This window comes from Massilia sp. HP4, assembly GCF_005222695.1.
GTDB lineage: Bacteria > Pseudomonadota > Gammaproteobacteria > Burkholderiales > Burkholderiaceae_D > Telluria.
The window spans coordinates 1-56784 of record NZ_STGG01000005.1 but is presented as its reverse complement, the minus strand read 5'-3'; the positions used below and the strand labels follow the sequence as shown (position 1 = coordinate 56784).

Annotated in this window: 48 protein-coding genes, 1 rRNA gene and 2 pseudogenes (1 of these 51 only partly in view); 21 read left to right on the top strand and 30 right to left on the bottom strand. The window is 65.5% G+C overall.

Going from position 1 to position 56784, the window contains the following annotated elements; genetic code table 11:
* The 4 genes from E8M83_RS01265 to E8M83_RS01250 all read left to right on the top strand — a co-directional run.
* A protein-coding gene (locus tag E8M83_RS01265; RefSeq protein WP_137171585.1) for a biotin--[acetyl-CoA-carboxylase] ligase crosses the window boundary here: on the top strand, window positions 1–541 show its 3' portion. The gene continues 224 nt to the left of window position 1, outside the view; the window shows 541 of its 765 coding nt (coding positions 225–765); its start codon lies off the left edge, out of view; its stop codon occupies window positions 539–541.
* On the top strand, window positions 538–1281 hold the full coding sequence (locus tag E8M83_RS01260; RefSeq protein ID WP_137171584.1) for a type III pantothenate kinase: 744 nt from the start codon (window positions 538–540) through the stop codon (window positions 1279–1281). The genes E8M83_RS01265 and E8M83_RS01260 overlap by 4 nt, the downstream gene beginning before the upstream one ends.
* Window positions 1275–2006 carry an SPOR domain-containing protein gene (locus tag E8M83_RS01255; protein ID WP_137171583.1) on the top strand — a complete coding sequence of 244 codons (732 nt, stop codon included), beginning with the start codon at window positions 1275–1277 and terminating at the stop codon, window positions 2004–2006. The genes E8M83_RS01260 and E8M83_RS01255 overlap by 7 nt, the downstream gene beginning before the upstream one ends.
* A 210-nt stretch (window positions 2007–2216) precedes the next feature.
* Window positions 2217–3032 carry a PEP-CTERM sorting domain-containing protein gene (locus E8M83_RS01250; protein WP_137171582.1) on the top strand — a complete coding sequence of 272 codons (816 nt, stop codon included), beginning with the start codon at window positions 2217–2219 and terminating at the stop codon, window positions 3030–3032.
* 66 nt (window positions 3033–3098) lie between these two features.
* On the opposite strand, the gene E8M83_RS01245 is transcribed toward E8M83_RS01250, so the two are convergent.
* The 6 genes from E8M83_RS01245 to E8M83_RS01220 form a co-directional block, all read right to left on the bottom strand.
* Window positions 3099–4130, bottom strand: coding sequence for a septal ring lytic transglycosylase RlpA family protein (locus tag E8M83_RS01245; protein ID WP_137171581.1), 1032 nt, complete (start codon window positions 4128–4130; stop codon window positions 3099–3101).
* 19 nt (window positions 4131–4149) lie between these two features.
* A complete protein-coding gene (gene rodA / locus E8M83_RS01240) occupies window positions 4150–5268 on the bottom strand; it encodes a rod shape-determining protein RodA (protein ID WP_137171580.1) in 1119 nt (372 codons plus the stop codon).
* A 3-nt stretch (window positions 5269–5271) separates the two neighbouring features.
* Window positions 5272–7251: a penicillin-binding protein 2 gene (gene mrdA, locus E8M83_RS01235; protein ID WP_137171579.1), complete on the bottom strand. Its 1980-nt coding sequence runs from the start codon at window positions 7249–7251 to the stop codon at window positions 5272–5274.
* Window positions 7252–7267: 16 nt separating this feature from the next.
* A complete protein-coding gene (gene mreD / locus E8M83_RS01230; RefSeq protein WP_137171578.1) occupies window positions 7268–7786 on the bottom strand; it encodes a rod shape-determining protein MreD in 519 nt (172 codons plus the stop codon).
* Between the two features lie 6 nt (window positions 7787–7792).
* A complete protein-coding gene (mreC, locus tag E8M83_RS01225; protein ID WP_137171577.1) occupies window positions 7793–8878 on the bottom strand; it encodes a rod shape-determining protein MreC in 1086 nt (361 codons plus the stop codon).
* A gap of 100 nt (window positions 8879–8978) precedes the next feature.
* Window positions 8979–10022 carry a rod shape-determining protein gene (locus tag E8M83_RS01220; protein ID WP_005667820.1) on the bottom strand — a complete coding sequence of 348 codons (1044 nt, stop codon included), beginning with the start codon at window positions 10020–10022 and terminating at the stop codon, window positions 8979–8981.
* A gap of 314 nt (window positions 10023–10336) precedes the next feature.
* Between E8M83_RS01220 and gatC the strand changes: the two genes are divergently transcribed.
* The 4 genes from gatC to E8M83_RS01200 all read left to right on the top strand — a co-directional run bounded on the left by gatC (window position 10337) and on the right by E8M83_RS01200 (window position 16751).
* Window positions 10337–10636 carry an Asp-tRNA(Asn)/Glu-tRNA(Gln) amidotransferase subunit GatC gene (gene gatC, locus E8M83_RS01215; RefSeq protein WP_137171576.1) on the top strand — a complete coding sequence of 100 codons (300 nt, stop codon included), beginning with the start codon at window positions 10337–10339 and terminating at the stop codon, window positions 10634–10636.
* 42 nt (window positions 10637–10678) lie between these two features.
* Window positions 10679–12154 carry an Asp-tRNA(Asn)/Glu-tRNA(Gln) amidotransferase subunit GatA gene (gene gatA / locus E8M83_RS01210; protein WP_137171575.1) on the top strand — a complete coding sequence of 492 codons (1476 nt, stop codon included), beginning with the start codon at window positions 10679–10681 and terminating at the stop codon, window positions 12152–12154.
* An 11-nt stretch (window positions 12155–12165) separates the two neighbouring features.
* Window positions 12166–13641, top strand: coding sequence for an Asp-tRNA(Asn)/Glu-tRNA(Gln) amidotransferase subunit GatB (gene gatB / locus E8M83_RS01205; RefSeq protein ID WP_267874156.1), 1476 nt, complete (start codon window positions 12166–12168; stop codon window positions 13639–13641).
* 131 nt (window positions 13642–13772) lie between these two features.
* Entirely contained in the window at window positions 13773–16751 is a 2979-nt protein-coding gene (locus E8M83_RS01200) for an SIR2 family protein (RefSeq protein WP_137171573.1), read from the top strand.
* A 39-nt stretch (window positions 16752–16790) separates the two neighbouring features.
* On the opposite strand, the gene pyrE is transcribed toward E8M83_RS01200, so the two are convergent.
* Together pyrE and E8M83_RS01190 are read right to left on the bottom strand one after the other, a co-directional pair.
* Window positions 16791–17450 (bottom strand): orotate phosphoribosyltransferase, encoded by a 660-nt coding sequence (gene pyrE, locus E8M83_RS01195; RefSeq protein ID WP_137171572.1) that lies wholly within the window; start codon window positions 17448–17450, stop codon window positions 16791–16793.
* Between the two features lie 34 nt (window positions 17451–17484).
* Window positions 17485–19443 (bottom strand): ATP-binding protein, encoded by a 1959-nt coding sequence (locus tag E8M83_RS01190; protein ID WP_137171571.1) that lies wholly within the window; start codon window positions 19441–19443, stop codon window positions 17485–17487.
* Window positions 19444–19660: 217 nt separating this feature from the next.
* Between E8M83_RS01190 and E8M83_RS01185 the strand changes: the two genes are divergently transcribed.
* Window positions 19661–20431 carry an exodeoxyribonuclease III gene (locus tag E8M83_RS01185; RefSeq protein ID WP_137171570.1) on the top strand — a complete coding sequence of 257 codons (771 nt, stop codon included), beginning with the start codon at window positions 19661–19663 and terminating at the stop codon, window positions 20429–20431.
* 9 nt (window positions 20432–20440) lie between these two features.
* On the opposite strand, the gene E8M83_RS01180 is transcribed toward E8M83_RS01185, so the two are convergent.
* From E8M83_RS01180 to gshB, 8 genes are all read right to left on the bottom strand, one after another.
* A complete protein-coding gene (locus E8M83_RS01180; RefSeq protein ID WP_137171569.1) occupies window positions 20441–21379 on the bottom strand; it encodes a pseudouridine synthase in 939 nt (312 codons plus the stop codon).
* Between the two features lie 19 nt (window positions 21380–21398).
* Window positions 21399–22283, bottom strand: coding sequence for a M48 family metallopeptidase (locus E8M83_RS01175; protein ID WP_137171568.1), 885 nt, complete (start codon window positions 22281–22283; stop codon window positions 21399–21401).
* Between the two features lie 149 nt (window positions 22284–22432).
* A complete protein-coding gene (gene metW, locus E8M83_RS01170) occupies window positions 22433–23050 on the bottom strand; it encodes a methionine biosynthesis protein MetW (protein ID WP_137171567.1) in 618 nt (205 codons plus the stop codon).
* Complete coding sequence (locus tag E8M83_RS01165) at window positions 23047–24183, bottom strand: homoserine O-acetyltransferase (protein ID WP_137171566.1); 1137 nt, start codon at window positions 24181–24183, stop codon at window positions 23047–23049. Before E8M83_RS01165 ends, metW begins: the two co-directional genes overlap by 4 nt.
* Before the next feature lie 69 nt (window positions 24184–24252).
* Window positions 24253–26022, bottom strand: coding sequence for a phosphoenolpyruvate--protein phosphotransferase (gene ptsP / locus E8M83_RS01160; protein ID WP_137171565.1), 1770 nt, complete (start codon window positions 26020–26022; stop codon window positions 24253–24255).
* 38 nt (window positions 26023–26060) lie between these two features.
* The gene (locus tag E8M83_RS01155; RefSeq protein ID WP_137171564.1) at window positions 26061–26330 is read right to left on the bottom strand and encodes an HPr family phosphocarrier protein; all 270 of its coding nucleotides are present in this window, start codon (window positions 26328–26330) and stop codon (window positions 26061–26063) included.
* Between the two features lie 58 nt (window positions 26331–26388).
* Window positions 26389–26790 (bottom strand): PTS sugar transporter subunit IIA, encoded by a 402-nt coding sequence (locus tag E8M83_RS01150; protein WP_137171563.1) that lies wholly within the window; start codon window positions 26788–26790, stop codon window positions 26389–26391.
* Window positions 26791–26794: 4 nt separating this feature from the next.
* Window positions 26795–27739, bottom strand: a complete 945-nt coding sequence (gene gshB, locus E8M83_RS01145) for a glutathione synthase (protein ID WP_137171562.1) — start codon at window positions 27737–27739, stop codon at window positions 26795–26797.
* Window positions 27740–27910: 171 nt separating this feature from the next.
* Between gshB and E8M83_RS01140 the strand changes: the two genes are divergently transcribed.
* Entirely contained in the window at window positions 27911–28624 is a 714-nt protein-coding gene (locus E8M83_RS01140) for a class I SAM-dependent methyltransferase (protein ID WP_137171561.1), read from the top strand.
* Window positions 28625–28642: 18 nt separating this feature from the next.
* Here the strand turns inward: E8M83_RS01140 and gshA are convergent, their stop codons facing one another.
* The 4 genes from gshA to E8M83_RS01120 all read right to left on the bottom strand — a co-directional run bounded on the left by gshA (window position 28643) and on the right by E8M83_RS01120 (window position 32595).
* A complete protein-coding gene (gene gshA, locus E8M83_RS01135; protein WP_137171560.1) occupies window positions 28643–29944 on the bottom strand; it encodes a glutamate--cysteine ligase in 1302 nt (433 codons plus the stop codon).
* A gap of 143 nt (window positions 29945–30087) precedes the next feature.
* On the bottom strand, window positions 30088–31488 hold the full coding sequence (amt, locus tag E8M83_RS01130; RefSeq protein WP_137171559.1) for an ammonium transporter: 1401 nt from the start codon (window positions 31486–31488) through the stop codon (window positions 30088–30090).
* A gap of 14 nt (window positions 31489–31502) precedes the next feature.
* Window positions 31503–31841 (bottom strand): P-II family nitrogen regulator, encoded by a 339-nt coding sequence (glnK, locus tag E8M83_RS01125; RefSeq protein ID WP_137171558.1) that lies wholly within the window; start codon window positions 31839–31841, stop codon window positions 31503–31505.
* 19 nt (window positions 31842–31860) lie between these two features.
* Window positions 31861–32595: a TorF family putative porin gene (locus E8M83_RS01120; RefSeq protein WP_137171557.1), complete on the bottom strand. Its 735-nt coding sequence runs from the start codon at window positions 32593–32595 to the stop codon at window positions 31861–31863.
* A gap of 252 nt (window positions 32596–32847) precedes the next feature.
* Between E8M83_RS01120 and E8M83_RS26165 the strand changes: the two are divergent.
* From E8M83_RS26165 to E8M83_RS01105, 3 genes and pseudogenes are all read left to right on the top strand, one after another.
* A pseudogene (locus E8M83_RS26165) lies at window positions 32848–33075 on the top strand (accessory factor UbiK family protein); the annotation flags it as partial.
* A 200-nt stretch (window positions 33076–33275) separates the two neighbouring features.
* Window positions 33276–35759, top strand: a complete 2484-nt coding sequence (locus tag E8M83_RS01110; RefSeq protein ID WP_137171555.1) for an adenosylcobalamin-dependent ribonucleoside-diphosphate reductase — start codon at window positions 33276–33278, stop codon at window positions 35757–35759.
* 76 nt (window positions 35760–35835) lie between these two features.
* Window positions 35836–36216 (top strand): SirB2 family protein, encoded by a 381-nt coding sequence (locus E8M83_RS01105; protein ID WP_137171554.1) that lies wholly within the window; start codon window positions 35836–35838, stop codon window positions 36214–36216.
* Between the two features lie 22 nt (window positions 36217–36238).
* Here the strand turns inward: E8M83_RS01105 and E8M83_RS01100 are convergent, their stop codons facing one another.
* From E8M83_RS01100 to E8M83_RS01075, 6 genes are all read right to left on the bottom strand, one after another.
* Window positions 36239–37150: a hypothetical protein gene (locus E8M83_RS01100; protein ID WP_229491376.1), complete on the bottom strand. Its 912-nt coding sequence runs from the start codon at window positions 37148–37150 to the stop codon at window positions 36239–36241.
* A gap of 280 nt (window positions 37151–37430) precedes the next feature.
* The gene (locus E8M83_RS01095) at window positions 37431–37802 is read right to left on the bottom strand and encodes a DUF5329 domain-containing protein (protein ID WP_137171552.1); all 372 of its coding nucleotides are present in this window, start codon (window positions 37800–37802) and stop codon (window positions 37431–37433) included.
* Window positions 37803–37861: 59 nt separating this feature from the next.
* On the bottom strand, window positions 37862–41443 hold the full coding sequence (locus E8M83_RS01090) for a M1 family aminopeptidase (RefSeq protein WP_137171551.1): 3582 nt from the start codon (window positions 41441–41443) through the stop codon (window positions 37862–37864).
* A 10-nt stretch (window positions 41444–41453) separates the two neighbouring features.
* Window positions 41454–42380, bottom strand: coding sequence for an ABC transporter ATP-binding protein (locus E8M83_RS01085; RefSeq protein WP_137171550.1), 927 nt, complete (start codon window positions 42378–42380; stop codon window positions 41454–41456).
* 173 nt (window positions 42381–42553) lie between these two features.
* Complete coding sequence (locus E8M83_RS01080; protein WP_137171549.1) at window positions 42554–43969, bottom strand: heavy metal sensor histidine kinase; 1416 nt, start codon at window positions 43967–43969, stop codon at window positions 42554–42556.
* Window positions 43966–44637: a heavy metal response regulator transcription factor gene (locus E8M83_RS01075; RefSeq protein ID WP_137171548.1), complete on the bottom strand. Its 672-nt coding sequence runs from the start codon at window positions 44635–44637 to the stop codon at window positions 43966–43968. Before E8M83_RS01075 ends, E8M83_RS01080 begins: the two co-directional genes overlap by 4 nt.
* Before the next feature lie 152 nt (window positions 44638–44789).
* On the opposite strand from E8M83_RS01075, the gene E8M83_RS01070 reads away from it, so the two are divergent.
* From E8M83_RS01070 to E8M83_RS01055, 4 genes are all read left to right on the top strand, one after another.
* Window positions 44790–45107: a CzcE family metal-binding protein gene (locus tag E8M83_RS01070; RefSeq protein ID WP_137171547.1), complete on the top strand. Its 318-nt coding sequence runs from the start codon at window positions 44790–44792 to the stop codon at window positions 45105–45107.
* A gap of 4 nt (window positions 45108–45111) precedes the next feature.
* A complete protein-coding gene (locus E8M83_RS01065) occupies window positions 45112–45504 on the top strand; it encodes a DUF305 domain-containing protein (protein WP_170976647.1) in 393 nt (130 codons plus the stop codon).
* On the top strand, window positions 45501–46892 hold the full coding sequence (locus tag E8M83_RS01060) for a beta-propeller fold lactonase family protein (protein WP_373995025.1): 1392 nt from the start codon (window positions 45501–45503) through the stop codon (window positions 46890–46892). The genes E8M83_RS01065 and E8M83_RS01060 overlap by 4 nt, the downstream gene beginning before the upstream one ends.
* 106 nt (window positions 46893–46998) lie before the next feature.
* The gene (locus E8M83_RS01055) at window positions 46999–48516 is read left to right on the top strand and encodes a YifB family Mg chelatase-like AAA ATPase (protein WP_137171545.1); all 1518 of its coding nucleotides are present in this window, start codon (window positions 46999–47001) and stop codon (window positions 48514–48516) included.
* A 902-nt stretch (window positions 48517–49418) separates the two neighbouring features.
* Here E8M83_RS01055 and E8M83_RS01045 read toward each other — a convergent pair.
* The 3 genes and pseudogenes from E8M83_RS01045 to E8M83_RS01035 all read right to left on the bottom strand — a co-directional run.
* Complete coding sequence (locus E8M83_RS01045) at window positions 49419–50369, bottom strand: GlxA family transcriptional regulator (protein ID WP_137171543.1); 951 nt, start codon at window positions 50367–50369, stop codon at window positions 49419–49421.
* Window positions 50370–50486: 117 nt separating this feature from the next.
* Entirely contained in the window at window positions 50487–52631 is a 2145-nt protein-coding gene (locus E8M83_RS01040; protein WP_137171542.1) for a molybdopterin cofactor-binding domain-containing protein, read from the bottom strand.
* Window positions 52624–52797, bottom strand: a pseudogene (locus E8M83_RS01035) (2Fe-2S iron-sulfur cluster-binding protein); the annotation flags it as partial. The pseudogene E8M83_RS01035 and the gene E8M83_RS01040, both read right to left, overlap by 8 nt.
* A 270-nt stretch (window positions 52798–53067) precedes the next feature.
* On the opposite strand from E8M83_RS01035, the gene E8M83_RS01030 reads away from it, so the two are divergent.
* From E8M83_RS01030 to E8M83_RS01015, 4 genes are all read left to right on the top strand, one after another.
* On the top strand, window positions 53068–53592 hold the full coding sequence (locus tag E8M83_RS01030) for a hypothetical protein (RefSeq protein ID WP_229491374.1): 525 nt from the start codon (window positions 53068–53070) through the stop codon (window positions 53590–53592).
* Complete coding sequence (locus E8M83_RS01025; protein WP_137171541.1) at window positions 53589–54335, top strand: ABC transporter ATP-binding protein; 747 nt, start codon at window positions 53589–53591, stop codon at window positions 54333–54335. Before E8M83_RS01030 ends, E8M83_RS01025 begins: the two co-directional genes overlap by 4 nt.
* Complete coding sequence (locus tag E8M83_RS01020) at window positions 54332–55879, top strand: hypothetical protein (protein ID WP_137171540.1); 1548 nt, start codon at window positions 54332–54334, stop codon at window positions 55877–55879. The genes E8M83_RS01025 and E8M83_RS01020 overlap by 4 nt, the downstream gene beginning before the upstream one ends.
* Window positions 55880–55957: 78 nt before the next feature.
* Window positions 55958–56299, top strand: coding sequence for a DUF1840 domain-containing protein (locus tag E8M83_RS01015; protein ID WP_137171539.1), 342 nt, complete (start codon window positions 55958–55960; stop codon window positions 56297–56299).
* A gap of 209 nt (window positions 56300–56508) precedes the next feature.
* On the opposite strand, the gene rrf is transcribed toward E8M83_RS01015, so the two are convergent.
* A 5S ribosomal RNA gene (gene rrf / locus E8M83_RS01010) occupies window positions 56509–56621 on the bottom strand.
* Between the last annotated feature and the right edge of the window lie 163 nt (window positions 56622–56784).

Below are 56784 nucleotides of genomic sequence, written 5' to 3'. Positions count from 1 at the left end.
CGGCGGCCCGCAGGCGCTCAGCGGCCTGCCGCTCGCGATCGGCGTGGCGCTGGCCGAGACGCTGGGCGCGCTGGGCCAGCAAGTCCAGCTCAAATGGCCGAACGACCTGCTCAAGGATGGCGACAAGCTGGCCGGCATCCTGGTCGAGACCGGGTCGGCGCCGGGCGGCGGCACCTGGACCGTGATCGGCATTGGCCTGAACCTCCTGATGCCCGACGAGATGGAGGCGCAACTGGGGCGCAGCGCCGCCGGCGTGCCCTGGCTGGCGCGCATGGAACGCGACGCATTGATGGCGGCCCTGCTCGACGGCCTGGCCGCGGCCCTGGCGGAATTCGCCGCGCGCGGCTTCGCGGCGTTTGCCGCGCGCTGGAACCTGCGCCACGCCTGGCAGGGCGAGACCGTGGTCTTGCTGGATAACGGCGCCGTGTTGCACGAAGGCCGCGCCGCCGGCGTCGACGACAGCGGACGCCTGCTGCTCGACACGGACCAGGGCCGGATCACGGTGATGGCCGGCGACGTGTCGCTGCGGGTCAAGGCATGATGCTGCTGGTCGATGCGGGCAATACCCGCGTCAAGTGGGCACTGGCCGATGCCGCCGCGGCGCCCGGCACATGGCGCGCCCAGGGCGCTGTCCTGCACGCGCGGCTGGACGACCTTGCGGCCGAATGGGCCGCGCGTGGCGTGACGCAGGCGCTGGTGTCGAACGTGGCCGGTCCAGAGCTGGCCGCCCGGATCGCGGCTGCGCTGCCGACGGGAATCGCCGTCGAATGGTTCGCCTCCACGCCTGAACGCGCTGGCCTCTGCAACGGCTACCGCGAGCCGGCCCGCCTGGGCTGCGACCGCTTCGCCGCCGCCATCGGCGCGCGCGCGCTGGCGCCCGGCCAGGATGTGATCGTGGCAACCTGCGGCACCGCGACCACGGTCGACGCGGTGAGCGCCGACGGCCGCTTCGTGGGCGGCATGATCCTGCCCGGCCTGGCCCTGATGGCGTCGAGCCTGGCCAGCAACACGGCCCAGTTGCCGCAGGTGGCGCCGGGCGCCCTGCCCGCCCTGTTCGGCGACAACACGAACGACGCGATTCTCTCTGGCGTGCTGTCGGCGCAGGCCGGCGCCATCGAGCGCGCGGTGGCCGGGCATCGCGCCGCGGCCTGCATCGTCTCGGGCGGCGCCGCGCCCTATATCGCGCCGGCGCTCAAGATTGCGCACCTGGTGGTCGATAATATCGTGCTGGTCGGCCTGCATGCGGCGGCCGCGTCGACAAAGGGAGAAGCTCGGTGCTGAAATTCGTCTTCTGGGCGCTGCTGGCCGCGAACGCGGCATTGCTGGCCTATGGCCAGGGGGTGCTGGGCCAGCCCGGCGGTGGCGAGCGCGAACCGGCGCGGCTGAAGAACCAGCTGGCGCCCGAACGCCTGACGCAGCTGACGGCGGTCGAAGCCAAGCGCGCGCTCGACGCCGTCGAGGCCGAGGAAGCCGCCGAGCCGCAAGCCGCCGCGACCGAGGCGCCGGCAGCGCCAACGGCGCCGGTCGCGGTCGCCCCGGACCTGGTCGCCTGCGTCCAGGCCGGCCCCTTCAGCGCCGCCGACGCGCGCCGCTTCGAGTCGCGCATCGCGAACCTGGACCTGGCCGCGCGCCAGACCCGGGTCGAGGTGCCGTTCCAGGAAGTGAGCAGCCGCCTGGTCTATCTGCCGCCGAACGGCGGCCGCGAAGGCGCCCAGCGCCGCGCCGCCGAGCTCAAGGAACGCGGTGTCGAGAATTTTTACATCATGCAGGGCGACTCGCCGCTGCGCTGGGCGATCTCGCTGGGTGTCTTCAAGACCGACAGCGCGGCGCAGAAACTGGTGACGCAACTGCAGCGCCAGGGTGTACGCGGTGTGCAGGTGCTGCCACGCGGCCCGCAGGTACAGCGCGCAGCCTACCAATACCGCGCCATCGAGCCTGGCGTGCGCACGCGCCTGGCGGGGATCGCCGACGGCTATCCGAATGCCGGCTTGCGCAGTTGCGAATAGCGGCACACGTCCTGCCGTATCGCCCACAGGCGCACCATCTGGTGCGCTTTTTTTTGCGTCCAGATCCGTCGCCAGTGTCGAAAATCTTTACACCAATGTTTGCGTGAAAAAATTAAAGTTAATAAAAACAAAGATTTATGTTTCTGGCACACTAATTGCTATATATCAAACTAAGTTGTTTTTATAAAAAATAGATTACTTGAGGGAAATATGAAAAAGATCATCATCGCAGCACTGTTCGTTGCCAGCACCGCCATCCCAGCTTCCGCCTTTGCCGCCGCTATTTCGCTGGATAGCCAGCTGACCGGCCAACAGCTGTCGGGCAGTACCTGGTTCCCGAAGACGTACACCTCGGTCTTCAGCGGCCTGTCGGGCCTGCCCGCCGACTACACCGTCAACAGCCTGTCGTTCTCGTTCAAGTTCTCGGACACTGGCGACAGGGGCTTGTGGAGCGGCTGGGATCGCCGCGACGATACGAAGGGTGAATATGTCTATAACAAGAACAAGAACGCCTTTTCGCGCGATGTGACGGCCACCGATACCCACTACTACTACACCGGTGTGGAAACCGCCAAGGTGATGTTCGACCGACTCACGCTCGGTAGCGGCAGCACCGAGGGCATGTGGTTCGACCAGGTCACCAAGGTCAAGGACAGCACTCGCAGCGAATTCAAACACTGCGATGGAAAGCGCTGCGCAAAGGCTTCCTCGAACGTCACGACCACCTACGAGAACTCGTTCCAGAACTCGGGCGAATTCGAAATCAAGGGCTTCATCAACAACAAGTCCATCATCGACATGCTGCTCAATGATGGCAAGCTCGGCCTGACCCTGAAGATCGGTGGCGACCTGGTGCTGACCAGCGCCAACCTGCTGCTCGACTACACGAAAATCGACATCCCGGTCGAAGAACCAGGCAAAGAGCCGGCCGAAGTGCCTGAGCCGTCGAGCGTCCTGCTCGCCGGTGCCGGCCTGGCCGCCATCGGCTTCGCCCGTCGTCGCCGCAGCAGCGCCGCCAAGGCATAAGCGGTTCTCTTCCACTGAAAGAAAATGGCCGGTTCATCACCGGCCATTTTTTTATTGGAGCCCAGCTCAGCGCTGGATCACGATCGGCTTGAAGCCGAGGCTCGCCGGCAGCGCGCGCATGGCCTCGGCTGCCTCGGCGCGGCTGGCATACGGGCCGCCGTACAGGCGGTTCAGCGAACCCACCTTGACCACCTCCAATTGGCCCAGCTCGACGCCGGCATTGCTGATCTTCTCGCTCATCGCCTCGGCGGTGCCGGCCCGGCCATAGGCGCCGAGCTGGATGAAGTAGCGGCCGGCGCTCGCCGGCGCAGGCACAGGCGCCGACTCGGGCTCGGGCTCGGCCTGGCGCACCAGCGCCGCGCTGTCGGAATGAATCCGGTCTTCGAGCATCAGCGCCTCGATCTCGGGCGGCGCCGATTGCGCGATCGACGCGACTTCGCGGCGCGCCGCCGCGATCCGGGCCGGCGGGACGATCGGATCGCCCGGGAACAGGCGCTCGATCTCGACTTCGTGGCTGCCCTTGCCCAGCAGCCCGAGCTTGAGCGCCGCCGTATATGAGACGTCGATGATGCGGCTGGCGTGGAAGGGACCGCGGTCGTTGATGCGCACCACCACCGAGTTGCCGGTATCGAGGCTGGTCACGCGCACATACGAGGGAATCGGCAGGGTCGGATGCGCGGCCGTCATCTTGTACATATCGTACAGTTCGCCGGAAGCGGTGCGCTGGCCATGGAACTTGACGCCATACCAGGTGCTCACGCCGCGCGCGCTGTACGGCTCGTCGTTCCCCAGCGGGGTATAGGTCTTGCCCAGCACCGTGTACGGACGGCCGGTCCACTTGTTGAACGGCTCGGACTTGACCACCGCATCAGGGACCTCGAGCAGGCCGTCGGGGATGTTGTCGCCCGGGCCGTCGTCCTTGTAGTAGCCGCCGCGGCCCGATTTGGCGGGCGGCAGCTGCGGCGCCTTGCCGTGCTTGGCGGTCGGCTTGTGCGGCCAGGGGAAGGGATTGAGCTTCTTGTGCTCTCCCGTGCTGCTGCAAGCCGATACTAAAATGGCAACCGGTATGACCGCCAGGAAGCTTGTACGAACGCCCATTGGCTGTCCTTTATGAAGTCTAGGTCTGCACCAGTTTACGATGTCTTTGAATACTCATCAATATGCCGGCGCCAAGTCCGAGGGTGATGAAGGCGGTGCCGCCATAGCTCATGAAGGGTAGCGGCACCCCCACCACGGGCAAGATCCCGGCCACCATGCCCATATTGACGAAGGCATACGTAAAGAAAATCATCGAGATGGAGCCGGCCAGCAGGCGGCCGAAGGCGTTCGGCGCATTGGCCGCGATCATCAGGCCGCGCCCGATCAGGAGCAGGTAGACGAACAGCAGGAACAGGTTGCCGACCAGGCCGAATTCCTCGGAATACACCGAGAACACGAAGTCGGTGGTGCGCTCGGGGACGAATTCGAGGTAGCCCTGGGTGCCCTGCATATAGCCCTTGCCGGTCACGCCGCCCGAGCCGATCGCGATGATCGACTGGATGATGTGGAAACCCTTGCCCAGCGGGTCCGAGGTCGGGTCGATCAGGGTCATCACCCGCTCGCGCTGGTAGTCGTGCATCATCGACCAGCCGATCGGCAGAAACGCCAGCACGCTCGCCGTGACCGCGGCGATCGCCTTCCATGACAGGCCGGCCAGGAAGATCACGTACAGGCCCGAGGACGCGACCAGCAGCGAAGTGCCCAGGTCGGGCTGTTCCATGATGAGGGCGACCGGGATGAACAGGATCACGGCCGCGATGATGTAATGCTTCCACTCGGCGACCTGGGCCCGGGTCTGGAAGTACCAGGCCAGCATCAGCGGCAGGCCGATCTTCATGATCTCGGACGGCTGGATGTCGATCACGCCGATGTGCAGCCAGCGCCGGGCGCCCTTCTTGATCAGGCCGAACAGGGCCACCGCGATCAATAGCGAGATGCCGATCGTGTAGATCGGCACCGCCAGGCGCATCAGGGTCTGGGGCGCGATGTTCGCGGCGATCCACATGACGGCGAACGACAGCAGGAAGTTGCGGACCTGGTGTTCGACCCGGTCCGGGAAGGTGGCGCCGGCCGACATCATGGTGACCATGCTGATCGTCACCAGGAGGCCCAGGATCAGGGTCAGCGGCAGGTCGAACACCGTGAAATAGGGGCGCAGGCGGCGGCGCAGCGAGCGCCGTTCTGGGATATGGGCCATGGCTTACTCGGTTCGGGTGGCGGCGGCAGCGGTAGGAGCGGCGGCCACCTGGGCCGGCGCGGCCGCTGGGGCGGGCGCGGCCTTCTTGACGGTGACCGGGCGCGTGGTGTTCTTCGGTTCGGGCGGCGGCGCCGGACGCTTGCCGAGGATCGCATAGTCGAGCACCTTGCGTGCGATCGGCGCCGCCACGACGCCGCCGAAGCCGGCGTTCTCGACCACCATCGCCAGCGCGATGCGCGGCTGCTCGACCGGCGCGAAGGCGGTAAACAGCGCATTGTCGCGATGCCGTTCGTCGATCGCGTTGGCATCGTACTTCTTGCCGCGCAAGCCGATCACCTGCGCGGTGCCAGTCTTGCCGGCCGAAGTATACGTGGCGCTTGAAAACGCGCGCTGCCCGGTGCCCTCGCGCATCACGCCCGCCATCGCATCCTTGATGAAGTCGAGGTGTTCCTGCTTCATCGCCAGGCGCCGGGTTTCCTTGGGCACGGTCAGGGTGCGCTCGCGGCTGACGCCATCCTCGATCATCTTGACCAGGTGCGGCTTCATGACCACGCCGTCATTGGCCAGGATCGCGGTCGCATGCGCCAGCTGCAGCATGGTGTAGTGGTTGAAGCCCTGCCCGATCGAGATCGAGATGGTGTCGCCGCCTACCCATTTCTGGGCCGCGCGGTTGCGCTTGAAGCGCTCGGCCTTCCATTCCTTCGAGGGCAGCACCCCGACTTTTTCGTAGTCGAGGTCGATCCCGGTCGGCTGGCCGAAGCCGAATTCGCGCATGAATTTCGAGATATTGTCGATCCCCATCTCGTTGCCGAGCTGGTAATAATAGGTGTCGCAGGAGTGGGCGATCGAATGGTACATATTGACGATGCCGTGGCCGCCCGGCTTGTCGTCATTGAAGCGGTGCCCGCCCAGCATGAAGAAGCCGGGGTCGCGGATCGCGTCCTGCGGACGGCGAAAGCCCATCTCCAGCGCCGCCAGCGACATGAAGGGCTTGAAGGTCGAGCCAGGCGGATAGGTGCCCGACAAGGGCCGGTTCATCAGCGGGCGATCGAGCGACGTGTTCAATTCGTTCCAGCTCTGGGTGTCGATGCCGTCGACAAACAGGTTGGGGTCGAAGCCGGGGCGCGAGACATAGGCCAGCACGTCACCGGTCGACGGTTCGATCGCCACCAGCGCGCCGCGGTGCTCGCCAAAGGCTTCCTCGGCGATCTTTTGCAGTTCGATGTCGATCGACAGGATCAGGTTGCTGCCCGGGACCGGCGCGGTGCGCTTGAGCGTGCGGATCGCGCGCCCGCCGGCCGAGCGCTCGACCTGCTCGTAGCCGGTCGTGCCATGCAGCTGGCGCTCGTAGCGCTTCTCGACGCCTTCCTTGCCGATATGGTCGGTGCCGTTGTAGTTGGCGGCGTCGTCGCCCTCCTCGATCGCCGCCGCCTCCTTGGCGTTGATGCGGCCGATGTAGCCGATCACGTGCGAGGCGACTTCGCCCATCGGATACTGGCGGAACAGGCGCGCCTGCACCTCGACGCCGGGGAAACGGAAGCGCTGGGCGGTGAAGCGCGCCACCTCGTCGTCGGTCAGGCGGGTGCGCAGCGGCACGCTGGCGAAGCTGCGCGACTCTTCGCGCAGGCGCTTGAAGCGGCGCCGGTCGCGGGCGTCGATCTCGACCAGCTTGGCCAGCTCGTCGATCACCGATTCCATGTCGGCCTGCAGCTTGGAGGGCGTGATCTCGAGCGTGTAGGCCGAATAATTACGTGCCAAAACCACGCCGTTGCGGTCCACGATCAGGCCGCGGTTGGGCACGATCGGCACCAGTGCGATGCGGTTGTCCTCGGCCTGGGCCGCGTACTGGTCGTGGTGCAGCACCTGCAGCCAGACCACGCGCGCAACCAATAGGCCGAAGCAGATGAAGACGAGGCCCACCAGCGCCGTGAGGCGCATCCGGAACTGGTGGATCTCGCGGTCGCTGTCCTTGAACTCGGTCATTCTGGATCGAACCTGGTCAGATCGGCCGGGTGTGGTCGCGGTCGACGGCGCGCCGCTGCGGCGCCAGCAGCAGCCAGGTGATCACCGGCCAGATGGCCACCGCCACCACGCTCTCGACGAATTGCAAGAGGCCCGGGAAGCGGCCCGACACCACGAAATGGACCACCAGCTGGATGGCCTGGGCCAGCAGCAGCAGCGGGAACACGTGCATGGCCTGGGTCATCACCGGGAACCACAGCACGCGGCGGTGGATCATGATGGCCAGGTAGGACAGCAGCGTGTACGACAGCGCGTTCTCGCCCAGCAGGCTGGCGTCGTGCACGTCCATCAACAGGCCCATGCAGAAGGCGACGCCGATGCCGACCTTGCGCGGCTGGTGGATGCCCCAGAACACCAGCACCAGCGCGACGAAGTCGGGCGCCCCGACCCAGCGCCCCCAGGGCATCAGGTTGAGCATGAAGGCGCACACCAGGCTGAAGGCGATGAACAGCGGGCTGACGGGCAGCAGGATGTAATGCGGACGGCTACCGGACATGGCGGCTTACTCCGTTCGGGCGGCCGGCGCTGGCGCGGTCGCGGTCGTTGCGGGTGGCGTGGAAGTCGGCGCGGCGGCTGGCGGCAGGGCCGGCGCCGCCGTTCCGTTGGTGGACGGCGCGGCCTGGGCCGGCGCATTGGCCGGCGTGCCGGCCGCCGGCAGCGGCGCGGCTGGCAGCGGCGGCTGCGGCACCGGCGTCATCTTCGGCATATTGCGGCGGCCGGCGGCAGGCGTCGTCTCTGGCGCCGGGCGTGGCGGCAGGCCGCTGTGCGACATGATGACCAGCACCTGGCGGTTGCGGTCGATGCCGGCCAGAGGCTGGCCGACCACGCGGCCGAACGAGCCGGTGGCCTTCTCGACCTGGGTCACGCGCGCCACCGCCAGGCCGGCCGGGTACATCCCGTCCAGGCCCGAGGTCACCAGCACGTCGCCGACCTGGATGTCGGCGTCTTGCGCCACGAAGCGCAGGTCGAGCAGGCCAGTATTGCCACGGCCGTAGATGATGCTGCGCAGGCCGCTGCGCAGCACCTGCACCGGAATCGCCTGGTCCTTGTCGGTCAGGAGCGTCACTTCTGCAGTAAACGGGAACACGCGCGTGACCTGGCCGACCACGCCGGCATGGTCGATCACCGGCAGGCCGAGCGTGACGTCGTCACGCGAACCGCGGTTGATCACGATGCGGCGCGTGGACGGGTCGCGCGCGTCGTACAGGATCTCGGCCATCTGCGACTGCACCGGCAGTTGCTGCTTGCCCGCCATCAGGCGCCGCAAATGGGCATTCTCGGCCATCTGGAACTGGGCCTGCTGCAGCAGCTGCGCACGCGCCAGCTCCTGGTGCTTGAGGGCCTGGACTTCCTTCTGCAGGGTCGACAGCGACGAGAAATACTCGTCCATATTGGCCAGCGCCTCGCGCGGCATCAGGGCCGCCATCTGCAGCGGATACAGCACCGTGGCCGCCACCTGGCGCACCCCGGCCAGCAATCCCATGCGGGCGTCGACGAACAGCAATATGATCGCGATCAGTGCGAACACCGTCACCTTGACACGGGCAGGGGCGCCTTGTTTGAACAGCGGCGGAGGACTGTATTCCATGACGTCCGTTGGTGGTAACGCGGGCGGTCAATACCAAGGCGGGCAGATGCGCGCAGCTTGTGACCGCACGCCCTGCCCGCCCTGGTCGATCGCGCGCGTCTTATTCGTACGAGAAAATCGAACCAAGTTTATCCATGCGCTCGAGGGCCATGCCCGAACCGCGCACCACGCAGGTCAGCGGATCTTCGGCTGCCAGCACCGGCAGGCCGGTTTCTTCCATCAGCAAACGATCGAGGTCGCGCAGCAGCGCGCCGCCGCCGGTCAGCATCATGCCTTTTTCGGCGATGTCGGCGCCCAGTTCCGGCGGCGCCTGTTCCAGCGCGTTCTTCACGGCCGACACGATCTGGTTCAGCGGATCGGTGAGCGCTTCCAGGATCTCGTTGCTCGAGATGGTGAACGAACGCGGGATGCCTTCGGACAGGTTGCGGCCCTTGACTTCCATTTCCTTGACTTCGGAACCCGGGAACGCCGAGCCGATCGCCTTCTTGATCGCTTCGGCGGTCTGTTCGCCGATCAGCATGCCGTAGTTGCGGCGGATGTAGTTGACGATGGCTTCGTCGAACTTGTCGCCGCCGACGCGCACCGAGCCTTTATAGACCATGCCGCCCAGCGAGATGATGCCCACTTCGGTGGTGCCGCCGCCGATGTCGACCACCATCGAGCCGGTCGCTTCGGACACCGGCAGGCCGGCGCCGATCGCGGCCGCCATCGGCTCTTCGATCAGGTAGACCTGCGAGGCGCCGGCGCCGAGCGCCGATTCGCGGATCGCGCGGCGCTCGACCTGGGTCGAGCCGCACGGCACGCAGATGATGATGCGCGGCGACGGACGGAAGAATTTCGAGTCGTGCACCATGCGAATGAACTGCTTGAGCATCTGCTCGGTGACGGTGAAGTCGGCGATCACGCCATCCTTCATCGGGCGGATCGCTTCGATATTGCCGGGCACCTTGCCCAGCATCTGCTTGGCTTCCTTGCCGACTGCCTGGATGGTCTTCTTGCCGTTCGGGCCACCTTCCTGGCGGATCGCGACCACCGAAGGCTCGTCCAGGACGATGCCCAGCCCGCGGACGTAGATCAGCGTGTTGGCGGTGCCGAGGTCGATCGCCAGGTCATTCGAGAAGTAGCTGCGTAAAAAACCAAACATGGGTGTCCTGATGCGCATCAATGTGCGCCTAAACATTGATCGGGGATTCTGTGCCGCACCTGCCACGCATGGGCACCGCGGACTTCGCATGCGAGGGTGCCAGGCTTTCGGCACGACAACGCATTAGCCCGCCATTCTACCTTATAATTTGTCGTTTACATGCTCAATACAGGTGGTTTTCCCCACCGATTTGCAAGCGATTTGGACGGTGTTTGCAGGGTTTTATCGCCTTTAAGAAGCCGTTCGCTGACATCTTGCTAACATTCATTATTCGCTGAATCATTTTTTGCGCGCTCTTGGCGCGCCATATTGCCATGTCCCTGACCCTTTCCGACGTAAAACGCATCGCCAACCTGGCCCAGCTCGACATGGACGACGCCCATGCCGAGACCGCTCTGGCCGAGCTGAACGGCATCTTCGCGCTGGCCGAACAGATGCAGGCGGTGGACACCACCGGCGTGGCGCCGCTGGCCCAGCCGCTGTCGGCCATCCTGGCCCTGCCGCTGCGCCTGCGCGACGACGCGGTCACCGAAGAGAACCGCCGCGACGACTACCAGGCGCCGGCGCCGAAGGCGCAGGATGGGCTGTACCTGGTGCCGAAGGTCATCGAGTAACCGCCCGCCGCTTTCACGAATCGCTAAAAGATCGAACCGCACATGCACAACAAGACCATCAAGGAGCTGTCCACGCTCCTGCACTCGAAACAGGTATCCGCGACCGAGCTGGCGCGCCACTACCTCGGCCGCATCGACGCGAGCGGGCATAACGCCTTCCTGCACGTGGACCATGAACTGACGCTGGCCCAGGCCGCGGCCGCCGATGAGCGCCTGGCCCAGGGCACGGCCGGCCCGCTGACCGGCGTGCCGATCGCGCACAAGGACATCTTCGTCACCCGCGGCTGGCGCACCACGGCCGGCTCGAAGATGCTGGACGGTTACGTCTCGCCTTTCGACGCGACCGTCGTCGACCGCTTCAAGGCGGCCGGGATGGTCACCCTGGGCAAGGTCAACCTCGATGAATTCGCGATGGGTTCGGCCAACGAAAACTCGGCCTATGGCGCGGTCAGGAATCCGTGGGATGCCAGCGCCGTGCCGGGCGGCTCGTCGGGCGGCTCGGCCGCCGCGATCGCCGCGCGCCTGGCGCCGGCCGCTACCGCGACCGACACCGGCGGCTCGATCCGCCAGCCGGCCGCCTTCTGCGGCGTCACCGGCATCAAGCCGACCTATGGCCGCGTGTCGCGCTTCGGCATGATCGCCTTCGCCTCGTCGCTCGACCAGGGCGGCCCGATCGCCCAGACCGCCGAGGATTGCGCGCTGCTGCTCAACGAAATGATCGGCTTCGACGAGCGCGATTCGACCAGCCTGACGGTCGAACAAGGCAATGTACGCGAAGACTATACGCGCGACCTGGACAAGCCCCTGGATGGCCTGCGCATCGGCGTGCCTGCCGAATACTTCGGCGAAGGCCTGGCGAGCGACGTCGAAGGCGCGGTGCGCGCGGCGCTCGATCAGTTCGTGAAGCTGGGCGCTGTATTGGTCGACATCTCGCTGCCGAAGACGGCGCTGTCGATCCCGACCTATTACATCATCGCCCCGGCCGAGGCTTCGTCGAACCTGTCGCGCTTCGACGGCGTGCGCTATGGCCACCGCGCCAGCGAGTACAAGGATTTGCAGGACATGTACCGCAAAACCCGCGCCGAAGGTTTTGGGACCGAGGTCAAGCGGCGCATCCTGGTCGGCACCTATGTGCTGTGCCACGGCTACTACGACGCCTATTACGTGCAGGCGCAAAAGATCCGGCGCCTGATCGCCGACGACTTCCAGGCCGCCTTCGCCGACAAGTGCGACGTGATCATGGGACCGGTGGCGCCGACGGTGGCCTGGGACCTGGGCTCCAAGGCGAATGACCCGGTGGCGAACTACCTGGCCGACATCTTTACCCTGTCGACCAGCCTGGCCGGCCTGCCGGGCATGTCGATCCCTTGCGGTTTCGGCACCGGTGACAAGAATGGCAAGCGCCCGGTCGGCCTGCAAATCATCGGCAACTACTTCGCCGAGGCGAAACTGCTGAACATCGCGCACCAGTACCAGCAGGCGACCGACTGGCACCAGCGTACGCCTGAAGGCGTTTAAACGCGCACAGAATAGAGAGAATCACTATGCAATGGGAAGTCGTCATCGGTCTTGAGAATCACGTCCAGCTCACGACCCAATCGAAAATCTTCAGCGGCAGCTCGATCCGTTTTGGCGCCGAGCCGAACACGCAGGCCAGCCCGGTCGACCTGGCGCTGCCGGGCGTGCTGCCGGTGCTGAACCGCGGCGCGGTCGAGCGTGCGATCCGTTTCGGCCTGGCGGTCGGCGCGAAGATCGCGCCGCAATCGGTCTTCGCGCGCAAGAACTATTTTTATCCCGACCTGCCGAAGGGTTACCAGATCAGCCAGATGGACGATCCGGTGGTCCAGGGCGGCACCATCAGCTTCGCCTATGAAAAAGACGGCAAGCTGGAGACCAAGACCGTCAACCTGACCCGCGCCCACCTCGAAGAGGATGCCGGTAAATCGCTGCACGAAGACTACGCCGGCATGAGCGGCATCGACCTCAATCGCGCCGGCACCCCGCTGCTCGAGATCGTGTCCGAGCCCGAGATGCGCAGCGCGAACGAAGCCGTGGCATATGCGAAAGCGCTGCACTCGCTGGTGATGTGGCTGGGCGTCTGCGACGGCAATATGCAAGAGGGCTCGTTCCGCTGCGACGTCAACGTCTCGGTGCGTCCGGTCGGCCAGAAGGAATTCGGCACCCGCTGCGAGATCAAGAACCTGAACTCGTTCCGCTTCATGGAAGAAGCGATCCACTACGAAGTGCGGCGCCAGATCGAGCTGATCGAGGACGGCGGCAAGGTGATCCAGGCGACGCGCCTGTGGGACCCGGACCGCAAAGAGACCCGTTCGATGCGCACCAAGGAAGACGCGCAGGATTACCGCTACTTCCCCGATCCCGACCTGCCGCCGCTGGTGATCGGCCAGGAGTGGATCGACCGCGTCCAGGCCGACATGCCAGAACTGCCGGGCGCCCTGCGCGCGCGTTTCACGGGCGAGTACGGCCTGCCGGAATACGACGCCCTGGTGCTGACCTCGTCGAAGGCGATGGCGACCTACTACGAAGCCGTGGTGGCCAAGGCCGGCAAGGAAAACGCGAAGGCTGCCGCCAACTGGATGATGGGCGACGTCTCGTCGACCCTGAACCGCGAAGCTGTGGAACTGGCCGACGCCCCGGTCAGCGCGGCCCAACTGGCCCTGCTCATCAAGCGCATCGCCGACGGCACGATCTCGAACAAGGCCGCCAAGGAAGTCTTCGCCGCGATGTGGGAAACCAAATCGGCCGATGAAGCGCTGGCCGACACGGTGATCGACCAGAAAGGCCTGAAGCAGATCTCGGACACGGGCGCGCTGGAAGCGATCGTCGACGAAGTCCTGGCCGCCAACGCCAAATCGGTCGAACAATATCGCGCCGGCAAGGAAGCCGCCATCAACGCCCTGATCGGCCAGGCGATGAAGGCGTCGAAAGGCAAGGCCAATCCGGCCCAGGTGACCGAGTTGCTGAAGCAGAAACTGGCAGGCTAAGCGCGCTCGACCGCGACCGCGGCCCGGACCGCCAGGCGCCCCGCGCGAGAAATCGCCCGGGGCGTTTTTGCGTTCCCTCAAACCGTCCATATGCACCACGTATAGCGTGAAGGTTTGGGCGGGAGCCGCACGTGGAAAAGAAAAAGCCGAATTGTCCCGAGATCGATCGGCAATTGATCGAGCGCTTTGCCAGCGGCAACGGCACGGTGTTCGTCGGGGCCGGCATCTCGATGCGCTCGAAACTGCCATCCTGGGCCCAGTTGATCGAGCCCTTGCGCGAGGAGCTCGGTGCACTGGTTTCTCCATCCGCCAGCCATCTCGACGTCGCCGAACAGTACGAGGCGGCGCACGGCCGGTCGGCCATGGTCCGCTACCTGAAGCGCGCAACGGGCGACGTACGCTACCAGGCCAGCCATGCGCACGACCTCATCGTCAGCCTGCCCGTGCAGCGCATCTATACGACCAACTTCGACGACCTGCTGGAACGGGCGGCGCACAAGAAAGGCATCAACCGCCACGTCATCCACGATGCCTCGCACGTCGGTTTTTCGGACACCTCGACCCTGTCGATCGTGAAGCTGCATGGCGACCTCGCAGCCCCCGGCTCGCTGGTCATCAGTGCGAACGATTATTACGGCTACTTCACCAAGAATCCCGCGGTGGCCGACCTGTTGAAGGTCGAGCTGCAGACCCATACTGTGCTGTTTCTTGGCTATAGCTTCAGCGACCCCGATTTCGGCATGATCCTCGGAAAAGTCGCGGCGCAATCGGGCCCCGATCGGCCGCTCCTGTACTCCCTCCAACTCGACCCGCAGCCCCTGGCCGTCAAGGGCCTGGAACGACGTGGCATCAAGGTCATCGCCTTGAATCCCGAACCAGGCACGCGCGACAAGTACCGGTGCATCGAGCATTGGCTGGACTGTTTCCTGCAGAAGCTGCGCAGGTACGAGCGCCGCAAGCGCCAGCAGCTGGCGCCGGCGAGTCCGGTACGGCTTACCGGCGACATCCCCAGGTTCAAGCACTCGCTGATCCGCCTGCGCACGCTGCGGCGGCTTGAGGAACTACTGCGCAGCGATGTCTCGGTGATCGTCGTCAAGGGCGAGGCAGGCATCGGCAAGACGCAACTGGTGGCCAAGGCGGTGGCGAGCATGCTGGTTCCCGGCGGCGCGGTCGTGGTCAGCGACGTGTTCGAGCAAGTCATCTGGATTCGTTCGGCCAGCGCCGCGCAGCCCCATGCATTCAGCCACATCCTGCGCACCATCCTCAATGCGCTCGAATCCTTTCCGTCGGCGGCGCCATCGCCGGACGAGATGAAGGAAGAAGCCACCCGGGCGCTCGAGGAACACCGGGTCATCGTCGTCATCGAAGACCTGGAAGATGGCAGCAGCAACGACAGCGAACTGGCCGAGACCAAGGAATGGCTCGAATATCTCGGCGCGGAAGGCAATCCCCGAAGCCGGATCATCGTGACCTCGCGCAGCCTGGACCTGCTCGGCTTCATGGTCCAGGTCGGCCGACTGAATGAAGACGAGGCCCGCGCCATGGTGAAGGAACATGCCGAGTCCATCATGCTCAGGCGCGCGATTCCCGATGGACTGGCCGACACCGACATTGCCGCCCTGGCGCGCCATACCCTGGGCAATCCCCAGGCGATCCAGCTGGCCCTGGGGCTGGCCTTCGGCACCGAAAGCACGCATGCCGTCTTCCAGGGGATAAGCGGGAACCACGCCGGCGATATCGAGTCGCTCTTCGACGAACTCATCGGCAAGATTGCCGATGAACTAAAGCAGCGCGACCTTCGCACACACCGGGTGCTGCGGGCCATGCTGGTATTTCCCGATTCCGGGCCTGTGCCCTCGGCGCTGCTGCGCGCCGCGTGCTGCGGGCATGACAAGGCAGAAGACGAAGGCTTTGCGAGAGCAGCCGACTACTGCGTACGCTTCGGCCTGCTCGAACGCGACACCCGATGCGATACCTTCGGCATGCACCGCACATCGAAAATCCTGTTGGCCAGGCGCTTCGGTGGGCTATCCGATCCAGACGGATCCTTCGACCGCCTCGCGGCCTACCTGCTCGATTTCCTGCGCGACGAACGCGATCACAACGTGGTCTGCCGCAGCGAGATCGGCGAAGAATACTGGAACGCCCTGGTGCGCGATCAGATGTCGAAGGTCGATCCGTACTGGCCGATCATCAAGCATGTGATGACGCGTGCGAGCCAGGAGCAGTTGCACATCGCATCGACACCGCTGATCGTCGAATTCGTGCTCCTGCTCGTGCACTATATGGACAGCCGCTTTCTCAACGCCGAACGAACCATGTTCATCAAGGCGGCAATCGGAATGCTCGACAAGGCACAAGACGGCGACAAGGAGCGTTCCAACGTCCTGTGCGCCCTGCTGAAGATCGATGCCCTGGCCTGGACCCATATGGAAAACAGCGAGCCCGACGCGGCGGCCGAGCAGATCGACAGCGGGCTGGCGCTGGTCGACACGGCGAAGCACCCCGATCTGCTTACCCTGGCCGCCGCTTGGCGGGCGCGCATGGCAAGCGAACGCAAGGACTACCACGAAGCGCACCACCAGCTTGCATTGGCCAGGGACGCAGCCGACAAGGCGAACAAGGACTGGATCCGCGAGCGCGTCGAAATGATCTCGGGCGACGTCCTGTACCACGAAAGCCAGGCGCTGGAGGCACACGATGCGCAGGATGATGCCGCGAAACTGGAAGCGCTGGAGCGCAGGGTGGCCAGGGCGAAGGCGGCGGAAACAGCCTATCGCGAGGCGGAGCACCTGACCGAGCGCTATGGTGGCGAAGGCGATGGCTACCAGACCAGCCCGCGGATCGCCCTTGCCCTGCTTGCACAGGTAAATGATCCGCGCGCCCAGGAAGAAGCGGCGCAGCGTTTCCACAAACTGGTCGAGAACAGCCAGGTGGCCGCTGGCCGCCTGTATGGCGAATACGGCATTGCCCTGATTGCGGCCAACAACCGCGCGACCAGCGAGGCGCGCGCCAGCCTGGAAGCGATCCACCGCGAGATCCATCATCTCGGCAAGGGGAATGTGCTGCTGAGGCTAGCGGAAAACCTTTATCGCAAGACGATCAAATGAGCAATCAAATGAGCGATCAAAAGGCCAGGCCGCTCCCTCTCAGACGCCGTAGCGTGCGCGATAGGCGGCCACGGCATCCTTGTGCGCGCCCAGGTCGGCGCCGGAGCCCTGCGACAGGTAGCTGAACAAATCGTCCAGGTTCGCGATCGAGATCACCGGGATGCCGAATTCCTGCGACACCTGCTGCACGGCCGAGTGTTCCGACAGCGCGTCGTCCTTGCCCGAGCGTTCCATGCGGTCCAGGGCGATCAGGACGGCTGCCGGTTCGGCGCCGGCGGCGCGGATCATCGTCACCGATTCGCGCACCGAGGTGCCGGCCGAGATCACGTCGTCGATGATCACGACCTTGCCCTGCAGCTTGGCGCCGACGATGGTACCGCCCTCGCCGTGGTCTTTCGCTTCCTTGCGGTTGTAGGCGAACGAGGTGTCGCGGCCCTTGGCTGCCAGGGCCACGGCGGTGGCGCTGGCCAGGGTGATGCCCTTGTAGGCGGGGCCGAACAGCATGTCGAACTCGACGCCCGAATCGAGCAGCGTCTGGGCATAGAACTGGGCGAGTTTACCCAGCGTCGCGCCGTCGTGGAACAGGCCGGCGTTGAAGAAGTACGGCGACAGGCGGCCGGCCTTGGTCGTGAATTGGCCGAACCTCAAGACCTCGGCCTCGACCGAAAAACCGATGAATTGCTGGCGCAGATCGCTCATTGTGCTTCTCCCCTGGATATCGAAAGCGGCTATTTTAATCCGTCGGCGGCGCGGCCGCGACTACCCGCGCCGCATCGATCGGATCGACCGGCTTGACCAGGTGACGCTCGAAGCCGGCCGCCTGGCTGCGCGCATGGTCGGCCGCCTGGCCGTAGCCGCTCAGCGCGACCAGTCGGCAGCCCTGCCCGCTTGGGCGCGCGCGGATGCGCGCAGCGAGCTGGTAGCCGTCCAGCACCGGCAGGCCGATGTCGAGCAGCGCCACGGTCGGACTGAACCGCTCCAGCGCAGCCAATGCGCTGACCGGGTCGTAGTACACCTCGACCGTGTGACCGTGGGCGCGCAGCAGCCGGCCCAGGGTATCGGCGCCGTCGGCATTGTCGTCCACCAGCAGCACGCGCTGCGGCGCGCCGGCCGCCACTACCGCCGGCAGCGGCTCCGCCGGCGCCAGCACCAGGGCCGCGCTACGCAGCGGCAGGCGCACCACGAACTCGCTGCCCAGGCCCCGTCCCGCGCTATGCGCCTGGACGCTGCCGCCATGCAGCTCGACGATGTTCTTCACCAGCGCCAGCCCGATCCCGAGCCCGCCTTCGGCGCGGTCGATGCCGCGTTTACCCTGGAAGAACAGCTCGAACACCTGCTCGCGCACCTCGGGCGCGAGGCCGATGCCGGTGTCGCGTACGCTGATCTCGAGCGCATCAGGTCCGTCGCGCCGCGCGCGCAGCCACAGCTGGCCGCCCGGCTCGGTATATCGCGCGGCATTCGTCAACAGGTTCGACACCACTTGCGCCAGGCGCACCGGATCGCCTTCCCACTCCAGGCCCGGCTCGACCTCGACCTGCAGCTGGTGGCGGCGCTGCTCGACCAGCAGGCTCGCCATCTCGACCGCCTTGGCCGTCACCCGCGCCAGCGCAATCCGTTCAACCTTGAGTTCGATCTTGCCGCGCGTGACGCGCGAGACGTCGAGCAGGTCGTCCACCAGCCGCACCAGGTGATCGACCTGGCGCTGGATGATCTCGCCCTCGCGCCCATGCGCGCCATCGCCGCGCATGCGCATCAGCTGCAGCGCGGTGACGATCGGCGACAGGGGATTGCGCAGCTCGTGGCCCAGCATGGCCAGGAATTCGTCCTTGGCCTGGCTGGCTGCGGACAGGTCCACCAGCAGCCGCTCGCGCTCGCGGTGGGCGCGCTCGATCGCCTGGCGGCTGCGCACGTGTTCGGTCACCTCGACCGCGACCACGATCACGCCTTCCGGACGGCCGTCGGCGCCCGCCAGCGGCTCGAGGCTGAACTTGAAATAACGCTCATGCGGCTGGCCGTCGGCGTCCAGCCGGGTCAGCGCCAGCTCTTCTGCGTGATACGGCACGCCGGTGGCGAACACGCGCTTGATCTCCCCGGTCACGCCGCTGCCGGAAAGGCGCGGAAAAGCCTCGTCGAAGGTGCGGCCCAACAGGTCGGCGCAGTCGACCAGTTCACAGTAGCGGCGATTGGCAAGATGGAAACGCAGCTCGGGCCCCATCAGCAGGGCCGTCGCCACCGGCGCATTGAGCAGCATCGCGTCGCGCTGGGCCAGCGCGACATCGCGCTCGTGGCGCTCGGTGGCGTCGCGCGTGAAGCAGCGCGTATGGCGCAGCCGGCCTTCCTCGAAATGGCCGTTCGAATGGATCAGCACATGCTTGATCGAACCGTCCTTGCAGCGCAGGCGCGCCGGCTGGTCATACAGCACGCCGCCCGACAGCAGGGTGGCCAGGATGTAGTCGATCGTGGCCGGGTCGTCGTGGAACTCGGCGATATGGCGCCCGACGTACTCGTCCCATTCATAGCCGAGCATGTGCAGCTCGGCGCGGTTGGCCCACAGGATGGTGCCGTCCGGGCCGACCCGGTGCAAGCCTTCGACGGCGTTCTCCACGAAATCGGCCAGATCAAAGGTCGATGCGTCATGCAGGCATGCGCCGGAATCGACGAGGCCCGCGAGTAGCGGTTTGTCAGTGTTCATGGACTTGGGAAGAAGGCAATGCGGCGCAAGAAGTGGCGCGGCGTAGGGTGCAGAGGAATGCCTAGTGTAACAGATCGTTGCCTTCTGACACGGCCATTACGGCAAATCCGCAACAGTCGGCAGGGCTGACGAGTGGTTCAAAAACACGCTACACTGTCCCGCTTGTTGCCGGATGTCCATTAAAGTCCGCTGAACCATTACCAGTCTTACCATTACCATGCCACGAATTATTTCCGCGAACCTGAACGGCATCCGCTCAGCCCACAAGAAGGGCTTCTTCGAGTGGCTCGCCACGCAAGATGCCGACTATATCTGCGTCCAGGAACTCAAGGCCCAGGAAGCCGACATGACCGAGGATTTCCTGCGTCCCCATGGCTACCACGGCCATTTCCACTACGCCGAAAAGAAGGGCTACTCGGGCACCGGCGTCTATAGCCGTACTGCGCCCGACAAGCACCGCATCGGCTTCGGCTGCGTCGAGTTCGACGCCGAAGGCCGCTATACGCGCTGCGATTTCGGCGACCTGACCGTGATCTCGCTGTATGCGCCGTCGGGCTCCTCGTCGCCCGAGCGCCAGCTGGCCAAGTTCCGCTTCATGGAAGTGTTCTTGCCGCACCTGCAGGAGCTGCAGGCCGAGGGCCGCGAAATCGTGATCTGCGGCGACTGGAACATCGCGCATAAAGAGATCGACCTCAAGAACTGGAAGGGCAACCTCAAGAATTCGGGCTTCCTGCCGGAAGAACGCGCCTGGATGACGCGCATCTTCGACGAACTGGGCCTGGTCGACGTGCACCGCGGCCTCGATCCGCGTCCCGAGCAGTACACCTGGTGGAGCAACCGCGGCCAGGCCTATGCCAAGAACGTGGGCTGGCGCATCGACTACCACGTCGCCACCCCGGGCATCGCCAAATGCGCGAGGACCGTCTCGGTCTACAAGGACGTCAAGTTCTCCGACCACGCTCCCCTGATCATCGATTACGAGCGTTGATCATCCATATCAGGGCCAGTCAAGGCTGAACTGGCTGTCGAAGCTGCGCGGCTGGCCGGTGAGCGGATCGTCGAAGGCGATCGAGCGCGCCAGCAGCTGCAGGGGCGCGCGAAAATCGTCGCCCTTGCACGGCAGCGCCACCGGATAGAAGGTGTCGTTCAGGATCGGCGCGCCGAGCCGCGACAGGTGCAGCCGCAACTGGTGCTTGCGCCCCGTGTGCGGATGCAGGCGATAACGAACCACATCGCCGCGCTGCTCGAGCACCTCGATCAGCGTCTCCGAATTCGGCTCGCCCGCCACTTCTTCGCTGACGAAGAACTGCTCCGCATCCTGCATGCGGCTACGGTAGGTAAACGGGAATGTGCGCCCCGGCATCGATGGCGCCAGTGCTTCGTAGGTCTTGTTCACCACCCGCTTCTGGAACATCGACTGGTAGGCCCCGCGCGAATCGGGATTGTGCGAAAAGATCACCACACCAGCCGTCTCGCGGTCGAGCCGGTGGATCGGCACCAGGTGCGGCAAGTCGTGCGCGCGCTTCAGGCGCACCAGCAGCGTCTCTTTCAAAAAACGCCCGGTCGGGATGGTCGGCAAAAAATGCGGCTTGTCGGCCACCAGGATATGCGCGTCCTGGAACAGCACGCGCTCATGGAACGGGATCGGCGTCTCGGCTTGTTCCAGCTCGCGGTAATACCAGATGCGCATGCCCTGCCGCACCTGGCTGTCGGGGCCCAGGGCAGCGCCCTTCGCATCGACGATCTCGCCACGCGCCAGGCGCGCGGCCCAGGCTTCGCGGCTCACGTCGGGAAACCGCTCGGTGAGAAAGCGCAGCATGCCGCCGGCGCGGGTCTCGGTCAGCCACAGGTAGCTGGGAGCCACGCCGTCGCGGGTCGGCAGCGGCACGTAGGCGTTGGCTTCGGCCTGCCGGCCCTTGACGACTACACGGCCCATCGCCGCCTCACGCGATGCTTCACTTCAGCGGGGTACTCTTGTAGGCCGGCAGCCTGGCGACGCTCGTATTCTTGGCGCGCGCATACAGCGGCAGCAGCACATTCATATGCGCTTCCATGTCCTTGATGCGGGTCTCGCCGCCCGGGTGGGTCGAGAAGATCTCGAGCGGCGCGCTCTGGTTCAGCGCCGCCATCTTGCGCCACAGCGCGATGCCGGCGCGCGGGTCGTAGCCGGCGCGCGACGAGATGTCCAGGCCCACCAGGTCGGCCTCGCGCTCTTCGTCGCGCGAGAACTTCAGTACCAGGAACTGGCCGGCATAGTTGGCGGCGGTGCCGGTGATGTTCGGGTCGACCCCGAAGATCCCCGACAGCAGCGCGCCGCCGACCCGTGCGCCAAGGGCGGTGACATTGGTCTTGGCCAGGCGCTCGCGCCCGTGCTCGCGCAGCGCGTGCGCGATCTCGTGGCCCATCACGGCCGCCACTTCGTCGTCGTTCAGCTTCAGCTGGTTGATGATGCCGGTATAGAAGCCGATGCGCCCGCCCGGCATGCAGAAGGCGTTCACCTGGTCGGACTCGAACAGGTTGACCTGCCATTCCCATTTGCTCGCGGCCGGATTCCAGCGCGTGGTTTGGGGAATGATGCGCTGGGCGATGGTGCGCAGGCGCTTGAGCTGCGGATCGCCTTCTGGCGCCAGCACGCCCTTCTGCTTGGCCTCGCCCACCATTTCGGTGTACTGCTGGCGCGCGGCCTCGTTGACCTGCTCCTCGGGCGCCAGCACGCGCATGCGCGACAGCGGCTTGACCTCGATGCCATCCTGGACGACGTTACCGGCCTCCTGGGCCGTGGCCAGGCCGGTCGCGGCAAAAAGGGAAAGACAAAGGGCAAGGCGTTTCAGTTTTATCATCTCGTCACCGACAGGCTGTTGTTAGCAGCGCCATCCTCTCAGAAATTATTCAAAATGGGCAACACGCCCGGGCAGGATTGCCGTGGATCATGGCCTATTCATGGCATTCACTCAAGCCGCCAACGCACATAAGGCGCATGCACAGCGCATCAGATCGCCGGCGATACCTTCTTGCGCAAACGGAATACCGCCAGGCTACCGCGCAGATTGGGCAGGAACTTGATGACTTCGCCCTCGTCGAGCGCCACGCATTCGAGCACTTCGAGGCCGCATTCCTCGGCCAGTTCCTGGAAATCGTAGATCGTGGCGCAACGCACATTGGGCGTGTCGTACCACTGGTAAGGCAGGGAACGCGACACCGGCATGCGGCCGCGCAGCAGCGCCAGCCGGTGCGGCCAGTGGGCGAAGTTCGGGAAGGACACGATCGCCTCGTTCCCGACCCGCACGATGTCGCGCAGCAGCGCCTCGACATGCTGCATCATCTGCAGCGAATTCAGGCACAGCACGGTATCGAAGGTATTGTCGCCAAAGAGCCCCAGGCCCTTTTCCATGTCGTGCTGGATCACATTGATGCCGCGCGCGGTGCTTTCCAGGACCTTGTCGTCGGCGATCTCGATGCCGTAGCCCGAGCAGCGCTTGCCCGACTCCAGGTAGCGCATCATGGCGCCGTCGCCGCAGCCCACGTCGAGCACATGGGCGCCCTCGCCCACCCAGTGGGCGATGAAGGCCAGGTCGGGCCGCAGGGTATTCAGGTCGTCGAAGTTCATGCGACCTCCAGCGCGATGCGGTTGACATAGGCGCGCACCACGTTCATGTAGCGCGCATCCTCGAGCAGGAAGGCATCGTGGCCATGCGGAGCGTCGATCTCGGCGTAACTCACGCGACGGCGGTTACTGATCAGGGCTTCGACGATCTCGCGGCTGCGCTCGGGCGAGAAGCGCCAGTCGGTGCTGAACGAGGCAACCAGGAACTGGGCTTTCGTACCGGCCAGCGCCTTCGTCAGGTCGCCGCCATGCTCGCGCGCCGGGTCAAAATAGTCCAGCGCCTTGGTGATCAGCAAATAGGTGTTGGCGTCGAAGTATTCCGAGAACTTGTCGCCCTGGTAGCGCAGGTAGGATTCAATCTCGAAGTCGATGCCGAAGTCGAAGTTGTAGTCGTTCGTCTCGGCCGCGTTGCGCAGCTTGCGCCCGAACTTCTCGGCCATGTCGTCGTTCGACAGGTAGGTGATGTGGCCGACCATGCGCGCGACCTTGAGGCCGTTCTTCGGCACCACGCCGTGTTCATAGAAGTCGCCGCCGCGGTAGTCGGGATCGGTCAGGATGGCTTGGCGCGCGACGTCGTTGAAGGCGATGTTCTGGGCCGACAGCTTGGGCGTGGAGGCGATCACGATGCAGTGGCGCAGGCGCTCGGGGAACATGATGCTCCACGACAGGGCCTGCATGCCGCCCAGCGAGCCGCCCATCACGGCGGCGAAGCACTCGATGCCGAGGCGGTCGGCCAGGCGCGCCTGGGCCGCGACCCAGTCCTCGACCGTCACCAGCGGGAAGGCGGCGCCATACGGCTTGCCGGTGGCGGGATTGACGTGCATCGGGCCGGTCGAGCCGAAGCAGGAGCCGAGGTTGTTGATGCCGATGACGAAGAAGCGGTCGGTGTCGACCGGCTTGCCCGGACCGACCATATTGTCCCACCAGCCCGCGCTCTTGGCGGTGGCGTAGTGGCCGGCCACGTGGTGCGAGGCGTTGAGCGCATGGCAGATCAGCACCGCGTTCGACTTGTCGGCGTTGAGCGTGCCATAGGTTTCATACATCAGCGTGTAATCGCCGAGCTGGGCGCCGCTTTGCAGGAGCAAGGGCTCGGCGAAGTGCATCGCCTGCGGTGTGACTATTCCAAGAGATCCCATGGAGACTATTAGTATGTTGGGTAGTGCGGTGCTCGCGCACGGCCGCGCAGGCGGCCGTGTGCCGATGGATCAGAGGGTCTGCAGCTGCTCGACGGCGCTGGCGATCTCGCCCGGCTCCATCGCGCGCAGGATGCGCCGGGTACGGGTGGTGACCGCGCCCAGGTCGGTGTTCAGGATTTCTTGTTTCACCGCCAGCAGCTGCGCCGGATGCATCGAGAATTCGCGCAAGCCCATGCCCAGCAACAGGCGGGTGAGCTTGACGTCGCCGGCCATCTCGCCGCATACCGCCACGTCCAGGCCGGCCTTGTGGCCGGTGGCGATGGTCGAGGCGATCAGCTGCAATACGGCCGGGTGCAGCGGATTATACAGGTGCGCCACCTCGTAATCGACCCGGTCGATCGCCAGCAGATATTGAATGAGGTCGTTGGTGCCGATCGACAGGAAGTCCATGCGCCGCACGAACAGCGGCAGCGCCAATGCCGCGGCCGGGATTTCGATCATGGCGCCGACCTCGATCCCTTCGTCGTATTGAATGCTCTCTGCGCGCAGCTGGGCCTTGGCCTGCTCGATCATGTTCAGGGTCTGGTCGATCTCGAAGGCATGCGCCAGCATCGGGATCAGGATCCTCACCTTGCCGAAGGCTGACGCCCGCAGGATGGCCCGCAACTGGGTCAGGAACATCTGCGGCTCGGCCAGGCAGTAGCGGATCGCGCGCAGGCCCAGCGCCGGATTGAGCGCGGTCTGGTCGGTCTGGTCGAGCGGCTTGTCGGCGCCGACGTCGAGCGTGCGGATCGTGACCGGACGGCCCTTCATCGCCAGCACCGCCTTGCGGTACTGCTCGAACTGCTCGTCTTCGCCGGGGATTTGCAGGCCCTGCGGGCCGCGGCCCATGAATAGAAATTCAGAGCGGAACAGGCCGACGCCGTTGGCGCCCGCCTCCAGCGCGGCCGGGCAGTCGTCGGGCAACTCGATATTGGCCAGCAAGGTGATCGGGGTACCGTCCTGGGTCACGGCCGGCGTCTTCTTGAGCTTGAGCAGGCGCTTTCTCGCCTTGGCCAGCGCCGCCTGGCGCTCGCGGTACTGCTCCAGCACCAGCTGGCTCGGATTGCAGATCACCACGCCGGCGTCGCCGTCGACGATCACCCAATCGTCTTGCTCGACCAGGCGCGAGGCCTGGTCCATGCCCACCACGGCCGGAATGTCCAGGCTGCGCGCGACGATGGCGGTGTGCGAGTTCTGGCCGCCGACGTCGGTCACGAAGCCGATGAAGGAGCGCGGGCCGCCGTCGCGATCGCGGAAGGCGAGCATATCGGCCGGCGAGATGTCGTGGGCCACCACGATCATCTGGGGCAGCGGCTGGTCGTCGTCGATGACGATCGGCGGTACGTTCAGCGCGGTGCCGGTCAGGACTTTCAGCACGCGCTCGGCCACCTGCTGGATGTCGTACTTGCGCTCGCGCAGGTACTCGTCTTCGATCTCGTCGAACTGCGCCGAGAGCTCGTCGATCTGGGTCACCAGCGCCCATTCGGCGTTGTAGTGGCGCGCGCGGATGATATCGAGCGGCGCCTCGGAAATCATCGGGTCGGACAGGATCAGGGCGTGGACGTCGATGAAGGCGCCCAGTTCGGTCGGGGCGTCCTTGGGCAGGTCGGTCCAGAGTTCTTGCAGGTTGCGGTGCACGGCGGCGATCGCATCCTGCAGGCGGCGCACTTCGTTTTCTACCTGGTCGTCGGCGACCAGGTAATGCTTGACGTCGAGCGCGGCCGGCGTGAGCAGGTGGGCGCGGCCGATCGCGATCCCGCGCGAGACCGGTATGCCATGGAGAAGGAAGGAGGCCATGCTGACGTCTCCTGAGCGAGATGCCGCTTCACGCGGCATTACTCGCCTTCGCCGAATTTGTCGTTGACCAGGGCCGCGAGCGCGGCGACGGCGGCTTCCTCGTCCTTGCCGTCGGCTTCCAGGGTCACCTTGGCGCCCTTGCCGGCGGCCAGCATCATGACACCCATGATCGACTTGGCATTGATGCGGCGTCCGTTGCGGGTGAGCCAGACGTCGCTCTGGTATTTCGCGGCCAACTGCGTGAATTTGGCGGATGCGCGGGCGTGCAGGCCCAGCTTGTTGATGATCTCGAGTTCTTGTTGAATCATATTCGCTTTATCGTTGGTCTTGTCGAATCGCGCTCCCCGCGCGCACATCCATCGTTTTCTACCCCACCTTGATCCGGTTATCCACCCGCACCGCGCCGTTCTGGGCGCCCGCCAGCGCCATCTCGACCACCACGTCGAGCGTGTCGCGCCGATACGTGATCGCCCGCAGCAGCATCGGCAGGCTGATGCCGGCGATGACTTCCACATGGCCGGCGTCAGCCAGCGAGTTGCAGCAATTGGACGGCGTGCCGCCCTTGACGTCGGTGATCACGAGCACCCCGTCGCCTTCGTCGAGGCGCGCGATCGCCTGCCGGGCCAGGCCATTGACCTCGCCGATATCCTGGTCGGCGGCCACGTCGATCGCCTCGAAGCGCTCGGTCGGACCGCGGAACACGTGCGCCACTGCCGCGATGAAAGCCTGGCCCAGCGGCGCGTGGGTCAGGAGCAGGATGCCTACCATGGTGTTATTTGTTTACCTTTTGTTCGACCGCGTCGATGAACATCGCGGCCACGTCGAATCCGGTCTGGTCGCAGATTTCCTGGAAACAGGTCGGGCTGGTCACATTGACTTCGGTCAGGAAGTCGCCGATCACGTCTAATCCTACCAGCAACAGGCCGCGCTCGGCCAGCACCGGGCCCAGGGCCTCGGCGATCTCGCGTTCGCGCGCGCTGATCGGCTGGGCCACGCCCAGGCCGCCGGCGGCCAGGTTGCCGCGCACTTCGCCGCCCTGCGGGATGCGCGCCAGCACGAAGGGCACCGGCTTGCCGCCGATGACCAGCACGCGCTTGTCGCCCTTGTCGATGGCCGGGATGAATTTCTGGGCCATGATGGTGTTGCGGCCGTTGCCGGTCAGGGTCTCGATGATCGAGCCCAGGTTCAGGCCGTCGCTTTTCACGCGGAAGATGCCGGCGCCGCCCATGCCGTCCAGCGGCTTGAAGATCACGTCGCCATGCCTGGCGTGGAAGGCGCGCAGGCGCTTCTCGTCGGACGTGACCATGGTCGGCGAGGTGTAGCCGCTGAAGCCGCCGATCGCCATCTTCTCGTTGTGGTCGCGGATCGCGCGCGGGCTGTTGATCACGCAGGCGCCCTGGCGCTCGGCCAGTTCCAGCAGATAGGTGCCGTAGACGTATTCCATGTCGAACGGCGGATCCTTGCGCTCGAGGATGGCGTCGAATTCGCCCAGGTTTACATCCAGGGCCGGATCGGCGCGATACCACGCGTCCTTGTCGCCGGTAAGATGAATGCGCGTCACGCGCGCGCTGACCACGCCTTCGTCGAGCACCATATCGCGCTGTTCGAAGTGGTAGACGGCATGGCCGCGCCGCGCCGCCTCGCGCATCATGGCGAAGGTCGAATCCTTGTAAATCTTGAATCCGGACAGGGGGTCGGCGAGAAAAGCGATTTTCATGGGGCGTCCATTCGGGATAATGCCCTGATTTTAGCTCGAATTACAGAATCTCGCGGACCGGCCGCCCGGCCATTCCCACTTGAAAATGCACTGCAGCAATTTGTCGGGTATCACGCGCTGCGACTGAGACAGCTCAATCGTGTCAATACAATCACGGTAGACCATGAGGGCATGGATACCCAACCAAGCCAACAGGCCGAGCAGGAGCGCATCGAAGATGTCTACCGCAGCTGGCATGGCGGCGCCGCGCTGGCGCGCTATGCCTGGCACCGGCCCGAGATCCTGCAGCAGGTGGCGGCGCGCTCGCGCGGCTTCGCCGACCTGCTTTCGTACACGGTCGGCGCAGACCTGTCTGACGTGCAAGTGCTGGACGTCGGCTGCGGCACCGGCGGCTTCCTGCGCCAGATGATCGACTGGGGCGCCACCCCGGCCAAGCTCACCGGGACAGAGCTCCAACGAGATCGGCTCGACCATGCGCGCCGATGTACGGCCAACGGCGTGCGCTGGCACCTGGGCACGCTGGACGCGATACCGCCGGCCGGCTACGACCTGGTGACGGCGCAGACGGTGTTTTCCTCGGTGCTCGATCCGGCCCTGCGACGCGAGCTGGCAGCCCAGATGTGGCGCGCGCTGCGTCCCGGGGGCTGGTGCCTGGTGTTCGATTTTCGCTACGACAACCCGCGCAACCGCAATGTACGCAAAGTCACCCGGGCCGAGTTGCAAGAATGGTGGCCAGGGAGCGAACAGCGCTACCGCAGCCTGGTGCTGGCGCCGCCCATCCACCGCCTGCTGGCCGCGGCGCCGTATATGGTGACCGAACTGCTCACGGTACTGGCGCCGGCGCTGCGTTCGCACTTCATGTACGTGGTGCGCAAGGACGCTTGAACCGCCGCCACATTTCCGTCAATAGACTTCCGGATTCGGATCCGTGCGTTCCATTTCCAGCGAGGCCGCCAGCATGCCCAGCCGCGCCACCACGCCATATACATAGAAGCGGTTCGGCGCCGCCGTGCCCGGCTTGGCCTTCAGGTCGGGCACCGCATGCTGCTGGGCGAAGGCCAGCGGCACGTATTGCGAGCCCGGCGAATTCAGGTTCTGGTCGATGCCGCGCTCGGCGTGCACGCGGTAGAAGCCGCCCACCACATAGCGGTCGATCATGTACACCACCGGCTCGGCCACGGCGTCGTCGATCGACTCGAAGGTCGGCACGCCTTCCTGGATGATCAGGTCGGTCACGGCGACGCCATCCTTGATCACCGACATGCGTGCGCGCTGGGCCGGGGTCAGGTCGCGCACTTCGCTGGCGTCCTTGATCGTCATCACGCCCATGCCATAGGTGCCGGCGTCGGGCTTCAGGATCACGAAGGGCTTGCGCTCCTTCATGCCGTATTCCTTGTACTTCTTCTTGATCTTCGAGAACATCGCAGCGACATTGTCGGCCAGTTCCTCGGTGCCGACGTTCTCGCGCAAGTCCACTTCGCCGCACTTGCTATGCAGCGGATTGACCAGCCACGGGTCGATATCGATCAGCTTGCCGAACTTCTTGGCCACCTCGTCGAAGGCCTTCAGGTGGTTGCTCTTGCGGCGCAGCGCCCAGCCGGCATGCAGCGGCGGCAACAGCGACTGCTCGTGCACGTTCTCGAGGATGGACGGGATGCCGGCCGACAAATCGTTGTTGAGCAGGATGGTGCACGGGTCGAAATCGGCCAGGCCGACGCGGCGCCCGTTGGGCGAGCGTACCAGCGGCTCGACCACCAGCATATTGCCGTCAGGCAGAGCCAGCGGCGTCGGTTCGGTCACTTCGGGCGAGAACGAGCCCAGGCGCACGTGCAGGCCGGTCTGGCGGAAGATCTGCATCAGGCGCGCCACGTTCTGCAGATACATCGGGTTGCGCGTGTGGGTCTCGGGCACCAGCAGCAGGTTGCGCGCATCCGGGCAATACTTGTCGATCGCCGCCATGGCGGCCTGCACCGTCAGCGGCAGCATCTCGGTCGGCAGGTTATTAAAGCCGCCCGGGAACAGGTTGGTGTCGACCGGCGCCAGCTTATAACCGGCGTTGCGCAAGTCGACCGAGCAATAAAACGGCGGCGTATGCTCCTGCCACTCGAGCCGGAACCAGCGCTCGATGGCGGGGGTGGCTTCGAGGATTTTCTTTTCCAGGTCGAGCAAGGGACCGGTCTGGGCGGTGGCGAGGTGCGGAACCATGGTGGGACGTCCTTGTTATGCGCTTCTTGTTGTTAACTAATTCGGATAGGTCATATGGGGTGCGCCTGCCCTTTTTAAAGAGGTGTTGCCAAGAACGCAAAAAAGGCGCCCGCAGGCGCCTTTCAGACTGACATGGCGAGATGTCAGTAACGGTACGCCGATTCGCCGTGGCTGGTGATGTCCAGGCCTTCGCGCTCTTCGTCTTCAGGCACCCGCAGGCCGATCACGATATCGACCAGCTTGAAGGCGATGAAGGCCACGATCGCCGACCACACGATGGTCACGACCACGCCGTGCGCCTGCACCAATACCTGGCTGCCGATCGAGTAGCTGGTGTTCATGGCATTGGTGGTGTAGTCCCACACGCCCTGGCCGCCCAGCGACGGCGCCGCGAACACGCCGGTCAGCAGCGCGCCCAGGATGCCGCCCACGCCGTGCACGCCGAACACGTCGAGCGAATCGTCGGCGCGCAGTATGCGCTTCAGGCCGGTCACGCCCCACAGGCAGATGATACCAGCCAGCAGGCCCATGACCAAGGCGCCCATCGGCCCCACGAAACCTGCGCCCGGGGTGATCGCCACCAGGCCCGAGATGGCGCCCGAGGCGGCGCCCAGCATCGATGGCTTGCGCTTGAACATCCATTCGCCGGCCGCCCACGACACGGTGGCGGCGGCGGTTGCCAGCAGCGTGTTGATGAAGGCCAGCGCCGCGACGTCGCCCGCTTCGAGCGCCGAACCGGCATTGAAGCCGAACCAGCCGACCCACAGCAGCGAGGCGCCGACCATGGTCATCGGCAGCGAGTGCGGGGCCATCGATTCCTTGCCGTAGCCGACGCGCTTGCCGATCACGTAGGCGCCCACCAGGCCGGCCACGGCCGAGTTGATGTGCACCACGGTGCCGCCCGCGAAGTCGAGCGCACCCTGCTGCCACAGGTAGCCGGCACCGGCGGTGACGGTGGCCAGCGAGGCGGCGTCGCTGATCGCGTCAGGACCGGCCCAGAACCAGACCATGTGCGCCATCGGCAGGTAGGCAAACGTAAACCAGATCACGATGAAGGCCAGCACCGCCGAGAATTTCGCGCGTTCGGCGAAGGAACCGACGATCAGCGCGCAGGTGATGGCGGCGAAGGTGCCCTGGAAGGCAACGAAGATGAACTCGGGGATCATCACCTCCTTGGTGAAGGTCGCGCCCATCGAGAAGGTGCCGGCGACCGGATCCCAGATGCCCTGCAGGAAGGCGCGGTCGAAGCCGCCGATGAAGGCATTGTTAGAAGTAAAGGCAAGTGAGTAGCCGTACAGGCACCACAGCACGATGATCAAGGAAAACACCATCATCACCTGCATCAGGACCGACAGCATGTTCTTGGCACGCACCATGCCGCCGTAGAACAGCGCCAGGCCCGGGATCACCATCATGATCACCAGCAGCGTGGCGACGAACATCCAGGCGGTATCCCCCTTGTTGATGCTTGGCGCCGCCATGGCCGGGAGGGCCAGGCCCAGGCCCAGCATGGAGGACACGATTTTTGTCGTTATATGCTTCATGAACACGTTCCTTCTTACAGTGCGTCGTTGCCGGTCTCGCCGGTACGGATACGGATGACCTGGTTCAGGTCGGCCACGAAGATCTTGCCGTCACCGATCTTGCCGGTGCGGGCGGCGCCCTGGATCGCATCGATCACCTGGTCGACGATGGCATCGTCGACGGCGGCTTCGATCTTGATCTTGGGCAGGAAATCGACGACGTACTCGGCGCCACGGTACAGCTCAGTGTGGCCCTTCTGGCGGCCGAAGCCTTTCACTTCGGTCACCGTCATGCCTTGCACGTTGATTTCCGACAGCGCTTCTCGCACCTCGTCGAGCTTGAAGGGCTTGATGATGGCGGTAATCATTTTCATGGTATTGCCTCTTTTGCTATCAAAAAGTTTTTGACACGGACAGCACGGCGGCCGACTTGCCCAGGTTCTTGCCTTCCGGGCTCAGGTAGGCGTCGGTATTCGCCTTGTGCCAGGCCAGGGCCACGGTGGCGACCCCGAAGTCCTTCGTCACGCCGACCCGGTAGTCGGTGTACGACGCCGGACTGTTGTTTTTCACGCGCTGGCGGCCTACATGCAGGTTCAGCAGGAAGCCATTGCCCACATCGATGTCGGCGCCCAGGTCCAGGTATCCGCTGCGCTTGCTGTCGGCAGTGCCGAACAGATTGGTCGTCGAGTGCGAGTACTTGATGTAGGCCGGACCGAAGCCGAGCTTGCCGTACACCTCGAAGGTGTTCGCGCTCGGATCCAGGCTATTGTCCGGATAGTAGTAATACAGTCCGCCGACGTCGTAGCTGACCGCCTCGGTCAACTGACCACGTTTGCCGGCATACAAATCCCATTCGATATTGCCGTCGCCACCCAGATCCTTGGTCCACTTGATGGTGGACAGCCAGGTGCCTACGTAGAAGCCGGATGGGCCATGTACGTAGTCGACGCCGCCTTGCACGGCCGGGTCGAAATCGGTTTGCGCGAGCCCGCGGTAGCGGTATTCGCTGGTGACGCTCACGTTGTAGCTCACCTGGTGTTCGGCGGGTTGCTCCTGTGCCATGGCCGGGATGCTGGTGAAAGCCAGGATCGCCAGGCTGATTGCGTGTACTTTTGCATTGCACTTCATGACAAGCCCCCTTGATGAACAATTACTGCGTTTAGAATCCTCTTGTAGTCCTGTGTCTATCCTTCATTTAGCAGGATGTGTGCCAGCTCATAAAAGCCGAAAAATGGCCTTGTTTTTTTGGTAAACACGCCCAACATCAGTTTTGCTCTAATACAAGCGACCGTGAACGGCGCGCCCGTGCTGCGCGGCGCACCAAATCTGGCTGCATTGCACCGTCGTGGTGCATGCACCTTGGCAGAAAGGGATCAGAACATGAACAACAGCAACTTCTTTAGCGATTTGCAGGGCAAGATCAACCAGGCGCTCGAAAGCGGCCCGGCCAAGGACATCGAACGCAACGTCAAGGCGGCGATGACCTCGGGCTTTGCCAAGCTCGACCTGGTCACGCGCGAGGAATTCGATATCCAGGCCCAGGTGCTGGCCAAGACCCGCGCCAAGCTGGAAGCGCTCGAACTGCGCGTGATCGAGCTCGAGGCACGCATCGCGGGCGGTGCGTCCGCCGCCACTGCAGCGACGGCATCGACCACCCCGCCACCCGGCGCGGCGCCATCAGCCACCGCGCCGTTCCCGAAACAGCCCGAGGATCCGACCATCGTGCTGCCGCCGAGCCTGGACAAATCGGGCGATATTCCGATCGACAAACCGTAATACCGGGTGCATTCATGGATCGGGCAACCAGCATGAATGCACCGGAACCACCGTCCGACGCCCTGCCCGCGCAGGAAGTGTCGCTGGACGTGCTGCGCGAAAAATACGCCCGCGGCGACGAACGCACGATCGAAGACGTACAGCGGCGCATCGCACGCGCCCTGGCCGCCCTCGAGCCGGCGCCGCAGCGCGCCGACCATGAGCGCCGCTTCCTGTGGGCCCAGCAACAGGGCTTCGTTCCCGCCGGCCGCATCGCGTCAAGCGCCGGCCTTGGCCTCTCCGCCACCCTCATCAACTGCTTCGTCCAGCCGGTCGGCGACTCGATCTCCGGCGCTAGCTTCGGCCTGCCCGGCATCTATACCGCGCTCAGTGAAGCCGCCGAGACCATGCGCCGCGGCGGCGGCGTCGGCTACGATTTTTCGGCCATCCGCCCGCTGGACAGCAAGGTGGCCGGTACCGCCTCGCGCGCCTCGGGCCCGGTGTCGTATATGGAAGTGTTCGACGCCTCCTGCCGCACGGTCGAATCGGCCGGCGCCCGGCGCGGCGCCCAGATGGGCGTACTGCACATCGACCATCCCGACATCGAGCGCTTCATCGCGGCCAAGGACACGGGCCGGCTCACCAACTTCAATATCTCGGTCGGCGTGTCCGATGCCTTCATGCGCGCCGTCGAAGCCGACGAAGCGTTCGCGCTGGTGCATGCGGCCGAGCCGGGCGACGAGACCCTCGCCGCGGGCGGGCGCCGCAGGGAAGACGGCCTGTGGGTCTACCGCACGGTGCGCGCGCGCGAACTATGGGAGCGCATCATGGTCTCGACCTATGACCACGCCGAGCCGGGCGTGCTGTTCGTCGACCGCATGAATGCCGAGAACAATCTATGGTATGCCGAAGAGCTGCGCGCCACCAATCCCTGCGGCGAGCAGCCCCTGCCCCCGTATGGCTGCTGCGACCTGGGCTCGCTCAATCTCACCGCCTTCGTCCACGACGCCTTTACCCCGGAAGCGCACCTGGACTTCGAGCGCATGCGCGACGTCGCGACAACCGCGGTGCGCATGCTCGACCTGGTGCTGGACGCCACCCAATGGCCGCTGCCGCAGCAAGCGGCCGAGGCGCGCGCCAAGCGCCGCATCGGCCTGGGCTTCTTGGGCCTGGGCAGCGCGCTGGCGATGCTGGGCCTGCGCTACGACGCCGACGAGGGCCGCGCCGTGGCGGCGCGCATCGCCAGCGCGCTGCGCGACGCCGCCTATGCGGCCTCGATCGAACTGGCGCGCGAAAAAGGCGCCTTCCCGCTGTTCGACGCCGACAACTACCTGCGCGGCCAATTCATCGAGCGCCTGCCGCAGCCGCTGCGCGACGGCATCCGCGCCCACGGTATCCGCAACTCCCACCTGCTGTCGATCGCGCCCACCGGCACCATCTCGCTGGCCTTCGCCGACAATGCCTCGAACGGCATCGAGCCGCCCTATTCCTGGACCTACCAGCGCAGGAAACGTACGGCCGATGGAGGCACGCGCAGCTACGAGGTGGCGGACCACGCCTGGCGCCTGTATCGCCAGCAGCACGGCGACGCCGCCCTGCCCCCGAGCTTCGTCACCGCGCTCGAAATGCGCGCGCTCGACCACCTGCGCATGGTGGAGGCGGTGCAACCCTTCATCGACACTGCGATCTCGAAGACCGTCAACGTGCCCGAGGATTATCCCTACGACGACTTCCGCGACCTGTACCTGGAAGCCTGGCGCGCCGGGCTGAAAGGGCTGGCGACGTATCGGCCGAACGCGGTGCTGGGAAGCGTTCTATCCACGACGCCGGTCGCTTCCCCGGCGATGACTGCCGCGGCTCCGCCTTCGCCCGACGACGACCCGCTGCGCAAGCGCTTCGAACACCGCCCGCTGGGCGAACTCGAGTCGAGCACCTCCAAGATCGAATACTCGACCCAGGAAGGCCGCAAGACCGTCTACCTGACGGTGAGCTTCCTGCGCGCCGAAGGCATCTGGGAAGGCCGCCAGGTCACGGTCGAGCGTCCCTTCGAATTCTTCATGCCGGCCAACCAGCGCACCGGCGGCCACCAGTGGATCACGGCCTCGATGCGCCTGCTGTCGATGGTGGCGCGCGCCGGCGGCCCGATCGCACGCGCTCTGGCCGACATGCGCGAGGTGGTGTGGGAAAAAGGTCCGGTGCGCTGCGGCCACATCGTGCGCGAAGATGGCGTGCGGGTGCCGGTCTACCACGATTCCGAGGTCGCGGCGATCGCCTTCATGCTGCAGCGGATGCTGATCAGGCGCGGCTTCCTGGACCAGCAGGGCAATCAGGTGCCGGTCGGCGAACTGGCGCGCCGCTTCGAACGGCGCACGCAGGATGGCGCGCCCGATCCGCAGCTGCAGCCCGGGGAGGCGCCGGCCGAGCCGCTGCCCATCATGAACGGTGCCAAATGCCCCGAATGCGGCGCGCTGGCGCTGCGCAAGGTCGACGGCTGCTCGCGCTGCGAGTCTTGCCACTATGTCGGCGAGTGCGGCTGACCGTACCTTAGAAAAGAGGCGCCCGCGGGCCGGGCTCAGGCATACTGCCGGGGTCGCCACCAATCCTGCCCGCCCGATGAGCTATTACGCCCTCAAGCATATCCACATGACCTTCGCCGTGCTGAGCGGCGCCCTGTTCCTGCTGCGCGGCCTGTGGATGCTGGCCGAATCCCGGCGTCTAGAGCAGCGCTGGGTCAGGATCGCGCCGCACGTGATCGACACCCTGCTGCTGGCCAGCGCCGTCGGCCTGGCGGTGTGGAGCAGCCAGTATCCGGGCCAGTCGCCGTGGCTGACGGCCAAGCTGGTGGCCCTGGTCGCCTATATCGGCCTGGGCACGGTGGCGCTCAAGCGCGGCCGCACGCGCCAGGTGCGCGCCCTGGCCTTCGCCGGCGCGCTGGCCTGCTTCATCTACATCCTGGCGGTGGCGGTCACCAAGAATCCGCTGGTCGCCGCCTGATCATCCGTTCCCGGCGCCGGCGTCAGCGCCGCTCCAGCTGCGTCAGGTGCGCCGTCACCTGCGCCTGCTCGCGCCGCGCGAGCGGCGGCACGCCCGCCAGCGCCGCCTGGTAGGCCGCGATCGCGCGCTGCCGGTCGTGGCGCGCTTCATGGACTTCGCCCAGGGTCTTGTAGATATAGGGCCTGGGGGCGATGGCCGCCGCCTTTTCCAGCTGGGCCACGGCCTCGAGCAGGCGCCCCTGGGCCCGCGCCACCAGCGCCAGGCCGTAGGGGCCATGCTCGCTGGACGGCAGGCGCAGGCTCAGTTCATGGAACAGACGGCTGCTCTGGGCATGGCGGCCCGCGTCGAGATGGGCGGTGGCCAGGGTCAGCAGCAGCTCGCGCTGGCTGTCCTGCACCAGTCCATAAGCCTTCAAGTCGGCCGCCAGGATGTGCTCTTCGGCGTCGCCCAGCTTGCCTTCATCGAAAGCGCACATGGCGCGCATCAGGCGGGTCAGGTCGGGATCGGTGCGCCGCGTTTCGGTGGCCAGCTCGCGTGCGCGCACCTCGCTGCCGCCCAGGAAGAACGGGGTGTCGAGATAGAAGCGCATCAGGCTCACGCGCGCGCGGTAATTCAGGGGATCGAAGCGCAGCGCGCGCTCGAAGGCGTCGCGGGTGGCGCGCGCATTGCGCGCGCGAGCCAGCACGCCGCCCGCGTTCGACTGCGCCGTCAAGGCGTTGCCCAGCGCTTCGGCGCACGGGCTGCTGTCGGGATGGGCCGCGACGCAGCGCTCGGCCGCCGCGCGCGCCAGCGGCAAGTCGTCCAGCCCGCCCTGGGCGATGCGCAAATCCACCAGGGCCGCCAGCGCTGCCGGATCAGTGGCATTGCGCGCCAGCCTGGCCTCGATCGCCCGGTTCGCCTCACCATGACGCTTCTCGTATACCAGGTGCGCCATGGGTTCCGTCGGGACCGCATGGGCGACGCCGCACCAAGCGCCCAATAGCAATACCGGCACCCACCATGCCAAGCTTTTAGCCAGCATTGCATTCCCTCTCGTCGCGGGACCTGGCCTTTTCCGTGGCGGCCGGCCCCGCTTTTGCAATTAGATTGTCTTGTTGTTATTTGATATAAAGCAAATCCTCACATGGAAGGTATGGACAAGTCAATGCGGGTGGAATACTCGTTACCGGGGAACCACGTTGTGTTCCGTGTAGAAGCGCGGTTCGGCGCCAGGCTTACCGAAGCTGGCGCGCGCTACGGTATTTCGCCAGCTCGGCCTTGAGCCAGGCGGCGCTGGCGACCGGGGCATTGCCGCCGCAGCGGACCTGGTAGGGTTTGCCGCTCAGGCTGCTTTCGCTGGCGGCGCGCGCGATGAAATCCTCGCCCGTCGCGACCAGGTCGCGCTTCTGCAGGTAGTCGTATTTGCGTTGCAGGTGCCTGGCGGCTTCGGCCGCGTCGTGCCAGCTGCCGTTGCGCTGGAAGCTGCAGCCGGATGCGGTCAGGTAGCCGATCAGGTGGGCGATCTCCTGGCGCGCGGCGGGCGGCGGCGCGGCCTGGGACAGCAGCGGCAGGATGGCGAGCAGGATCGCTGCGGCGTAAGGTTTCATCGTGGACGGCAATGGACAGGAAGGCTCCAGTATGCCGCGTTTGCCGTCCACCTGCCGCATCACTCGATGGCGGCTTCCTTGCGGTTGTCGCGCGATACACGGTCGATCATCTTGTTATAGGGATCGACGCCCACCTCGAACGGCTGCTCCTTGAGCGTGACGGTGATCGTTGGATTGTCGCCCGACAGCACACGCTTCTCCAGCAGCAGCACTTTTTCGTCTGCTTCCTTCGCTCCCTTGGCACGTGCGAACACGCCGATCTCCACCGGCTCGTCGTAGGCGCGCGCGGTTTCCTTGCCCTTGCCGTCGGCTTCCATCTTGGCCAGGTGCAGCTTCATCGTCACGTCCCACTGGCCGTCCGGACGCTTCCTGGCCGTTGCCTCGGTCACGCGGTTATCGTAGAACACGATTTTCTCGAACATGTCGGCAATCAATGCGTGCTTGTCGGCCGGCGCCTCGGCGCGGATGTAGTCGAGCAGCTCCCTGGAGGTGGTGAACGGCGACTCCTGGTAGCCCTTGTCCTCGAGGAAGCGCTTGAGCGCGCGGTTCAGCGCCTCTTCGCCGATCTCGTCGCGCAGGCGGTAGAAGACCAGGCTGCCCTTGCGGTAGTGGATGTAGTCCTGGTTTTCCACGCGCGCCAAAGGCAGTTCCTCGATCAATTCGCCGCCGCGCGAGCGCAGGTAGCGATCCAGTTCATAGCGCAGGAAGCGGCGCATCTGGTGACGCCCGTATTCCTTTTCCATCACCATCAGCGCCGAGTACTGCGACAGCGATTCGATCAGCATGTTCGCGCCCTGCACATTGGCGGCCGTGACCTGGTGGCCCCACCACTGGTGCGCCATCTCGTGGGCCGTCACGTAGAACACGTAGTCGATGTCTTCCTTGTCGCGCAGGTCGGCGATGAAGCCGATCGACTCCGAGAACGGGATCGTGTTGGCGAACGACTGGGCGAAGCTCTGGTAGTTCGGGAACTCCAGGATCCGCACCTGCTTGTGCTGGTAAGGCGTGAACTCTGTCGTGAAGTAGTACAGCGACTTGCGGGTGGCCTCGATCATCCGGTCGGTGTTGTAGCCATGCTTGGCATCGTGATAGATCTCGATTGGGATGCCGTTCCACTCGCCCTTCTTCACCTGCCAGCGGGCCGACAGGTAGGCAAAGAACGGCATCATCTTCTGGTCCATCTTGTAGTGGTAGTAGTTGCGGCCGTTGTCGGTCCACGACCGTTGCAGGTAGCCCGGCGCCAGCGCGATCTGGTCGCCACTGGTCGACACCGTGGTCTCGAAACCGATCCAGTCCGCATCGCCGCCGAACATGGAGTTGACGCGCGCCGCCTCGTCCTCGAGCTTGGCCATGCGTTGCGGCTCGCCCAGGCCGCGCTTGCGGCGCTCGTTGCGGTCGGTCAGCTCGAAGTCCGGTTGATAGCCGATCAGCGGGAAGAACTCGCGGTTGTTGAAGAAGGTGCCATTCAGGTTGAAGGTGTCGGCCTCGCCCGCATTCGAAAAGCCCGGGCGGCGCGCATCGACCGTGAAGTCCAGCGGCAGGCGTGCGCCCGGCGCCAGCGGCGCGGCCAGTTTCAGGATCATGAAGCCGGCCTCCTTGTCGTCCAGCACGACCTGGTGCGGCGGCAGCTGGCCCAGCGTGGTCACCACGTCGGGATTGAGCTGCAGGCGCAAGGTGTCGAGCGGCTGGCCGGTCTTGTTCTCCAGGACGTAGCTGCCCTTGACCATCACCCGGCGCTGTTCCGGATAGATGTCGACCGCGGCGCGCACGTCGACGATCTTCGCATGCGGCAGGTCCTTGTACTGGCGATAGCGCTTCTCGTACAGCGCCTGCTTGTCCATGCTGACATTCCTGGCCTCGTAGCCGCCCAGGGTCACGGTGTTGTGGAAGATCCAGCCGCCGACCAGGGCGAACGCGATCGTGCACAGCGCCAGCGCCACGCCCGCGCCGCCCTTGAGGCGGCGGCCCGCTTCGCGCACCCGCGCGCGCCACTCGACCGACAGGCCGCGCACCCAGAAGGCCTGGGCCACGATCAGCGCCGCCACGCAGAACAAGGTCCAGTACAGCGCGAACCAGGCCCAGCCCGTGACGAAATGGCCGAAACCGTTCATGTCCGAATACGGCGTTGCCGGCAGCTGTGCGACGTTGTACAGGTTGTGATCGAAGTGCATCACCGACAGGACGATCTGCCCGATCATCAGGACGATCACCAGCAGGTAGCCGATGAATTTATTGTTGGTCAGCACCTGCAGCACGATGGCGACCAGCGCCATCAGCACATACGGAAGGCCGGACATGAACACGCCCTGGACGTACACCCCGAATTCGACCGGCGCCCCGCCCCGGAACAGCTGGACGGCGATCGCGGTCAGGATGCCGGCGAACAGGAAAGCCAGCACCACGCCCACCAGCGCCACGCTCTTGGCGACCAGCGGCGCCCAGTTCGGCATCGGCATGGCGTCGCTGACGTCGGCAATCCTGGCCTGGCGTTCCTTGAAGATCAGCTCGCCCGCGTAGAAAGTGACGATGATAATCAGCAGGAAGTTGAACGAGCCGTTCAACAGCTCGATCATCAGGTGGGTGCGCGGATAGACGTCGGTGCCGAACAGCGCGTCGAGCTGGCTCGAGCTGCCCACCATGTTCAGCACGCCGAACAGCAGCATGACCAGGAATGGCACGCTCTTGAACACCGCGACCGCATCGAAGGCGAAGATATGCCAGCACTGGGCCCAGCGCGTGGCGCCGGTGAAGCGCGGCGCGACCCGCGGCAGCGCGACCTGCAGCGGCGCGAAGGCAGGCGTGGCCTGCGCCCTGGCCTTGCCGAACAGGCGCTTGCCGGTGCCGGCGCGCTGCGGCCTGAACAGGACCAGCGTGGCGCCGACCAGCGCCACCGCGACCGCGCCCCACAGCAGGCGGTTGGCCAGCATATAGCCTCCGATATCGGGCAGGCCGGCATTCGATTCGGCGGTCGAGAAGTAGCGCGTGGCGCGGCCCAGCGCGCGCATGCCGAAGGGATCGGCCAGCACGGCGATCCACTCGTTGTCGATGTCCGACGTGAAGCTGCCGGCCACGATCCACAACACGAAGAAGGCCATCACGCCGACGTACACCATCATGATCGAGCGCGTGGTGGCCGCCAGCAGCATCAGCAAGGCGCCGATGAAGAACAGGTTGGGCACGACCAGTACGCCCAGCGCCCACAGGTAGGCCGCGCCTGGGAAAGGCCCGACGCGCTGGGCGTCGATCCAGGGCATCAGGGGGCCCAGCATCATGCCGAGCACGACCAGGACGAAGATGAACAGGCAGGCCACCAGGCCGGCGGCGAAACGGCCGATCAGGTAGTCGTGCTTCTTCATCGGCGTGGCGAACAGCATGTCGGAGATGCCGACCTCACCGTCGCGCAGCACGCTGCCGGCGATGAAGATGGTGACGACGAACATCGAGATCAGGCTGAAGAAGCCGAGCAGTTGCGCGACCACGACCGGCGCGTTGCGGTTGACGTTGCCGATGCTGCCGCCGACCTGGATCGCGTCGCTGGTGGTGGCGCCGAAGGCCAGCGCACCGAAGATCAGCCCGCACACCCACAGCAAGGGCTGGCGCAGCTGGAAGGCCAGCTCGAACTTGAAGAATTCTCTCAGCATGCCATGCTCCTCACGCCGTCAGCGGCGCAGCTTGGGCGGGCGCCGGCGCGCCAGCCTGGCTCGCCGCGCGGCTGGCGTTGCGGATCTGCAGGAAGTAGACGTCTTCGAGGTCCGGCTCGACGCTGGTGAAACCGTCATCCGGCTGCGACTCGGCATACACATTGATCTGCGGCCGGCCCGCCACCAGGCGGGTCGAGAGCACGTTGAAGCGCTGTTGGTAGTCGGGCAGCGCTTCCTGGCTGACGGTGCGCCGCCACACGCGGTTTTTCAGGGTATCGATCGCGGCCTGCGGCTCGCCCTGCAGCAGCACGGTGCCCTTGGCGATCATGGCCATGCGCGGGCACAGGTCGGTCACATCCTCGACGATGTGGGTCGACAGGATCACCACCACCTGCTCGCCGATCTTGGCCAGCAGGTTCAAGAAGCGGTTGCGCTCGTCGGGATCGAGGCCGGCGGTGGGCTCGTCGACGATCACCAGGCGCGGTGCGCCGAGCAGCGCCTGGGCGATGCCGAAGCGCTGGCGCATGCCGCCCGAATAGGTGCCCAGGCCGCGCTTCCTGGCTTCCCACAGATTGGTCTGGTGCAGCAGGGCTTCGACGATTTCCTTGCGCTCGCCCTTCGCGGTCAGGCCTTTCAGCACGGCGAAGTGGTTCAGCAGCTTCTCGGCGCTGACTTTCGGGTAGACCCCGAAATCCTGCGGCAGGTAGCCGAGCTGGCGGCGCAGGCCTTCCTTGTCGGCCAGGACATCGAGGCCGTCGAAATGGATGCTGCCGCTATCGGGATCCTGCAGGGTGGCGATGGTGCGCATCAGCGAAGACTTGCCGGCGCCGTTCGGCCCGAGCAGGCCGAACATGCCGTTCGGAATCTCGAGGCTGACATCGTTGATGGCCTTGACGCCATTGGCATAGGTCTTGTTGAGCTGCTTGATCGATAACATCGGCGGTCACTCCTGGGCGGTTGATGGTGGCATGTATTTCCTTGCAGATAATGTAGCGTTAATACAATGCAATGTCAGGTTTTTGTGACAGGCGGTCGAAATCCTGGAACAGACGACGATTTCGGGGAATATGCGCCCCCTGATGCGCGCCTGGCATAACGGATGAATGCTGCCTAGCTGTCGTTCTCGCCCGGATTGGGGAAATACAGCGCGAATGTCGTCCATCCGGCACGGCTACAGTCGGCAACAACCTGCCCTTCATGCAAGAGCATGATCGCGCGAACGATCGCCAGGCCGAGACCTGCGGAGGCGCCATCCATCGAGCGCGCCTCGTCGCCGCGGTAGTAGCGGTCGAATATCCGGTCGATTCGTTCGGGAGAGAGGCCCGCCCCCGTATTGCTGACCGCGACCATGGTGCTCGCATGGTGCGGCGTTGCCAGGATCCTGACCATGCCGCCCCCGGCGGTATGGGCGATCGCGTTGGAGATCAAGTTACCGACGGCGCGCTGGAACAGGATCGGCTCGGCGTGCAGCGCGACTGCCGCGCCGGCCGGCTCCAGGACCAGCGCCACCCCAGCCTCCTCGGCCAGCCCCTCGAAATAGTCGCGTATCCTCGACAGCTCGGCGCCGGCATCCAGCTTGCCGCGATCCAGCTTGAGCTGGGCATTCTCGGCGCGTGCCAGGAACAGCGTGTTCTCGATCATGCGCGCGAGACGCTCGTACTCTTCCAGGTTCGAGGCCATCAGGGCCTGGTATTCCTCGACCGATCGCGATCGTGACAGGGCGACCTGCGTTTCGATCATCAGCGTATTGAGCGGTGTCCGCATATCGTGCGCGAGATCCGCGCCGAAAACCGCAAGCCGTTGCACGCCTTCCTCGATCCGGTCGAGCATCGCATTGAACGCGACGCCAAGGCCCTGCAACTCGACCGGCGCGGCATCCACCGGCAGGCGGTTGTTCAGGCGATGCGCGTTGATCTCATTGGTTTGCGCGGTGACTTGCCGGATGGGTCGCAATCCGTGGCGCACGATCGCGAACGCAAGCAGCGTCATGATCGCCGCCCCCGCCACGAGCGCGCCGACCAGGTCGGCCGCGTAGCGCCTGAGCACCAGCAAGCGTTCGGAGCGCTCGCGCGCCAGCCACACGCGCAGCGGCGCGCCGTCCGCGGTCGCTGCCATGACCGCCACGCCGCGTGCGCGTCCCGAACCGGACGGCAGTTCCCGGATGTCGGTCGCGCGCGGATCGAGCGCGAGCGGTACCGGCGACAACGCACCGCGTGGGCGCGGCGCTACCCCGTTCTGCACCAGCAGACTGCCCGGGCCATCCTCGATCCGCAGGGACACGCCTTCACCATACACCGTGCTCAGCACCCGCCCCGGGGCGGCCCGCAACGTGGCGGCCGACTCCTCTCCGGCCAGCAGATGCCGCAGCACGGTCGCCTTGTTCAACAAATCCATGTCGTCGCGCTGGAGCATCTGGGTTGCCAAGGTGCGGTACAGGTAGGCGCCTATCACGACGAGGATCACGACCGCGATCGCTGAAAACAGCAGCGCCAGGCGTAGTGCTATCGACCACCGTTGCCGCCTCACCCACGCAACTCCATGACGTAACCCATGCCGCGTACTGTGTGCACCAGCTTGTCCGGCCACATATCGTCGATCTTGGCACGCAAGCGGCGGATCGCGACATCGACGACATTGGTGTCGGAATCGAAATTCATGTCCCACACCTGGGATGCGATCAGCGAACGCGACATGACCTCGCCCTGTCGCCTGGCCAGCAGGTGCAGCAAGGAGAATTCCTTGGGCGTGAGATCGATGCGCTGGCCGGCGCGCATGACACGGTGGCGCACCACGTCGATCTCAAGGTCGGCCAGCCGGATGAACGTCGCCTCGCGCACGGGTCCGCGCCGCAGCAAGGTGCGTATCCGCGCCAGCAGCTCGGTAAAGTCGAACGGCTTGACGAGATAGTCGTCGGCGCCCAGCTCCAGCCCACGGACACGATCGGGAACGTCGTCGCGGGCCGTCAGGAACAGGACCGGGATATCCTTTCGCTCGCGCAGGCGGCGCAGCACGGTCCAACCATCCATGCGTGGGAGCATGATGTCAAGGACGACCAGTGCGTAATCCAGTTCGAGCGCCAGGCCGAGTCCATCCACGCCGTTGCGCGCCACGTCCACCGTGAACCCCGATTCCTGCAGCCCCTTGTGGAGATAGTCCCCGGTCTTCGGCTCGTCTTCGACGATCAATATGCGCATAGGTGTCGCTCTCCTTGCCGACATTGTGCGCGCTTCCGGCAAGCTCGTGGATTACTTAATTGTAATGATGGCGTCATCCCGGCGTCAGGGCCAGGCCACTATGCTGTTTTCCATCGCAGCCGCAGCGCTGCCAATCACGAAAAGGAGTCATCATGAAAGCCATCGCCCTGCTGGTCACCGTCGGTTTCGCCGCCCAGGTCCATGCCGCCGAGCCACCGGCGTCGGATTACGGCAGCCGCGCCGACGCAAATACGCCTGGCCGCGTGGTCAAGCTCGACGCCGGCACCCGGAACGTCAATGTGCATGACGGCGAGACCGTCCATTTCATCCTGGACGATCGTCGCATCGACTGGAACTTCAACACCCGCACCCGGGAAGCGGTGCTCGATCTGAAGACCCTTGCGCCCGAAGGCATGGACGTCGGCAATGTGCGCATCTGGGTCCTGGCCAACCCGATCTACCAGGGCTGACGGGATGCGCGCCCTCGCCCTCCTGCTCGCGGCCGCCTGTACGAGCGCTGCAGCGCAAGCGCCACACCATGGCCACGGCGTATCGACGACCGGCAACGTGCCGGTCTTCGAAGCCATCAGCACCCGGTCTTTCGACCGGCTGATGGCCGATGCGATGGCCGTCATGGACGATGGCATGCGTCGCGCGCCGATGAATGGCCAGGCGGAACACGACTTCATCACGATGATGATTCCCCATCACCAGGGCGCGGTCGATATGGCCAAGGCAGTGCTCCTGCATACCCGAGACCCGGCCGTGCGCAATCTTGCGCTCGGCATCATCGCCGAGCAGCAGAACGAGATCAACCTGATGCGCGCCTGGCTACTGCACTACGGAAACAGTAAAGGACAACCATGATGCGATGCCAATACCTTGCCGCAGCCGCGATCGCCATGACAGCGGCATCGGCCTCCAACGCCGCGCCCGCCGCAATGGATCGCGTGTATACGGCGGACCAGAATACCAACACGGTATCCGTGTTCGACCCGTCGAGTAACCGCCTCCTCGGCCAGATACGCCTCGGCAATCGTCGACCGGACGTTCTCTCGCCGTTGTACAAGGGCGAAATCAATGTGCATGGAATGGGTTTCACGCCGGATTACAAGACGCTGCTGGTCGTCTCCAACGGCTCCAATTCCGCCATCTTCATCGATACCGCGACCAACAAGGTCAAGGGCAAGACCTATCTCGGCCGCTCGCCCCATGAAGGTTTCTTCACCGCCGACGGCAAGGAGGCCTGGGTGGTCGTACGTGGCGAGGACTATATTTCGGTCATCGATCCGGCGATCTTCAGGGAAACCGCCCGCATCCAGACTGCGCCTGGTCCGGGCATGGTGCAGTTCCACCCGGACGGCAAGCTGGCCTTCGTCGTCTCGAGCTTTACGCCGCAAGTCGACGTGATCGACGTCAAATCGCGCAAGGTCGTGAAACGCATTCCGGTAGTCAGTCCGTTTTCGCCATTCCTGCAGTTCACCCCCGATCACCGCGAAGTGTGGATGACGCACAAGGACGTCGGCAAGGTCACCCGCATCGATACCCGTACGCTCGAGGTGATCGGCACGATCGACACCGGCTTCATTACCAACCATCTTGCCTTCGCTAAAGTCGGCAGCGATGTACGGGCATATGTCACGGTCGGCGGGGAGAATGCCGTCAAGGTGTTCAGCACCGGGAGCGAGCCGAGGCTGCTCGCAACGATCCCGACCGGCGCCTTGCCGCATGGCATCTGGACCTCTACCGACTCCAGCCGCCTGTACGTGGGACTGGAAAACGGCGATGGTGTCGACGTCATCGACACGGCGAGCAACAAGGTGATCGCCAGCATGGGCGGCGGCCAGGCCCCCCAGGCCCTGGTCTACCTTCCCGGGGTCGGCGCGCCCGGCGCGGCCCCCAATCTAGCGCCGCGCCTCAATGAGGATCCGGTCAATGTGTCGCTGCGCGCCGTGCAGGGCAGCGGCCGCGGCTTTGCCGTGGTCCGCAATCTCGGGGTCATCGACTCGCTGGAAGTCTCGCTGTTCAAGCTCAAGCCCATGACCACTTACAGCGTCTATCTTGCCGGGATGGACAAGCCTGCTGCCAACTTCGTGACCGATGCGAATGGAGCGGCGAGCGGTACGGTCATCGGTCCCGTCAAGGCGTACGCGGTAGCGGGCAGTTCGGACGCGCCGGCGAGCCAGCGGATCCTCGTCATGGAAGGCGCCGCCGCCCCTTCCCTCGCGGCCGCCGTGCTGGCCGACGTCCGCTAGCGGGGGCGGCGCCGCATCGCTTGAGTCGCACACCTGTTTGCTCTCAACAGGTCGCATGCCGGCTACGTTACGATGAAACGTCTCCGCGCATGCGAAAAGGAAAGCAATGAGCCTGGCCGTCCTGAGAAGCCGCGCCCTGGCCGGCATGGAAGCGCCCGCCGTCAGTGTCGAAGTCCACCTGGCCAACGGTTTACCCGGTATCGCGATCGTCGGCTTGCCCGATACCGAAGTGCGCGAAGCGAAAGACCGGGTGCGCGCGGCGCTGCAGAATTCGGGCTTCGATATCCCCGCGCGGCGCATCACGATCAACCTGGCGCCGGCCGACCTGCCGAAGGAGTCCGGCCGCTTCGACCTGCCGATCGCGCTGGGCATCCTGGCCGCGTCGCGCCAGATCCGCGACGATGCGCTGCACCGCTACGAATTCGCGGGCGAGCTGTCGCTGTCGGGAGAACTGCGTCCGGTGCGCGGCGCGCTGGCGATGGCGTTCGCGATGGCGCGCGACGGCGATGACGACATGCGCGCCTTCGTCCTGCCGCTGGCCAATGCCGACGAAGCCGCGCTGGTCGAGGCGGCCGCCATCCTCCCGGCGCGCACGCTGCTCGAAGTCTGCGCGCACTTCGCCAACGCGCCCGATGCGCCGAAGCTGGCGCGCCATCATGGGCCTGGCCTGTTACATGCGCCACTGTATCCCGACTTCGCCGAGGTCAAGGGCCAGCAGCATGCCAAGCGCGCGCTGGAGGTTGCGGCAGCCGGCGCCCATTCCACCTTGCTGATTGGCCCGCCGGGCGCCGGCAAGAGCATGCTGGCGGCGCGCCTGCCGGGCCTGTTGCCGCCGATGAGCGAGGCCGAGGCGCTCGAATCGGCGGCCGTGCAATCGCTGGCCGGGGGCTTTTCGCCCGAACGCTGGCGCCAGCGGCCGTTTCGCAGCCCGCATCACACGACGTCCGGCGTGGCCCTGGTGGGCGGCGGCAACCTGCCGCGGCCGGGCGAGGTGTCGCTGGCCCACCATGGGGTGCTGTTTCTCGACGAGCTGCCCGAGTTCGACCGGCGGGTGCTGGAGGTGCTGCGCGAGCCACTGGAATCGGGGCAGATCACGATCTCGCGCGCGGCCCACCAGGCTGACTTTCCTGCCCGCTTCCAGCTGATCGCGGCGATGAATCCCTGCCCCTGCGGCTGGCTGGGCCACGCCAGCGGCAAGTGCCGCTGCACGCCCGACGCCGTGCTGCGCTACCAGGGACGCATCTCCGGCCCCCTGCTCGACCGCATCGACATCCAGCTGCCGGTGGCGGCCATGCCGCCCGAGAGCATGGGGGCGCAGGCCGAGGGCGAACCGAGCGCCATCATCGCGCAAAGGGTGGCGCAGGCCCATGCGCGCCAGGTCGAGCGCCAGGGGCGGCCCAACAGCCAGCTGGGGCCGCGCGAGATCGACCGCCATTGCGCGCCCGACGAAGCCGGGCGCCGGCTGCTGCACGATGCGGCGCGCCACCTGCACTGGTCGGCGCGGGCCTACCACCGCGTGCTCAAGGTGGCGCGCACGATCGCCGACCTGGCGGACCTGCAGCACGTGAGCTCGAAGCACGTGGCCGAGGCGATCGGGTATCGGCGCGCGCTGCGCGACGACTAGAATTAAACCCATCATAGATAGACTTTTATAGAACATAATACATTATCTATAACTATATCAGTGTTCACTACCAGTCATAGATAGAGCTTTATGTATTACAATGCACTATCTATGGAGGTAATATGCCCCGCAAACTTTCGGACTCAAGCGGTTTACCGACGCTCGTTCAAGAGCGGCTGGTCATCTGGGGACGCAGCATCCGCACTCAACGCCTGACTCAACGCATCACGATTGTGGACTTGTGCGCGAGGATGGGCATTTCAGAAGCAACGCTGCGACGGCTGGAGCAGGGTGATCCTGGGGCAGCAGTCGGTACGTATCTTGCTGCGTTGCTCATCCTGGGAATCATGGATGACGCAGCGCCACCGCTGGACTCGAAACTATGGGAAGGCAGTGCAAACCGAAGGGTCCGCCACAGCAGGCAGGAGCGAGGGATAACGGATGCAGAGTACTTCTAAGCCACTCTACGTTTATCTTCAACGTCCCGATAACGGGGAGTGGGTCACCGTTGGCCGTTATCAGGCCGGTCCCGCCGCCGGGAAAGGCTACTTCAGGTACGCGCCGAGTTACATCGACGCAGCGAAGGCCGATGGCGTCTGCCCCCGGCCTTCGACGTCGTCCCTAATCCTGTCGAGCCCCCAACAACGCTGAGCATGCAGGTTTCCACAGGCCGTTTCGACATATCGCGCGAAGCACTTTTCGCGGATGCACATCGATTCGGTTTTGGAAGCACCGAAGAAGCCTCTGGCTATCTCGCTTCCTTGCTGCCCCGCGTCGAGTATGCCTATGCCCAGGTCGCGCACTGGCTGGACCCGCATTCGGAACAGATGCTACGCCTGCGACTCCAGCACAACCTCACGCGATTGCGAACTTCCTGACAAAGTCCGCCGCAATGACCAGGCCTATGCCGCCTGCTCGCGGGCTGCGCGCTTGATCGCCTGCGGCGGCTGCCCGAAAGCGCGCAGGAAGGCGCGCCGCATGCGCTCGGGATCGGCGAAGCCGGTCTCGCGGGCGACCACGTCGATCGAGTGGTTGCTGGTCTCGATCATGGCGCGCGCCGCCTCGACCCGCAGCACCTCGATCGCGCGCGCCGGCGACTGGCCGGTCTCGAGCCTGAAGCTGCGGCTGAACTGGCGCGTGCTGAGGTTGGCCGCCCCGGCCAGTTCGTCGACCGACAGCGGCCGCCGCAAATGGCTCTTGGCGTAGGTGAGCGCCTGCTGGATGCGGTCGGATTTCGGCTCCAGCTCGAGCAGGGCCGAGAACTGCGACTGGCCGCCGCTGCGGCGGTGGTAGACCACCATCTGGCGCGCGATGTGCTTCGAGGCGTCCTTGCCCAGGTCGGCCTCGACCATCGCCAGGCACAGGTCGATGCAGGCGGTCATGCCAGCCGAGGTCCATACGCGGCCGTCGTTGATGTAGATGCTGTCTTCTTCGATGCGCGACTTCGGACAGGCACGTTGCAGGTCGCGCGCCAGCGCCCAGTGAGTGGTGGCGCGGCGGCCGTCGAGCAGGCCGGCCTCGCCCAGGATGAAGGCGCCGGTGCAGATGCTGGCGGTGCGGCGCGAGGCCTCGCTGGCTTCGCGCAGGAAGGCCAGGAAGGGCGCGCTCGATTTCACGCTCAGCGGGGTCATGATGCCGGCCACGATCAGGGTGTCGTAGTCGCGCCGGTCGAAGGCTTCGGTGAACACGCCGATGCCGGACGAGCTGGCGAGCACGCCGCCCTGCTCCGACAGCATGGTCATGTCATAGAACGGCCCGCCGTCGAGGCCGTTGGCGATCTCGAATACGGTGGTGGCCATCAGGTCGAGCGCCTGGAAGCCGGGCGGGAACAGGAATCCGATTCTGCGTTTCATGATGGTCCTAGGATGCGCAACAGGGAAAATAATACGCCAAGACGCGCCGGCTGGCCGAAGTCCCCATCTTTCGAAGGAGGCCGGCCCGTCCGGCGCATCGATTCCCTGCGGCCAAGCTCAGGCGCTGCGCAGCTGTTCGGGATCGATCGGCAGCGTGCGCAGGCGCTTGCCGGTAGCCGCGAACACGGCGTTGGCCAGCGACGGAAACAGCGCCGAGGTGCCCGGCTCGCCGATGCCGCCCGGCGCTTCGCTGCTGGTCACGATATGGGTCTCGATCGCCGGCGCCTCGTTGATCCGCAAGACCCGCACGTCGTGGAAGTTCGATTGCTGGACGCGGCCTCCTTCCACGGTCGTCTTGCCCCATAGCGCGGCCGAGATGCCGAAGTTGATGCCGCTCTCGAGCTGGGCGCGGATGGTGTCGGGGTTGATCGCGACGCCGGTATCGACTGCCACGACCACGCGCCTGATCGCCACCTCGCCATCCTGGCCGACGGCGACGTCAGTCACCAGCGCCATATAGGTGCCGAACACGTGCTGCAACGAGACGCCGCGTCCCTGTCCCTTCGGTAGCGGCTTGCCCCAGCCGGCCTTGTCGGCCGCCAGGCGCAGCACCGCCAGCGCGCGCGGATTGTCCTTCAATAGTGCGCTGCGGTAGGCGACAGGATCCTTGCCGGCCGCCGCCGCCAGCTCGTCGATGAAGCTCTCGACCACGAAAATATTGTGGGCCGGGCCGACGCCGCGCCAGAAACCGGTCGGCACCGGCGGCTCGTGGTTCACGTATTCCACCAGCATGCTGGGGAAGGCGTAGGGCGGGTGCATGGCGCCCTCGACCACCTCTTCGTCGAAGCCGTTGACGTAGCCGGCCGGGAAGAAGCGCTTGACCGTCGACGGACCCGTGATGCGGTGGGTCCAGGCCTGCGGCATGCCTTCGGCGTCGACGCGCGCCGCGATCTTGTCGTAAAAGCCGCCGCGGTAGATGTCGTGCCGGGTATCTTCCTCGCGGCTCCAGGTTACCTTGACCGGCCCTTTCACGTGGCGCGCGATCTGCACCGCGCGCGTGACCATGTCGGTCTCCAGCCGGCGGCCAAAGCCGCCGCCCAGGTAGTGGTTGTGGACCGTTACCTGCTCCGGCGCAACACCCGCGGCCTTGGCCTCCGCGGCGCGGGAGAGGGTCATCACCTGGGTGCCGAGCCACAGCTCGCAACTGCCGTCCTTCACGTGCACGGTGCAGTTGAGCGGTTCCATGGCGGCGTGGATCAGGTAAGGCTGCTCGTAGACGGCGGAAATCTGCTTGCCGCCGGCCTGGCCCGGCTCGCCCTCTTGCCGCACCCTGGCCGCCGCGCCGTCGGACGCTTTCGCCAGCGCGCTTGCCAGGGTCGCGCTGCTGACCCCGGCGTTGGGGCCGTCGTCCCATACGATCTCCAGCGCGGCCAGGCCCTTGCGGGCGGCACCGGTATGGTCGGCGATCACGGCCACGCAATCGTCGAGCTTGACCACCTGGCGCACGCCCTTCACGGCCAGCGCCTTGCGTTCGTCGACGCTTTTGAGGCTGCCGCCGAAGGCAGGCGACTGGGCCAGCGCCGCGAACTTCATGCCGGGGACGATGGCGTCGATGCCGTATTTGGCGCTGCCGTTGACCTTCGACGGCGTATCGAGGCGCTTGCCCGGTTGACCGACCAGGATGAAGTCGCGCGGCTGCTTGAGGCTGACCTCGGGCGGCGCCGGCAAGGCCGCTGCCCGCGCCGCCAGCGCGCCATACTTCAAGCGCCGCCCGCTGGGGAGATGCACGACTTCGCCCTTGCGCGCCCGGCACTCGAGCGGACTGGCCTTCCACTCCTGGGCCGCGGCCTGGACCAGCATCGTGCGCGCGGTGGCGCCGGCCTGGCGCAGCGGCAGCCAGGCGGCGCGCATCGAGGACGAGCCGCCCGTGATCTGCAAGCCGAGCATGGGATTGCCGTACAGCTTGTCGTCGGCGCCGGCGTGCCTGACCCGTACCTGGTCCAGGCCGACCTCGAGCTCTTCGGCCACCAGCATCGGTATCGAGGTGTAGGTCCCCTGGCCCATCTCGATATAGGGCATGGTGATGGTCACGATGCCGTCGGGGCCCAGCAGCACGAAGGCGTTCGGCTCGAAGGGCTGGGCAGCGGCTGCCGCCGCGGCGGGACCGCTGGCGATGGACACGCCCAGCAGCAGGCCGCCACCGGCGGCGGCGGCGGCCACCAAAAAGGCGCGGCGCGGCAGGTTCGGCAGATCGTCATGCATGGCGGCCTCCGGCGAGGGTGAGGGCGGCGGCCTTGATGCCGGCGCGGATGCGCGGGTAGGTGCCGCAGCGGCAGATATTGCCGCTCATGGCCGTGTCGATGTCTTCGTCGGTGGGCTTGCCGTTGGACTTGAGCAGGGCCGCCGCCGACATCAGTTGGCCCGATTGTCATGCCCAGCACGTCGCGCAGCACCCAGAGCACCGGCGTGTCGCCCTCGACATCCACCTCATGGTTCTTTCCGTTGACCTTCATGCCATCCCCCTGGACTGGTTTGTTTGGGCGAATGGTCGCAGAACTCGTCCCCCACGGCCGGACGTAGATCCCTCGATTCCAGCCTTCCGCTTTCGGTCGACCATGCCGCCATGCCAAAAGAAAACCGTCGCCGCAACGCCCCAAAAAACGGCAAAGGAGATAGCCGCTGCTGCTACTATCGCGCTATGCGATCCTCGAACCTGCCTAGATCCCGCCTGCGCTTCATCGTCCCTGCCCTGCTGGCGGCAAGCCTGCTGGCCGGCTGCAATCCCGCCTATAACTGGCGCGACCACACGAACCAGGAGGGCCGCTACAAGGTGCTGTTCCCGGCCAAGCCGGCCACCTTCACCCGCCCGGTGGACGTCGACGGCCTGCGGGTGGAGATGACCATGACCGCGGCCGAAGTCGATGGGGCCAGCTTCGCCGTCGGCGCCGCCACGGCGCCGGACGCTGTCCTCGCCCGGGCTGCGCTGCCGGCGATGCGCCTGGCCCTGTTGCGTAATATTGGCGCCGCCGAGGACGCGGCGCCGTCGGGGCAAGACAGCCTGGGCGTGGATGCGACCGGCACCGCCAACGGCAGGCCGATGCGCCTGCATGGCCGCTTCGAGGCGCGCGGCGAGCGCTTCTACCAGGTCATCGTGCTCGGCCCCGCCAATGCTGTCCCGGCCGCGCAGGTCGAGCAGTTCCTGACCTCGTTCACGGCGCAATGAAGACCGCCACGGAGTCGTCCGCTCCCGCGCTGCGCCTGGCTGGCCTGCGCAAGGATTTCGGCCGCCCCGCCGTCGATGGCCTCGACCTGGTCGTGCGGCGCGGCGAGTTCTACGCCCTGCTCGGCCCCAACGGCGCCGGCAAGACCACCACGCTGCGCCTGGTCACGGGCCTGCTGGCGCCGGATGCCGGCAGCATCGAGGTGCTGGGCATCGACCTGGCCGGCGCTCCGGCGGCAGCCAAGGCGAAGATGGCCTACCTGCCGGACGAGCCGATGCTGTACGGGAAGCTCAAGCCCTTCGAATACCTGGAATTCGTGGCCGGCCTGTGGGGCGTGCGCGCCGAGGAGGCCGAGCCGCGTGCGCGCGAGCTGCTCGACTGGCTCGACCTGAGCAAGCATGCGCACGAGCTGACAGAGGGCTTCTCGCGCGGGATGAAGCAGAAGCTGGCCCTGGCCGGCGCCCTGGTCCACGACCCGGAGCTGCTGATCCTCGACGAACCCCTCACCGGCCTGGACGCGGCCGCGGCGCGCCAGGTGAAAGACCTGCTGCTGGCGCACGTGGCAAAAGGCGGCACCGTCATCCTGACCACCCACATCCTCGAAGTGGCGGAGCGCCTGGCCCAGCGCATCGGCATCATCCGCCAGGGGCGCCTGATCGCCGAAGGCACGCTCGATGAACTGCGTGCGCTCACCCAGGGCGGCAGCCTGGAAGACGTGTTCCTGCAACTGACCGCGACGCCATGAGCACGGCGCCGGGCAGCGTCGGCTGGCTGCTGCGGCATGAGCTGCGGCTGGCCTGGTTCAATGCGTCCGGCGGCAAGGACGGCACGGGCAGGCGCCGTCCCGGCAATGCGGCGCTCGCCCTGGTACTGCTCGGGTGGGCCGCACTGCACCTGCTGGGCTGGGTCACGGTCGGGAAGCTGGCAGGCGTGGCGGGCGACGACCCGCGCATCCTGCTCGCCATCAGCGCCGTGCTGGCGGGCGGCGCGACCTTCATGCTGTCGTCGGCGATCAAGTCAAGCGTGCTGGTGATGTTCGAACGGAGCGACCTCGATCTGTTGCTGTCCTCCCCCCTTCCCTCGCACAGCATTTTCACGGTACGCCTGGCCGGCGTGACTGCCGGTACGGCGGCCATCTACCTGTTCTTCCTGGCGCCGTTTGCCCATGCCGGCCTGCTGCAGGGGCAGTGGCGCTGGCTCGGCATCTATCCGGGCGTGATTTCGGTGGCAGTGCTGTGCAGCTGCGTGGCGATGCTGCTGACCCTGGGCCTGGTGCGGGTGCTGGGTGCGCGCCGCACGCGCGTGGTGGCGCAGGTGATCGGGGCGCTGGCCGGGGCGCTGCTTGTCATCGCATCGCAGCTGCAGTCGCTGTCATCGAGGCAGGCGCAGGGCCGGGTGCGTGGTGTGATCGAGGGCCTGCTGGGCCGGGACGGCCTGACGTTCCATCCACTGCTGCTTCCGGCGCGCGCCATGCTGGGCGAGCCGCTGCCCATGCTGCTGCTTGCTGCCGCCGCGGGTCTCGTCTTCGTGCTGACGGCGCGGCGTACCCACCGCTTCTTTGCGCGTGGGCTGCAACTGGCGGCATCGGCGTCGCGCGCTGTTCCTGCGCGTGGGGCGCCGCGGCGTCATCGCTTCGGCCGCAGCCTGTTCGACACCGTCGTCGTCAAGGAATGGCGCCTGATCGTGCGCGATCCGCATCTGCTGTCGCAGGTTCTGCTACAGCTGCTGTTCCTGCTGCCGCTGTTCTTCCTGATCTTCCAGCGCAGCGAAGTGCAGGTACAGGCGCTGGGCGCTGGGCTCGCGCTGTTATGCGGGTCGCTGACCGGTGCGCTGGCCTGGATCGCGCTGTCGGCCGAGGATGCGCCAGACCTGCTGCTGGTCTCGCCGGCATCGCTGCGCACGGTGCGGCGCGCCAAGCTGGCGGCGGCCGTCATGCCAGTGCTGGCGCTGGTGGCCGTTCCGCTGTCGTGGCTGACGGCCAGGATGCCTGCTGCCGGCTTGATCGTGTGCTTCGCCGTGTGCGGCGCCGTGTTGGGGGCGGGATTGATCGTGTTCTGGTGCGGTCGGCCGGGCGTTCGCAGCAACTTCAAGGGGCGCGGCAAAGGTGGGATCGTGATGAATATGCTCGAGCTGTTCAACAACCTGGCCTGGGGCGCGCTGGGCTGGTTCCTGGCCGGAGCCGCCGGTTCACCGCTCTCGGATACGGGAGCACTGGCCGTCACGGGAAGCGGCATGTTGGCCATCGTGGTTCTCGGGGCAGCCTGGCTGCTGAGGGTCAGGCGGGGCTGAGCCTTGTGCGAGCGCGCGCACTGTAAAGGCGCGTGAGTCGTGCTATCGTTGAATCACTAACAAAACCAAGAGATAACCATGTTGATTACCTTTAAATGCAGATCCTACCCAGAAGTCCTGATGTACCAGGAGCATGCCAAGCGCATTCTCGACCTGCTACACAAGGAACCTGAGCGCGGTGTCATCACCGCGGCAGAAGCGGAACAAATCATTCCGCTGATCGAGTCCGAGGTAGAAGAAAGCCGCAAGCACCAGGCCACGGACCAGGTGGCGCAAGACGTCCAGGCGCATCATCGCGATGAAGACGACCATGATCATGGACCGATCGAAGTGGTCAGCTTCTCGACGCGCATGTATCCGCTGCTGGAAATGCTGCGATCGGCGCGCGATAACAAGACCGATGTCTTGTGGGGTGTGTGAAACGCATCCACGTCGCGCGCAAATCACGATGTAGGGTCGATGGCTCGTAATCTGGTCCACTGGGCCAGATTACGCTACGCGTTCAGCCACACACGAGCCACTGGAGCGCATTCGGTCCTATTTTCTAGTCCGAAATGCAAAAAACCCCCACCTGCACTACACGCGATCTTGAGCGCATGTAGGCTGGTGGGGGTTTTTCTATATAACTAGCCTGACGATAACCTACTTTCACACTGGTTGCAGCACTATCATCGGCGCAAAGTCGTTTCACGGTCCTGTTCGGGATGGGAAGGGGTGGGACCGACTTGCTATGGTCATCAGGCATGACTTGTACGAGCGTTCGTTGGACGCGTCGGCAGCGAAGCTACCAACCCTACGTCGGGCGAAGCTCTGAATCTGGAAGAAGTAATGTTGGGTTGTAGCTTGTATTCAAGCAGTTGTACTCGTCAACCTCGGACTACCAAGGTTATAGGGACAAGCCTTAC

Coding starts and splice junctions, on each gene's coding strand:
- E8M83_RS01260 (WP_137171584.1), top strand. CDS start 538: ATGATGCTGCTGGTCGATGCGGGCAATACCCGCGTCAAGTGGGCACTG.
- E8M83_RS01250 (WP_137171582.1), top strand. CDS start 2,217: ATGAAAAAGATCATCATCGCAGCACTGTTCGTTGCCAGCACCGCCATC.
- E8M83_RS01245 (WP_137171581.1), bottom strand. CDS start 4,130: ATGGGCGTTCGTACAAGCTTCCTGGCGGTCATACCGGTTGCCATTTTA.
- rodA (WP_137171580.1), bottom strand. CDS start 5,268: ATGGCCCATATCCCAGAACGGCGCTCGCTGCGCCGCCGCCTGCGCCCC.
- mrdA (WP_137171579.1), bottom strand. CDS start 7,251: ATGACCGAGTTCAAGGACAGCGACCGCGAGATCCACCAGTTCCGGATG.
- mreD (WP_137171578.1), bottom strand. CDS start 7,786: ATGTCCGGTAGCCGTCCGCATTACATCCTGCTGCCCGTCAGCCCGCTG.
- mreC (WP_137171577.1), bottom strand. CDS start 8,878: ATGGAATACAGTCCTCCGCCGCTGTTCAAACAAGGCGCCCCTGCCCGT.
- E8M83_RS01220 (WP_005667820.1), bottom strand. CDS start 10,022: ATGTTTGGTTTTTTACGCAGCTACTTCTCGAATGACCTGGCGATCGAC.
- gatC (WP_137171576.1), top strand. CDS start 10,337: ATGTCCCTGACCCTTTCCGACGTAAAACGCATCGCCAACCTGGCCCAG.
- gatA (WP_137171575.1), top strand. CDS start 10,679: ATGCACAACAAGACCATCAAGGAGCTGTCCACGCTCCTGCACTCGAAA.
- pyrE (WP_137171572.1), bottom strand. CDS start 17,450: ATGAGCGATCTGCGCCAGCAATTCATCGGTTTTTCGGTCGAGGCCGAG.
- E8M83_RS01190 (WP_137171571.1), bottom strand. CDS start 19,443: ATGAACACTGACAAACCGCTACTCGCGGGCCTCGTCGATTCCGGCGCA.
- E8M83_RS01185 (WP_137171570.1), top strand. CDS start 19,661: ATGCCACGAATTATTTCCGCGAACCTGAACGGCATCCGCTCAGCCCAC.
- E8M83_RS01180 (WP_137171569.1), bottom strand. CDS start 21,379: ATGGGCCGTGTAGTCGTCAAGGGCCGGCAGGCCGAAGCCAACGCCTAC.
- E8M83_RS01175 (WP_137171568.1), bottom strand. CDS start 22,283: ATGATAAAACTGAAACGCCTTGCCCTTTGTCTTTCCCTTTTTGCCGCG.
- metW (WP_137171567.1), bottom strand. CDS start 23,050: ATGAACTTCGACGACCTGAATACCCTGCGGCCCGACCTGGCCTTCATC.
- E8M83_RS01165 (WP_137171566.1), bottom strand. CDS start 24,183: ATGGGATCTCTTGGAATAGTCACACCGCAGGCGATGCACTTCGCCGAG.
- ptsP (WP_137171565.1), bottom strand. CDS start 26,022: ATGGCCTCCTTCCTTCTCCATGGCATACCGGTCTCGCGCGGGATCGCG.
- E8M83_RS01155 (WP_137171564.1), bottom strand. CDS start 26,330: ATGATTCAACAAGAACTCGAGATCATCAACAAGCTGGGCCTGCACGCC.
- E8M83_RS01150 (WP_137171563.1), bottom strand. CDS start 26,790: ATGGTAGGCATCCTGCTCCTGACCCACGCGCCGCTGGGCCAGGCTTTC.
- gshB (WP_137171562.1), bottom strand. CDS start 27,739: ATGAAAATCGCTTTTCTCGCCGACCCCCTGTCCGGATTCAAGATTTAC.
- E8M83_RS01140 (WP_137171561.1), top strand. CDS start 27,911: ATGGATACCCAACCAAGCCAACAGGCCGAGCAGGAGCGCATCGAAGAT.
- gshA (WP_137171560.1), bottom strand. CDS start 29,944: ATGGTTCCGCACCTCGCCACCGCCCAGACCGGTCCCTTGCTCGACCTG.
- amt (WP_137171559.1), bottom strand. CDS start 31,488: ATGAAGCATATAACGACAAAAATCGTGTCCTCCATGCTGGGCCTGGGC.
- glnK (WP_137171558.1), bottom strand. CDS start 31,841: ATGAAAATGATTACCGCCATCATCAAGCCCTTCAAGCTCGACGAGGTG.
- E8M83_RS01120 (WP_137171557.1), bottom strand. CDS start 32,595: ATGAAGTGCAATGCAAAAGTACACGCAATCAGCCTGGCGATCCTGGCT.
- E8M83_RS01110 (WP_137171555.1), top strand. CDS start 33,276: ATGAATGCACCGGAACCACCGTCCGACGCCCTGCCCGCGCAGGAAGTG.
- E8M83_RS01105 (WP_137171554.1), top strand. CDS start 35,836: ATGAGCTATTACGCCCTCAAGCATATCCACATGACCTTCGCCGTGCTG.
- E8M83_RS01100 (WP_229491376.1), bottom strand. CDS start 37,150: ATGGCGCACCTGGTATACGAGAAGCGTCATGGTGAGGCGAACCGGGCG.
- E8M83_RS01095 (WP_137171552.1), bottom strand. CDS start 37,802: ATGAAACCTTACGCCGCAGCGATCCTGCTCGCCATCCTGCCGCTGCTG.
- E8M83_RS01090 (WP_137171551.1), bottom strand. CDS start 41,443: ATGCTGAGAGAATTCTTCAAGTTCGAGCTGGCCTTCCAGCTGCGCCAG.
- E8M83_RS01085 (WP_137171550.1), bottom strand. CDS start 42,380: ATGTTATCGATCAAGCAGCTCAACAAGACCTATGCCAATGGCGTCAAG.
- E8M83_RS01075 (WP_137171548.1), bottom strand. CDS start 44,637: ATGCGCATATTGATCGTCGAAGACGAGCCGAAGACCGGGGACTATCTC.
- E8M83_RS01070 (WP_137171547.1), top strand. CDS start 44,790: ATGAAAGCCATCGCCCTGCTGGTCACCGTCGGTTTCGCCGCCCAGGTC.
- E8M83_RS01065 (WP_170976647.1), top strand. CDS start 45,112: ATGCGCGCCCTCGCCCTCCTGCTCGCGGCCGCCTGTACGAGCGCTGCA.
- E8M83_RS01060 (WP_373995025.1), top strand. CDS start 45,501: ATGATGCGATGCCAATACCTTGCCGCAGCCGCGATCGCCATGACAGCG.
- E8M83_RS01055 (WP_137171545.1), top strand. CDS start 46,999: ATGAGCCTGGCCGTCCTGAGAAGCCGCGCCCTGGCCGGCATGGAAGCG.
- E8M83_RS01045 (WP_137171543.1), bottom strand. CDS start 50,369: ATGAAACGCAGAATCGGATTCCTGTTCCCGCCCGGCTTCCAGGCGCTC.
- E8M83_RS01040 (WP_137171542.1), bottom strand. CDS start 52,631: ATGCATGACGATCTGCCGAACCTGCCGCGCCGCGCCTTTTTGGTGGCC.
- E8M83_RS01030 (WP_229491374.1), top strand. CDS start 53,068: ATGCGATCCTCGAACCTGCCTAGATCCCGCCTGCGCTTCATCGTCCCT.
- E8M83_RS01025 (WP_137171541.1), top strand. CDS start 53,589: ATGAAGACCGCCACGGAGTCGTCCGCTCCCGCGCTGCGCCTGGCTGGC.
- E8M83_RS01020 (WP_137171540.1), top strand. CDS start 54,332: ATGAGCACGGCGCCGGGCAGCGTCGGCTGGCTGCTGCGGCATGAGCTG.
- E8M83_RS01015 (WP_137171539.1), top strand. CDS start 55,958: ATGTTGATTACCTTTAAATGCAGATCCTACCCAGAAGTCCTGATGTAC.